We start from the raw sequence: 56,069 nt of genomic DNA on the forward strand, positions 1-56,069 counted from the left end.
CTCTCACACCGATGTGAGACTCTAGCGTCCCCGTTCATGACGACACAGCAATCAACAAGCCCCGTCACCGTCGTTGGCCTTGGCCCCATGGGCATGGCCCTCGCCGAGGCGCTCCTGAAGCAGGGTCACCCCCTGACCGTGTGGAACCGCACCCCGGGCAAAGCCGAAGGTCTCGTCACCAACGGCGCCCACCTCGCGGCAACCGTCTCCGAGGCGGTGTCCGCGAGCCCCGTCACGATCACCTGTCTCAAGGACTACGAGACCGTGTACGGGGCCTTCGACTCCGCCGGAGACGCCCTGAAAGGCCGCATACTGGTGAACCTCAACTCCGGTACGCCGACGGAGGCGCGCACGGCACTCGGCTGGGCGACCGAGCGCGGGGCGGAGTACCTCGACGGTGCGATCATGGTGCCTCCGCCGCTCGTCGGACATCCCGAATCCGTCTTCCTGTACAGCGGTTCGCGGGACGTCTTCGACAAGGTCCGGGTGACGCTGGCGAGCATGGGCGACCCCCGGTACCTCGGTTCCGACCCCAGCCTGGCGGTGCTGTACAACGCCGCACTGCTCGACATGATGTACGCGACCATGAACGGCTTCCTGCACGCCACCGCCCTGGTCGGCTCGGCGGACGTTTCGGCGGTGGAGTTCGCCGAACTCGCGCTCGGCTGGTTCATGCCCTCGGTGGTGGACTCGGGCCTTGCCGAACTCGCGCCCGACTTGGAGAAGGGCGACTACCCCGGCGACCTCGGCACCATGGAAATGAACCTGAACGCGCTCGAGCACATCACCCGCACGTCCGTGGAACAGGGCGTCCACTCCGATCAGCCGCGGCTGATGAAGGAGATCGCCGAGCGAGCGATCGCCGAGGGCTACAGCGACAAGAACTACCTGGCCGTGTTCGAAATCTTCAAGAAGGCGACTCCAGCCTCGTGACTCTCTCCCGGTAGACGGATGCCGGGGCAGCGAGGTTGTCCGAGTCCGGGCCTGGCGGGCAAGCCCCGTACCTCACGGCTGCTCTTTCCGCAGCACTTGAGTTACCTGATGCTCACGCGGAAACTGTCATTCTCGTGCGGAAACTACAACGCGATGGGGGTGGTCGGGCGGGTCGCTCCGGCGTAGTCGTCGCTGGGGTAGCGGTGGTTGTCGATCTGTACCGGTTGGTCGAAGTTCGGTGCGTTGATCATGAGTCCGGCGCCGATGTAGAGGCCGACGTGGTGGATGTTGCCGGGTGTGCCGTGCATCCCGCGGGGGTAGTTGATCGCTGCGAGGGTGACCGTGTTGTGGGCTTGGATGGTGTTGCAGTCGCCGTGGCCGACACTGGTCGCGGCGGCCTCGGCGTACTTCCTGGCCTGTTCGAGGGCCTTGTCGACGTACCAGTCAGCGGGGTTGTAGGCGTAGATCGCCGCCCGGAGGTCGCCGCGCCGGGCTCCTTCGTCGCAGAGCAGGAAGGCGGCGGCGTGGACGGCGTCGCGTGTGTTATACCGGGAGGGCGGGTGGGTGCCGCCCGGTGGTATCCGGTGTGCGGTGATGACGCCGGTGAAGGTCGTTGCGAGGAACTGCATCGGTCCGCCGGCCCCGGCGAGGTTCTCGCTGTCGGTGACTCCGGGTGCTTTCAGGCGGCCGTGGTCGGGCTCGACCTTGCCGATCGCGGCGAGCACGGTCCAGCCCAGGCCGAGGCAGTCCGGGGCCGCGGTGATGTAGAGCAGGCAGTAGTCGGGCGGGATGTCGGCAATGGGCCTGGTGCAATCCACGAAGGTGCTCGACGAGCTGCCGAACAGCGCGTCCACCACGGCACTTACGCCTTGGCCGAGCAGGACGGGGGACGAGCAGCAGCACTGCGGCGGCCCCGATCGCGAGTTTGACGGGCATGGGTTCACCACCTGCCCGGTTGGCCCGACTCGCGCGGTGCCCGCGGGTTGGTCGAGGTGGGCGGCATCGGCGAGGGCGGCGGGGCCATCGGATGGGGCGAGTCCGGGCCGGGCCCGGCGTCACCGCTGGTGGCCATCGGCGGCGGGATGTGCGGCGGTGGGGGTCGAGCAGTTCGGCTGCCGCGGTGGCGACCGGCACCGAGCGCGGGTCCTCCAGTTCACGCCAGGCCCGCGTGAGCAATCGTCGTGCGGTGGCTTCGCGCCGCGAGGTCGGCAGCCACACCAGCAGTGGCGTGGTGATACCGGTGGCCTGGGTGAGGGCGGCGTAGCCGGCCAGTTTCCCGGTGAGCTTGGCCAGGGCCTCGGTGCCGAAGTCGTATTCCAGGAACCACTCCACCTGCTGGTCGCCGTGCCGCCAGCGGCCGTAACCGTCGGGTTTGGCCAGGTCGCCGAAATGCTTGGCGCAGCGGGTTTCCGACCACCACGCCGTCAGCGCGATCTGTTCGCCGGGGTGAGGGGTGGCGGGCGCGGTCGACCAGGGCGGTGAACCACTCATTGACGCCGACGGTGTGGGCCAGGCGCAGGCTGTGGGCGACGCCGAAGACCCGGTCGTGCCGGTAGCCCATCTCCTTGACGTCCAAGCCGTCCTCGGCGGCGAACACGGCCGCGCCGGCCGGGGCGAGGACGTAGTGCATCGGTGCGGTGCCGAGGGTGACGAAGGGCTGGAAGCGGTCGAGCACGCCCCAGGCCTGCGCTGGAGGGTGGGGTTGCTGATCATGTGGAGACCTCCGGAGGGAGAAGGGGCGAAATTCCTTCGATACGAGGGTGTTCAGGTTGAGGGGAGTCGCCTTGCCGGGTCGGGCAGGGCGAGCGGTGGTGGCTGAGATGGGTGGTTCTCCGTGCGCCCGCTGCGCTTCGCCCACCGCCTCCTGCGCTACCGGTTCGGTGCGGCATGAGCCTGTTCACGAGCGGAGTCGGTGACCGAGGGGCATCCGGACGGTGGCGGTGGCGACGTTGATCGGCCGCCGGTCAGGTGCACGTCGCCGGCGAGACCACGACCGAGGTTCATCGGGTCTCAACCACCTGTTGGCTGCTTCCTGGCCACCGCGGAAGAGGGGACGCCGTGGGGTAGGACGACGCCGGCACGGCCCTTATTTGCGCCCATGCTGGCGATCATGTGCTGCACGAACGCCCAGTCCGCCGACGACTGAGGGGCGACACCGCCGAGTGCGCGCGGGTCGTTGGTCGAGGGCTTCCATTTCAGGCTGTAGGGCGGGTTGGCGAGGTTCACGTCGAACTGCGCGATGGACCCGTCCGGCTTCTTGAAGCGCGGGTCCTTCAGGGTGTAGCCGCGCCCGCCGTGGGTTTTCGGAGGTTCGCGGAGGCGATGTGCATGCCGCTCGACCCGCAGGTCGGGTCGTACACCGACTCGAAGTTCTTGGGGTCCAGGACCTCGACGATCAGTTCGACGACCTCGCGCGGGGTGAAGAACTGGCCGGCGCGGGTGCCGGACCCGTCGGAGAACCGCTTCAGCATGATGGTGGCGAGGATGGACGTCCAGGAGGCGCGTCGCTCCCGGACGGTGCCGGGATGGATGAGGAGGTCCACCGGCACGTGGTGCGCGCCGTGCCCGGTGACCAGGCCCGCGAGCCGGCTGGTGACCAGCACCGCGCACGTGCCGCTGCCCGGCCGCAGCGGCGTGACCTGTGCGGTGTCGGCGGCGTTGTCCAGCACCAGCAGTACCCGCCTGTCTGCCACCAGGCTGCGGAACAGCGCCACCTGGGCGTGCGGGTCGGTGGTCACGCGGTCCGGCTCGACCCCCAGCGCGTCCAGGAAGCCCGCACTCCGACCGTCGGGTCCATCGGGTCGTCGTCGGGGCTGAAGCCGCGCAGGTCCACGAAGAGCTGCCCGTCGGGGAACCGGTCGGCGTTGCGGTGCGCCCAGTACGGCGCCGGCCACGACTTGCCGACCCCACCCGCACCCGCGAGCGCCGAGAGCACCACCGTGGCCGCACCGGGCCGCAGCGTGCGGTCGAGCCGGGCCAGTTCGGCGTGCCGACCGACGAACGGCACGGGCGCGGCGGGCAGTTGGCGCGGCACCGGGGATTCGACGGCACCCGCCCCGCGTCGTCGGCCAGCAGGCGCCGGTGGAGGTCGCGCTGTTCGGGGCTGGGGTCCACGCCGAGCTCCTCGGTGAGCCGGTGGCGCAGTTTGTCGTGGTGGGCGAGGGCTTCGGCGTGCAGCCCGCTGTCCACCAGCGCCCGGAGCAGCAGCCGGGCCACCCGCTCGTCCAACGGCCGTTCGACGGCCAACGCGGTCAGCGGAGCCACCGACTGGACGTGCCGACCGAGCCGCAACCGCACCTCGTGCTCGTCCACACCGGTCAGCGGCGTGCCCCACCACGAGGTCCAACGCCTCACCGACCTTCGCGGCCCGCACCCGGTCGTCCCCACCACACGTCACCAGCTCGCCTAGCAGTCGGAACCGCACGTCCCCCGTCGACCCGGTGTCCAACACGCCGTGCCAGGTCCGTGCCAGGTCCCGCCGGCACTGTCGTCGCCCGTACGGAAAACGCACCTCATGAGGGGGACGGATGAAGTTCGGACGAGTTGCGGCAGCGCTCGCCGCGGTGGTGCTGGGGCTGCTGATGGTGGTCCCGACGGCATCGGCTGCGGCTGACACGGTGATGTGGAGCAAGTGGAACGACACCTACCTGGATTACAACCCGAACAACGGCGTGCACGCGCGCGGATGGAACGGCGGGCCGTGGCAGCGGTGGGAGGTCACGCAGTACAGCGACGGCACCGTCCGGTACATGAACGTCGCCACGAAGATGTGCCTGGACAACAGCGAGCACGGCCTGCGCGGCTTCGGCTGCAACGACGGCCCGTGGCAGCGCTGGCGCGTCAAGAACTGGGGCGACAGCACGCGCGAGCTGGTGAGCGTGTGGAACAACCACTGCCTGGACAACAGCCAGTACGGCGTCCGCACGGTCGGTTGCAACGGCCTGGTCTACCAGCGCTGGAGGGTCTGACCCGCACGCCACCGGCGAGGTGGCGCGACACCTCTCTGTGACCAGAGAGCGGTGACCTGCCCGTTGATCCCATTCTTCTCCCGGGGGTCAACGGGTCTTTCTACTTCGGACCGGGCGGAGGAGCCTTCTCTGCAGCGCGTTCCAGGCGCTTGAGCAGGTTCGCGGCATTGGGCCGGGACTGCGGGGCTTTGTAGAGGCACTCCGCCACCAACGCTGCGGGCGTCGAGGTCAGGTCGGGCGCGTCGGTGTGCAGGTGCGTCTCCCTCAGCTCGTGGTCCCGGCCGGGTGAACGGCCGGCCTCCTGCCGGCCGTTCACCGGCGATGATCCCTATGGTCGAGCACACTCCTTGCCCATCCGCCCAACAGGTCGGACGCCCCCTGAAGGCAGTGACGATCACCGCCTGGCGGTCAGGAACTGGTCGGGGCGCAGTCCCTTCGCGGTGATCCGCGTGTCGCCGATCCAGCCGTGGAAGCCTTGGCCGTAGCGCAGCGCGAACTGGGTGCCCCCGAGCGCGAACGGCCGGCCCAGGGTCGAGATGCCTTGTGACTCCTCGGCTGCGTTGCGGGCGATCTTCGCGCCGTCGACGTACATCCTGGTGCGGCGGCCGTCGTTGACCACGGCGACGTGCGTCCACCGCCCGACCGGCACGGCGTGGCTCCAGGACGTGGGGTCGGCGTCGCCTGGCACCGGGTAGACCACGAACTGGAGGAACCGCTCGCCGGACAGGTTGAGGCTGCACGTCGGCTCGTCGTCGGACCAGCCGCTGGTCTTGCCGGCGTCGCCGGCGCGGCCTTCCCAGCTAAGCAGGCCCATCCACGCGTGGTCGCCGACGAGTGGGTCGGGCAGCTTGAAGAACGTCTCGATGGTGTAGCCCGCCTCGAACCGCATGGCGTTGAGCGGTGCGGTGTCGGATGTGCGCAACACCGCGCCGCGGTCGGGGTTTTTGCCGCCGTCGAAGCGCAGGCTCGCGTGCGCGGGCTGGCCGTCGTGGTGCTCGGCCGACCAGGTCAGCACGTCCGGGCCACTCCCGTGCAGGCGCGTGACGGTGAGGTCGTTGCCCCGGCCGGTGAGGTCCCGTGCCACCGCGCCCGCCGGCACAGGCCCTTCCGCCACCGGGAACCCTGCCGCGTCGAACCGCCAGTACGCCACCGTGTCACGGGTGACGACGGTGCGCGCCGGACGCGCCGGCGGCACGGCGGGCGGCGCGAAGCCCGCGAACCGTTCCCGGAAGTCGATCTCCACGGTGAACCGGTCGGCATCGCCGGTCAGCCGCGCGGTCTCGTTCTCCGGCTGCGTGTCGCCGTCGCGGTCCAGCAGCCATGGCGAGAACGTCTCCACGTCGATGACGTTGCGCGACAGGTCGAACGTGTAGAACCGGACCATGCCCGCGCCACCGTAGTAGCGGTCCTGGTAGTTGGTCAGGTGTAGCTGCACGTCGTGGCCGTGGTCGTTGACCAGGGTGGTGCGGCCGGACGGCCAGTAGTGCCCGTTGAGGGTGAGGAAGATCTGGTCGTTGCGACGGATCAGGTTGTCCCACAGGTGCCTGCCGTGCGCGGAGAGCTGCGCGTCGGGGCTGCCCGCGACGAGGTCGTGCGTGGTGAGGATGGCGGGCAGTGACCGGTGCTGGTCCAGCACTCCCTGTGCCCACCGGATCCCCTGATCCGACACCCGCCAGTCCAGCGCGAGCACCAGCCACTGCCGCCCGCCGGCGCGGACCACGTGGTAGCTGTTGTAGCCGTCCGGGGCGAACCCGCCGAAGGTCGGCATGCGGCGGAACCGCCCCGGCCCGAACACCCTGGAGAACGGCGTCGGCCCGCGCCGGTCGTCGGTGTTGCCCGGCACGTCGTGGTTGCCCGCCAGCACGCTGTAGGGGACGCCGTCGGTGAACACCGAGTCGGCCAGTCGCACCTCGGTCTCCGTGCCGTGTTCGGTCACGTCCCCCAGTTGGGTCAGGAACACCACGTTGGCGTCACGGCGGCGTGCCACCTCGCGCAACGCCACGCGCACCGGCTCGGGGTCCGAGCCACCCTCGTCGAGCAGGTACTGGGTGTCGGGCAGCACCGCGATGGTGAAGCGGGGGTCGGCGGTGTCCGGTCGGGCTGCCCTGCCCCCGTCGCCGTGCGCGACGGGAGCGAGCACCGCCGGTGCCATCGCGGCGGCAGGCGCCACGACCGCGGCCTGGAGCAGTGCACGCCGTCCGACTCGGTTCTCCGCCATGAAGGTGCCTCTCTGCCGATGGGGTGGCGTGAAGCCTGGCCGGGCCGCGTTCCACGGCGCCGACATGCGCGGGAACAATCCGCGCACACTGGTTGAACCATTGGCCATCCGTCGCGTGATCATGCAGTCGTGGCCGGTCGGCAGTTCCCACACCTGTGCCGGTGCTGCTGCGCCCACTTGAGGGTGCCCGCATAGCCCGGCAAGAGCCTGAGCGACGGCCGCCCGGTAACCGGTCCTCAGCCAACGAATACCACGGGCGAGTTCGCGGCTGACGGGCGCAGCCCTCCGCGGTGGCATCACCCCGCCAGCCTCGCGGGATCCATTGTGGTGAACGGCGTGCGGAGCCTTTCCGGCATCCCGCACGCGTGCTGATCCAGCGGGCGCTTGCTGATCAGCCTATCCGCACGGCGGTCACACATCCTGGGTGCGGATCACCCAATGGCTGGCGGTGCTGACGGCTGCCGTTGCCACGAGCAGGATCAAGATCCCGAGTCCTGGTGCGACCGCACCGTCGACCGGGACCACCGTGTACGCGGCCTGCCCGGCGGTGAACGGCCAGAACCGCCCGAATGCCTCACCGATGGCTCCGGGGATGCCTGGCAGCAGGGCGGGCACGAGGAGCAAGGCACCGACGAGCACGGCGAGGCTGCCGGTACTCGATCGCGTCAGCACCCCGATGGCTACCCCGACGAGCGCGACCGTCGTCAGGTACAGCGTTGCCGCGCCAAGTGCGCCCAGAACCCCCGGATCGCCGAGTCCGGCAGCGGGCAAACCCGCGCCGTGCAGCATGAGCTGGACCACGCCGAAGCTGATGAACGTGGTGAGCAGACTGATGACCAGCGCGACCGCCGCCACGACGAACGTCTTCGCGGCGAGAAAGCGAGATCGCTTCGGCGCCATGGCGATGCTGGTGCCGATCATCCCACTGCTGTACTCGGGCGTGATGCTGAACGCTCCGAGCATTCCGATGAGTAGCTGCGCGAACAGGAACCCCTTCAGACTCCCCGCGGTCGGATCCCAGCCGGCGGGCACATCCGACAGCGAGCCACCGAGCAGGTCGGATATGCCGAGCACGCTGAGCGTGACACCCGAGGCGATGGTGCTGAATGCGACGATCCACGTAGTGCGGACGCTACGGAGCTTGGTCCATTCGGAGCGGATCATGTTCCTGGTGGGGAGGAAGCCCCATCCGGTGCGCATCCCTCCGGGAGTGTGCGACTTCGTCCGGAACGAAGTGATTGTTTTCATGCTGCCCGGCTTTCGTACTCGGTGACGTCGTGGGTGAGTCGGAGGAACACGTCCTCAAGGGACTCGCGTACCCGGGTGAGTTCGTCGAGCGCGATGCCCTCGGCCGCGGCGATCTTGCCGACGAGGGCCGGGTCGGCGCCGGTGACGAGCAGGTTCCCGCTCTCGCCCCGCTCGAACGCGACTCCCGCCCGGTTCAGCGCGCGCCCCAGCTCGCCGAGGGTCGGCGAGGAAACCGTGACGGTCTGCGTCGTGTGCGCGAGGACGAAGTGCTCCAGTGTCGATTCGGCGACGAGCCTGCCCTGGCCGATCACGACGAGGTTGTCCGCGGTCAGTTCCATTTCGGACATCAGGTGACTGGAGAACAGGATCGTGCGGCCCTCCGCCGCCAGGTTCCGCAGCAGCGTGCGTGCCCACCGGACACCCTCGGGGTCCAGACCGTTGAGAGGCTCGTCGAAGACCAGGACGTCCGGATCGCCGAGCAGGGCCGTCGCGATGCCGAGACGCTGGTTCATGCCCAGCGAGAACTCGCCCGCCCGGCGCCCGGCCGCGTCGGTCAGTCCTACGAGGTCCAGCACCTCCCCGACCCGGCGCCGGCCGAGGCCCGCGGCCTGGGCGAACGCCAGGAGGTGGTCGAACGCGGTGCGCTGGGGATGAACAGCACGTGCGTCCAGGAGCGCGCCGATGGTGTGCGGCGGATCGTCGAGCTCGGAAATCCGGCGACCGCCGATGGTGATCGTGCCCGCGGTGGGTTCGGTCAGGCCCAGGAGCATCCGCATCGCAGTGCTCTTGCCGGCTCCGTTCGGCCCGAGAAACCCGGTGACGGCACCCGGCTCCGCGGTGAACGACAGGTCGTCGACCGCGACCTTGCTCCCGTACCGCTTGGTCAGGCCACGTGCCCGGATACCGGCGCCACCCTGCGGCACCGTAGTCGACTCAGCCATGTGTTCTCCTTCCACTGAAAATCACACTACACAGTATAGTTTTCGCCCGGCTTAGAATATGATGAGAAGATGGCGACGACGAAAACAACAGCTCAGACCCCTGGTCGGCGGCGGCGCACCGAGAGCAAGCGGGCAGCCGTCCTCGACGCCGCCGAGTGGCTCTTCGTCACGGACGGCTACGAGCTGACCAGCGTCGACGCCGTCGCCGCGCGGGCGCAGGTGTCCAAGCGCACCGTCTACGACTACTTCGGAGACAAGCGGACGCTGTTCGGGAGCGTCCTGGCCCGGGTACATGAAAGCGTGACGGCGACCGTGCGCGAGGCTGTCGACCAGGAACTCACCGGGAACCGGGACCTGCGCGACGCGCTCACGGCCTTCGCGATGCGCGTGGTCACCGAAGCCTTCCCGTCTTCGAGCTATGTGGCACACCGGAGGCTGACCTCGCAGGGACCTTCGGTGCCGCGGTTGCCCGAGGCCGTGCACGAGCGGCCCGAACGCCTGGTGGAAGAGCGTTTCGCACAACTCGCCGCTGCCGGCGAACTCCGGGTTGCCGACCCGCGGCGGGCCGCGAAGCACTTCACCGCACTGACGATTCTCCTGGCACTGGAAGCGCTCCGGGACGATCCCACGGAAGCAGCCGCGCAGGCGGAGATCCCGGCGATCGTCGCCGATGGAGTCGACGCCTTCCTCCGCGCCTACCGACGCTGACACCCGTGGCGGAGTTCGGCGGAACTCCGTCGACGATCACCTGGTAGGACTTGAGCACGGCCGCGCCGACGAAGTTCAGGAACACCGAGCCGACCATGACCATGACCACGACCTGGCTGGACACGGTGGACTGGCGTTCCGGGGGCGCCAGGAGACCCGCCATGTTGAAGCCCCGACGTCACCAGCGTCCCGGCGGTGAGGCTCAGCAGGAAGGAGTAGACGACCGCGATCGGCAGCGAGTCCGCCCCGGCGGACAACCCGAGGTGCGCTAACGGCGTCGCCATGCTCCGGGTGCGATGCCCTCGGCACGGCGGAAAGCTCGACTGAAGGCGGCGTCCGTGTCGTAGCCGATCGTCCGCGCGATCTGCTGGAGGCTCAACCTTGTGTCACGTAGCAGTCTTTTCGCTCGGTATATTCGCCAGCAGGTGACGTAGTTGATCGGTGTATCGCCGGTCTTTTTCTTGAACGCTGCGGCGAATGCTGCCCGCGACATCCCGGCCCGGCGCGCGAGTTCCTCGACCGTCCATGGATGGGCGATATCGGTGTGCAGCTCGCGCAGGGCCGGCGCGAGCCTGGGATCGCTCAGCGCGGCCAGCCATCCGTGTGAGGTCGTGGCGGATGATGAGACGTAGGTCCGTAGCGCATACACGAAGAGGGTTTCGGCCAAGCGGCTCATGATGAATCCGGACCCGAAGCCGGGGAATGAGCGCTCCAGCTCCAACAACCGGAAGGTGGAGCGCAATGCGTCGTCGGCCGAGTCGTCGAGGTCGAACCGCAGCACGGGCGGCAGTACCCGCAGCAGAGGCTCGGTGACCCCGGTGTCCAAGGACAACCGAGCCGAAACGATCTCGGTCAGCGGTCCGTCACCGCCATGGCGCACCGAGGGATCGCGCTTGGCTGCCAGGAGGCTTTCGCAGGAGACCATGTTTCGCCCAGGCTCGTCCGCGACGGCGAACTCGGCGTCGGCCTGGACCAGAAGGCAGGCGCCGCTGGTGAGTAGTTCCGGTGCCGTGCTCGCGCCGTGCAGCCACCAGCAACGTCCGCTCCTGATCATCATCACGTAGGTCGCGCGGGGCGAGCGGAACGAGATCCCCCACGGCCCGCGGGCCTGCACTCGCACATATTGCGAGTCCTCGCCAGACCTTCCTGACAGGACATCGTCGATGGCATCCACATCGCCACGGTAGACGATCAGCCGTAAAAACAAGACGATCAACGATCGTCCGTCTTGCAACTTCGTCGTAGCGTCGATGTGACACGGGAGGTACGCCGACGCGGCTCCCACTACGACGAACGCCCCTCGTTCGTCGTTGCAGCACACCAGCCGAGCACCATTGGAGTTGACATGCCCGAGCCCACCACCCCGACCCCTTCGGTCGCCATCGCCTTCCACTCCGGCTACGGGCACACCGCGGTCCTCGCGGAGGCCGCCCGGCGCGGGGCGGAGGCGGCCGGCGCCGACGTGGTCTTCGTGCCGGTGGACACCATCACCGAGCAACAGTGGCGGCAGTTGGACGATGTCGACGCGATCGTGTTCGGCTCGCCCACCTACATGGGCAGCGCGTCCGCGGCATTCCACACGTTCGCCGAGGCCACCAGTCGCCGCTTCGCGGAAGGCCGTTGGGCCGACAAGCTCGCGGCGGGCTTCACCAACTCCGCGTCCAAGTACGGCGACAAGGCCGGCACGCTCGCCTTCTTCGCCACCTTCGCCGCCCAGCACCGCATGCTGTGGGTCAGTCTCGGCCTCGCGCCGGGCTGGAACTCGACCACCGCCTCCGAGGACGATCTCAACCGCCTCGGCTTCTGGGGCGGCGCCGGAGCGCAGACCCCGCTGGACGGCGGCGTCGAAACCGTTCACCCGTCCGACATCGCGACCGTCGAGCACCTCGGCGGCCGGGTCGCCCGCCAGGCGGCACTCGTGGTGGCCGGACGCCGCAGTGCGTGCCTCGCTTCCTGAGCCCGAACCGTCGTGGCGTGGATGAGCGCGCCGGCGATGTCGATCCGGCCCGGGGTCCTGACCACCGATTCGGGGAGGATTGCGCTTGCCGTGGATGTCGGCGGTCTTGCCGAGCAGCGGCGCCCACATCGCCCCGGCCGGCAACGCGCTGGCGTTGAGCCAGGCGGGCTGGTCGGGGCCGAAGTGGTCGAGCATCTACGGGAGGACGATGAGTGGCGCCGTGATGACGGTGTCCACCATGACGTTGACCAGGATCAGGATGGCCATCTGGCCGACGAGGCGCTTGTTCCACCGCGTGTGCATCAGTAGGGCCTGACCTGGGTGCCGATCGACCGGAACGGGGCCAGGTGCTCGATGACATCCTTCTCCCGGTCCGCCGGGACGCGGGCGATGAGGTACCCGTCGGTCCTGATGAGGATCAGCTCACCGGGGTAGGGCTGGTAGACGCGCTGGAACTCGCCCTCGCTGTCCACGACGGCACTGTCCGAAGTGGACCCGATCCGGTGTACGTGCATGTGGGTCGGTTTGGCGTTGTCGAAGATGACCGGGTCGGTGTGCTCGTACGCGATCAGCGACCAGTGCGGTCCGCGCATGAGGTCGAACAGGTCGCCGCTGAAGCCCTCGCCTCGCAGGCCGCCGACGTTCGGCGCGCGGTCGCCTGGGACGGGGCCGGACGTGGGTCCGCCGGGGTGGACGAGCGGGCTCGTGCGGTAGTGGATCCCCAGCCCGCTGTTGAGCGCGCCGTCGCCGATCCTGGCGAGTGCCGAGCCCAGGCCGTCCTCCGCGCCGCGACCGGCCTGCGCCATGGTCCTGCTCATCTTCTCCGTGCTCGTCTCCAGCACCGTGCGGGCGACCGGGATGCGTTCGGCGCCATACGTGTCCAGCAGGTGAATCCGCGCGCCGTCGAGGACGCTGGTGATCTTCCAGCCTAGGTTGTAGGCGTCCTGGATGCCGGTGTTCATGCCCTGGCCACCCGCCGGCGAGTGCACGTGGGCGGCGTCCCCGGCGAGCAGCACGCGACCGTTGCGGTAGTTCTCCACCATGCGGACGTTCACCTGGTACACCGACAGCCAGGAGGCGCTTCCCAGCGCCACGGCGCCCTTGCCTGCCCGTGCGTCGAACAGTTGCTGGTAGAACTCCATGGATGGGGCCCCCGCCTGCTCGCCGGGCAGGATCGGGCTCTGGAACTGCCACAGGTCGTCGCCGAGTGGGGTGAGGCAGAGCATGCCGTGCTCGGACGGCCAGATGTGTATGTGGCCGCGGTCCAGGCCCGGCACCGTGACGTCGCCGAGGTACCAGCGCTGCTCCTCGTAGGTCCTGCCGACCAGCGGGAGCCCGGCCAACTTGCGGGTGGTGCTCTTGCCGCCGTCGGCGCCCACGACGAACCTGGCGCGAACGCCGCGGTCGCCGTCCGGTGTCCTCAGGGTGACGGAGACACCGTCGTCGTCCTGCTCGATTCCGACCACTTCCGCGGCGAACTCGACGTGTCCGCCGAGCTCGCCGAGCCGTTGCCGCAGTGCCTGCTCGACATCGAACTGACCGAGCCACAGCACGTCCGGGTACGGGGTGTGGAACTTCTCGTCCGCCCGCACCGAGATCGGCGGCTTGTCGACCACCGCGCCGGCCGGCTCGTGGAACCGCACGGGCAGCCCGGCGACACCGCGCCGCAGGACGTGGTCGACGGCGCCGAGGTCGTCGAGCACCTCGAGCGACCGGGGCTGGATGGCCTTGGCCCGCGTGGTGCGGCTCGGCGCCGGGTTCCGTTCCACGACCCGGTGCGCGACACCGCGACGAGCGAGGTCGCACGCCAGGGCCAGACCGGTCGGCCCGGCCCCGATGATGAGAACGCTGGTGTCGAACGCGTCAGTCATGGCGTCCTTCCTGGGTGTGTTGTGCGACAACTGGGAGCGTGTCCTTGCAGATGACGAGATCGGCGAGCATGCCGGGCCGCAGTGTGCCCAGCCGGTCGTCGACTCCCATCAGGCGCGCGCTGTTCGACGTCGCGGCTCGGATGGCGTCCATCGGGCTCATGCCCAGCTCCACGAGGCACGACAGTTCGGTGAGGTTCTCGCCGTGCGCGGAGATGCCCGCGTCGGTTCCCGCGGCGATGTTCACCTTCCGCTCGATGGCGGCGGCGATGTTGTGCCTGGTGCGGAAGCCCACGACCTGGAACGGAAAATGAGCCACGCGTTGCCCGGCCTGCGCGTGCAGGACCGCTCGGTGGTCCTGCGAACGGTCGAACTGCTGGGCCACATCCTCGACACGGAGGGAAGGTCGGTGCGTTCCGTGCCACTACTGGCCGAAGGTCACTCCGCATCCGCGGGCAACGGGACGTCATAGGCGTTGAGCACCAGGGAAATACTGGTGTACTGGGCGATCAGGAAAACCAGCTCCGCCGTGCCGGCCGCACCGAGACAGCCGACCGCGGCGCGGTAGAGCGCGCCCGGCAGCGGGCCACCGGCGTAGAGGCACGCCGCCACGTCGTGGGCGATCTCCTGTTCCGGCGTCAGACCGGAAGGCCGTTGCCCCGCAACCAAACCCGCGACGACCGCGCTCGACAGCCCGACCGCCGACGCGACCCTGCTGTGGGAGTACAGCTCGTAAGCCGCGCCGTACCGTGCACCCGTGGCGAGGATCGCGACCTCACGCACCCGAGCGGGAAGCACGGACTCGCCCGTCAGCGTGGTGAACCACTCGAGCAACGGGCGCGCGAGCCGGGGAAAGCGCAGCAGCGCGGGAAAAGGGCCGACCAGCGCACCGTCCTCGTCCGTCGACGTGAACGGAACTCGCTGTCCGTCCATGATCCGCCGAGCTTGCTCGTCGAGCGGGCGCTGCTCGTCCGAGAGGTCGCCGGGCTTGATCGGGGGCATTCGCACGGTTGCTCCTGTCGAGATCCGCTGTTGGCGATTAGTCTGCGACAAAGTCGTCTCGGAACCTGTTGATTGCACGTTTCCTGTCACGAGACGCCTGCACGCGCACGAAGGCTGCGCCGACCGCAAGGTGTACCGACGTTGCCGCCGTGGTTGCGCAGCACCTGCCGGATGCGCGGACCCGTCCCCATCGGATCGGCGCTACTCGGTGGCGCGGAGGTAGCGCTCGCCGAGCGTTCGGACGTGCTCGACCAGGTCGGGCGGCTCGGTGACGTGGAAGTCGAGGCCGAGCATTCCGACGTAGACCGCGATGATCTCCAGGCTGTCGCCGCCGGTCACGAGTAGCGAGGTCGATTCGTCCACCGCCTCGACCACGCCGACGGCCGGGTTGATCCGCGCCAGCACATCCTGCGCGGGCGCGAGCACGGTGATCCGGGCATGCACCTTCCAGCCCGCGGTGGCCACATCGCGCAGGACGAAGCTCGTGTAGTCCCCGCCTGGGAATGGAGCCGGCGTGAAGCGGCGGTTGGTCGCCATCCGCAGCGAGATCCAGTCGACCCGGTACGTGTTCCACTCGCCGGTCTCCGTGCCCCGGGCGACGAGGTACCAGTGCCGTTCCCAGCTCACCAGCCGGTAGGGCTCCATCAGTACCGGCCAGTTCCCGAACGGTGCCGAGGTGTCGTTGCGCCGCGGCGTGTCGTCCTCGCGGTCCGGGGCCCGGTAGTCGAAGCGGAGTAGCTCCGAGTCCCGGATCGCCGCCGCGATGGTCGCCAGCACTGTCGCGTCCACCACCGGGTCCGCCACGTTGGTGCCGGTGTCCGCCGGCCCTTCCGACACCGCGTCGCGCAGTGCGGTCACCTGCCGCCGCAGCCGGTGGGGCAGCACCTGTTCCAGTTTCGTCAACGCCCGCGCGGCGCTGTCCTCGATACCCGCGACCCCGCGGCCGGCCCGCAGCCCGACCGCGACCGCCACCGCCTCCTCGTCGTCGAGCAGCAACGGCGGCAGCTTCGCTCCGATGCCCATGCGGTAGTACCCGGTGGGTCCGCGTACGGCCTCGATCGGATAGCCCAGCTCGCGCAGCCGATCGATGTCGTTGCGGATCGTCCGCCCGCTGACGTGCAACCGTTCGGCCAGCTCAGAGCCGGGCCACGTCGGTCGTGACTGCAGCAGGGCCAGCAGGGCGAGCAGCCGGGACGAAGTTTCGAGCACGAGCCGATCATATAGGAACGTAATGTTCCTATATGGGTTCTACGGTCTGTGTCATGACGAACGACAGCGAGATCCGCCCCTTCCGCATCGACGTTCCCCAGGCCGACCTGGACGACCTGGACGAGCGCCTTGCCCGCACGAGGCTGCCGCGGCCGGCACCCACCGACGACTGGGAGTACGGCACCCCGAACAGCTACCTCGCCGAGACGGTCGACTACTGGCGAACCAAGTTCGACTGGAGCGCGCAGGAAGCGCGGATGAACGAGTTTCCCCACTACCTCACCGAGATCGACGGGCAGAACGTCCACTTCATCCACGTTCCGTCCAAAGAGGACAACGCGACTCCGTTGCTGCTGCTGCACACCTATCCGGGCTCGTTCGCCGACTACCTCGATTTGATCGGCCCGCTCACCGACCCGGTCGCACACGGCGGCGACGCGACCGACGCGTTCTCGGTCGTGGTGCCGTCGATCCCCGGCTTCGGCTACAGCACGCCGCTCACCGGTCGCGGCTGGACCATGCGGAAAGTGGCCGAGACGTTCGACAAGCTGATGCGACGTCTCGGGTACGACTCGTACGGCTCGCACGGCAGCGACGGCGGCGCGATGATCTCTCGCGAGTTCGGGCTGATGCAGCCGGAGGGCTTCCTCGGCCTGCACGTGCTGCAACTCTTCTCGTTCCCCTCGGGCGACCCGGCGGAGTTCGAGAAGCTCGAACCGAAGGACTACGCCGCGCTCCAACACCTCGAGTGGTTCCAGTCCGTCGGCGGCTACAACGAGATGAACGCGACGCGCCCGCAGACCATCGGGGCCGCCATCGCCGATTCACCGGTCGGGCAGCTCGCGTACAGCGAACTGTTCAACAATTTCGGCAACGGGACGAGCCTCGTCACGACGGACCAGATCCTGACCCAGGTCTCCCTCTACTGGTTCACCAACACCCAGGCGACGGCCGGCCGCTACCACTTCGAAGAGAGGAAGGCGGGCCACGAGCCGATGGTGAACCCGTCGCGTACCGGCGTCGCGGTCTTCGCGGACGACTTCAAGACCATCCGGACCTTCGCCGAGCGGGACAACTCGCACATCGTGCACTGGTCGGAGTTCCCCGACGGCGGGCACTTCGCGGCGATGGAGCGCCCGGACATCCTCGCCGAGGACCTGCGGACCTTCTTCCGCACCTGATCCGGACCCAACCGGGTCGAGGGCCGCGACCTGCTGGTGACCCTGCCGCTGACGCCGTGGGACGCCGCCCTGGGCACGACCGTGGCTCTCGACACGTCCGGCGGCCAGGCCAGGGTCCAAGGTGCCGCCTGGGACCTCCAGCGGGCGGCTGTTCGCCGAGCTGGCCCGGCTCCACCGGTCGCCTTGAGTACGGGGCAGGGCGTCGAGCGCGGCCTGGGGCGCTTGGTCGCCCGTCCTGGGCAGTAGCCTGCACAAATGGTCGATCCGTTCGGGATGAAGCTCGGCGCCAAGGCCGCCCGCCTGCTGGCCCGGCTCGGGCGCACCGAGATCCGCCCGGGGTTGACGGAGCAGGAGCTGACCGGTGTCGAAGCGCGGTTCGGGTTCTCGTTCGCCGACGACCACCGCGCTTTTCTCGCGGTGGGGCTGCCCACGGGAGGAGGGTGGCCCGACTGGCGCCGCGGCGACGCCGCCCAGCTCCGTTCCTGGCTCGACAAGCCGGTTGAGGGCGTGGTGTTCGCGGTGGCGGAGGCGGGTTTCTGGCATCCGGGTTGGGGCACGCGGCCTGCCGGGCGGACAGCCGCCGTGGCCGGCGCGAAGGCGCACTTGGCGTCAGTGCCGCAGCTAGTCCCGGTCTACTCGCATCGCTACCTGCCCGCGGGCCGGGCGACATCCGCTCACCCGGTGTTGTCGATCCGCGGCGCCGACATCATCCCCTACGGATACGACCTCATCGACTACGTGCACCAGGAGTTCGGCGGCCCGCAGGACAGCACCGACGAGGAGCGGCAGGTCGTCGCCGTCACAGCGGCGTTCTGGGCGGACTACCTGTCCTGGTCGAACCAGGAAGGTGACTCCGCCGCCGGGTGACCGAGTCAGGCGCTGAGCTTGCCCGCGATCCGGACGACCCGCTGTGCCAGGTGGTCCAGTGCGGCGAGTTCGACCTCGCCCAGCGGGGCGTCGTTGTTGCCGCCGGTGACGTGGGAGACGCCGTAGGGATTGCCGTCGGCGAACTTGAGCGGGTCGGTGTACCCCGGCGCGGCGACGATGCCACCGAAGTGGTGGATGGTGTTGTACAGCGCGAGCAGCGTGGACTCCTGGCCGCCGTGTGCCGTCATCGAGGCGGTGAATCCGGCGTACACCTTGTCCGACAGCAGGCCCTGCGACCACTGCGGGCCGAGCGTGTCGAGGAACTGCTTGAGCTGGCTGGAGACGTTGCCGTAGCGGGTCGGTGTGCCGAAGAGGACGGCATCGGCCCAGACGATGTCGTCGGCGGTGGCCTTGGGCTCGTCCTTGGTGTCGTCGAAGTGCTTGCTCCAGGCGGCGTTGGAGGCGATGGCCTCGTGCGGGGCGAGTTCGGCGACCTGGCGCAGCCGCACCTCCGCCCCGGCCTGCCGCCCGGCCTCGGCCAGCCGCTTGGCCATCGCGTGGACGGTGCCGGTGGACGAGTAGTAGACGACCGCCAACTTCACAGTGGACATGCGGGTGCTCCTCGGCACTCGGGCCGTCCGCGTGCGGACTCGGCGAGTGCCGCGCGCACGGCCGTCGTTTCGTTCTCGTCCGCACTCTATGGAGCGGACCGGACCGGCGCTCGTCGGCGCGGCGGCGAGCGCCCGGTTCCACCCGAAGGGGTCTGGCGGCGTGGGGCGCTAGCGGGCTGGGGTCAGCGGTCGGGGGTGAAGGGCGACTTCGTCCACCGTGCCCTTGGGACTGATCTGCGGCGCGTTGCACAGCCGGACCGGTCGGGTGTGCCCTTCCCTGCTCGGGTAGGGCACACCCTCGGACACCGCAGAAGGGGCTCTGCCGGGCTGTGCAACGGTGGGCCGTCCTACTTCCGGCAGTTCTTCCCGGTCAGCGCCCGGAAGTTGCGGTAGTGGTCGGCGGTGTAGACGATGCAGTACTCGACTTTGTCCGACGCGTGTACGAAGCCGACTACGATGCGCTCGCCGTCCCGCTGGTGTCCTTTCGTCGGGTAGCAGTTGACGTCGTACTCCAGGTAGCGCTCGATCCCCTTGGTCAGCAACTTGCCTTCGGTGTTCTTGTAGATGCCACCGCTGTGGCACCAGGGGTTCTTCGAGTACTTGAAGTCCCACCAGTCCCGGTAGGCGGGCCAGTTCTTGCTCCGCCACCGCTTGGCCGCGATCAACGCCTCCTTCTCCGACCGGTCACCGGCCGTGCCGGCCGCGGGCCCGACCATGGCTCGTGCGTCGATCCGCGTGGCAGGGCCGGTGCCGGTGACGCCGGCTTCGGCGTGGAAACCGCCTGACGAAACGGAAATGACCAGGGCGCTGACGAGAACCGCGGTCGAGCGCACGACGCCCGTACTGCGTCGACGGCTGCTAGACGGGCGTGAGCGCATCGGGCTCGCCCCTCAAGTCGGTCGTCAACTCGACCGTCGCGTCGGGCCGCCGGGAGTCCGGTACCTTGGGGCTCTCCTCGGGCTTGAACGGCTGGTGCACCTGGACACCGAGGACGTGCGCACGGTGATCGGTGAGGTTCGGCACCTCCGAACCGACCGGGGGCTCGACGGTGAGCGTGAAGCTCTTGCCGTCGGCACTCCGCTCGAAGTTCGCTTTCTTGTAGCGGTTGCGCGCGATGGCCAGCGGGATGCCGAACAGGGTGACTCCGAGATCGGCGGACTGGCGCAACTCCTCGCCCGCCTGGTTCCAGCGGCCGGCGTAGTACGTGACCTTGATCGACGGGAGGCAACCGAGCACCAGGCCCTGCTGCATCCAGAATTCGGCGACCTCGTCCGCGGGGTAGTGGAACAGGTGGTAGCCGGTGATGTCCTGCCCGTCGTTCTTGACGGCTTCCTTGAGGATGCCCGGATCGAACCAGCCGGTCTTGCCGTCTTCCGACAACAGCGCCGGAGCGGCCTGCACCCACGACAAACCCCGCATGGTGATGTCGATGTCGATCGACACCTGCGAAGCGGCGAACTTGTCCACCGAGTAACTGGCCGTGCTGGTGCCGAACGCGAGCAGCCCGGCCCAGCCGATGATGCCGCCTGCCCTGCCGTCGATCTCCAGGCTGGCTTCGCCCTCCTTGTAGTGCCGGGCCTTGATGTTGATGGCAACGGACGATCTGGCGGCCTTCTCCAGGTCCGCCCTGATCGCCTTGGGGTCTCGCGAGGGCTGGTACGCGACGCGGTACTTCGTGGTCTTCCCGTCGGGGGCGACCGTCTTGAGCCCGCCGTTCTCCTTGCTCGGATCGTGGGTGTTCTTGATGGCCTGGTCCCTCCGGCCGCGCGCCGCCCCCTGCATGTTGATGATCGGGAGGTACTTCTCCAAGGCGTTGATGTACTCGCACAACGCCACCAAAATCCCGTCCGACTCCGAAGGGCGGTTGGGCAGCGCCGCTTCGAGGTCGTCCACGTTCCCGGTCTGGAACTTGAAATGCGGTTTGTCCGCCCAGATCGGGATCTGGTAGTCCAGGATGTACCCGATCTTCGTCCTGGCGTTCGCCGTCTGCATCTCCTCGTCGGTGATCTCGCCGAATGCCCGCTCGTAGTCGCTGACCAGCATCTGGCCCGCTTCCTGGTTGTCGATCTGCCCCTGCTCCAGTGCTTCCTCGTCCTTGCTGCTGAGGAGGAACTGCACGTCGCGGAGGTAGGCGAGGTACTTGGTGCCGGCGAGTTCCGCACCCAGGATGTACTCGCCCGCCACGGTGCTGCTCGGGGTCGGTCGATAATTCAGGTAGGTCCACGCGAGCTCGGTGAACCAGTTCGACTTGTCCTTGTAGTAGAACGGAAATCCGCCGGCCGCCCCCACGTTGACCGGACGTGCGTCCTTGATCTCCGTCAGACTGCGGGACTTCTCGGCCAGTGCTCGATAGTAGTCCATCGAGGTGTACAGGTCGCGATGCGCCACTTTCAACTCCATTCGGTCGTGATTCCGCGCGGAACGTGCCCGGTGCGGCAGGAGCGCTTCTGCCGCACTTTCCTGGTCGCGCCTGGCCACGGCCGGCGCGGCGTCATCGGTCACCGGCCGGAGCCTGAACGCGATACGCTTTCACCCTTTCTCGCGCTGGCCGCAGATACGCGCCCTCGGTGGTCTTGGTCATCGACTCGGGCACATTGGGAAGGCGGGACTACCGCCCTGTAGCCAATACACCACACCTGGACGTGATGAGAAACCTGGCGTCCGCTAGATCGCTCAACAGGGCACCCCGCATCCCACCGAAGCGTTCGGAGCGCTGTTGAGTAGGCACTGTTGAGTCTGGTTTCCGTGCACATCCGTGTGACACCGACACCACTCGCACTGTCGGTGTCGCCGTCTGTGAGCGGCGGCGCATGAAGTACGTGATGCGCCTGCTCTGGTCGAGGGCGCGCTTTGATCCGGAACTCCGGATTGGACAGCCGGAGCAAACGGTCATTCTTCTCACTCGTCCGATCCGCCGGTCACCAATGGCTGGCCTGGAGGTGGCGCTGCGCGCGCGAAAAATGCCCGGACGGGCGTCGGCGAAACCTGGCCAGGGGGATTCCGGCGGTTTGCGCTCCGCCGCCTCCCGCTTGGCCGACTCGCGGTAGCGCTCCAGCTCGGCGCGGCCCTCGGCGGTGTCGGCGGCCAGCGTCGAACGGCACTGCGGCGGCACGGGCGCGATCGAGTCGACGGAACGCGCGCCGGCCGCCGTGACCGTTCGCGGCGTGCGCCCCCGACCTCGGCGGGCAGCACTCGACCACCGCCGTGGTCGACGCGCTGCAAGCCGAACCGCGCCACCGCCGCGACGAGCGTGACGGCCGGGCGCCGACCTGCCGCGAGCGGAACCTGGGGCGCGGAGTTCCACAAGATCGGAAGAGAGGACGAGCGGTGCTCGGTGACGGCGTCGCGTTGACCACCCTGGATAGGACATTCACAGAGCGCCGGGCAATCTAATGCTCGATCAAGCCAAGCGCCAGGTCTGAGAGGCCTTTGAGCAGGTACGACAGGAGGTCGTTCGGCTGTCCGGCCGGCTCGGGCCCACTGCTTTCCGGCGGCTACTCGACCTGTACGAGGCGGATCGCGGCCTCACGGCGCGGGCTTCGTTTCCGGCTGCGCGCGCAGGCGCGCACGGCGGAGGGCACCGTTCCGGTGGTGCTGCCCAAGCATGTCCGTGATCGGCGCATCGTGGCCGCCGGTGACGAACTGGTCAGCGAGGAGACCGCGCGGGAGCTGCGGAAGTGCTCCGGACCGCCCCTGCCGTGCCGCGCGCAGCGCGGCTGCGAAGTCATACCGGGGATCCGGACCCGGCAGAACGAGGATCAGTGGTGCGTGGTCGACGCTCGCCCCTCAGCCATTGCCGTTCCCATGCGCCGCCGGTCTCGTGGCTGCCTGGCCCGTGAAGACAATGTTTAGCCTGGGCAAGCGACTCGGTGTCCAGGCATGTGTCAGGACATGTCTATAGACACCTCTTGAACCTTATCGACTTGGAATAGGGCCGCTCAACAACGGTTTTCCCGTCAGCCATCTATGTGTGAGGCGGGTCACATGCGTTGATCCTATGATGCTTCTTGCGGGGGTCGATTCGCCTCGACCGGCGCACCCTGGCCCTTCTGTTGGTAGCGGTTGAGCGCGGGGTTTCGGCGGTACCCGCTGGAGACGGGTTCCGCCATCAACATGAAGCCCCGGACGGCGTGTCGCCGTCCGGGGCTTTCGCTCGCGTGGACACCCCGCTGTCCCGATGGACACATGAGGTTGTCCCCTTGAACCGGACACCCTGATCCCAGACAGCGGTCTGGGGAAGGATGTTCCCCGTGTCAGGCAAGTCGAAGTACCCCGAGCAGTTCCGCAGGGACGCCGTCGCGTTGGCCCGTTCGTCGGACCGGCCGTTGCGGCAGGTCGCCCGTGAGCTGGGCGTGAACCACGAGACCCTGCGCAACTGGGTCCGCACCGCCGAACAGGCCCAGGCCGGATCGGTCGGCACGGCGGCGGTGGTGGTGGACCAGGAGGAGCTGCGGGCGCTGCGCAAGCGCGTGGCCGAGTTGGAGCTGGAGAAGGACATCCTCCGCAAGGCCGCCGCGTATTTTGCCAAGGAGATGGGTCGTTGACCCGCAGCTACCGGTTCATCTCCGAACACCGTGCCGCCTTCGGCGTCACCCGGCTGTGCAGGGTCCTGCGCGTGCGACGCCCGGGCTTCTACGAATGGCTGGCCGCCGCCCCAGCCAGGGCGGAGCGGGCGAAGGCGGACGAGCGCCTGGCCGCCGAGATCGCCGAGGTCCACGCCGGTCACCGGGGTGCCTATGGGCGTCCGCGGATCGTCGTCGCGCTGCGTCGTCGAGGCCGGCGGGTGAACCACAAACGGGTCGGGCGGGTCATGCGCGAACGCGGGGTCGTCGGGCTCACCCGCAGACGCCGCAGGTCGTTGACCAGGCCTGATGCGGTCGCGGCGCCAGTGCCGGATCTGATCGGCCGCGACTTCACCGCCCTGACGCCGGGGATGCGGCTGGTCGGGGACATCACGTACCTGCCCACGCGGGAGGGGTGGCTCTACCTGGCCACGGTGATCGATCTGCACAGCCGCGAGGTGGTCGGGCACGCGATGGCCGACCACATGCGCGCCGAGTTGGTCCGCGACGCCCTCGACCTCGCCGTCCGACGCGGCCTGACCGGCGACGACGCGATTTTCCACGCTGATCGCGGGACTCAATACACCTCCGGACTGTTCCGCTCCGCGCTCGCTGGTCACGGCTTCCGGCCGTCGGTGGGGCGGACCGGGTCATGCTTCGACAACGCGGTGGCGGAGTCGTTCTTCGCCACCCTCAAGACCGAGATCGGCACCACCGTCTGGGACACCCGCGACGCAGCCCGACGCGACGTTTTCGCCTACCTGGGCTACTACAACCACGACCGTCTACATTCGACACTCGACTACCGCACTCCGCACGAAGTCAGCGTCGGCTATCGTCGAGACCTCACCCTCGTGGCATGAAATCCGGTGTCCGGTCATCGGGGACAACCTCAACATGTCGTGATCCCGCCTCTGGTCAGCACTTGCACGTTGTGGTCGAATCCGGCTCGTCACTCGATAGAGGTCATGTCGGCGGTCTCCAGCCGCCAGGTGGCATCCCGGTCGAAGGCTCAACCGCTACCGAATGAAGCATCCAGTGCTCTCGCGTCGTCGTGGGAGGTCTGGTTGGTCTACGTGAAAGGGCTACGCGTGTACACCCCCCACGATCGCGACCGGCTGAGCGGCCGGTTTGTCTGGGCTGATGTCCCGGTGCTCGGTCTGGCGTTCGCCGCTGCTTGGTACCTGTCCCGCTACGAGCACTACTCGGTTCCAGAGGCTGTCGTGACCTCAGCGGCGACTCTTGGCTTGTTCACCGCGGTGCTCACCGTGCCGAGAGGCGTGCGCCGGATGGCCACGTTGTTGACCGCGCTCAGCGGGAGTCCGGCAACCACTGCACCCGATCTGACGGCGTCTGTAATCGTGGGTGAGCCGGCGGGGCCGCGGTAGTGACCACCGGGAAGTACCTGGCCGTACAGCGGTCCATGCTGAGGGCCGAGTCCGCGACGGAATTCCGCTCCATGCTCGACCGAATCCGGCGGGAGGCCGGGCTCAGTTGCGGACAGATCGCGGTGAAGGCGGGTATCCCGCGCAGCCAGGCGTACGCGCTCGTCGACGCCAAGCGCTCGGCCTTGCCGAACAAGCCCGACCAGGTGATCGCTTTTTTGAGGGCGTGCAACCTCTCACCGATGCACGCGGACATCGTCATGGACCGGCTCAGTGATCTGAAGCGGCGGCATGTCGCCGAAGGGGTGGCTGTACAAGGGCACTCGGAAGTCGTGGACTTCACGGGTGAAGGGAGAGCCTCAACGGCCGAACCACTGAGCGACACCGCGCCGCCGCGCGCTGGTCACGACAGGGAGGGCATCGTCGTCAACATGGGGAAGTTGACGCGTGCGCGCAGAAGCAACAACACGCCCCTTGTCCACCTCGTGCACTACGTGCTGGCGAGCGACGAACGGACCAGGCGGGCGAATCGGCTCTTGTTGACCCTCGGCTTCGTCCTCTCGCTGGTGCTCGTAGCCCTTGGGGGAGTGCTGATCTTGGTGCCCGACGCGATCCGGGCGTGGGTGGTCGGCGGTTTCGCCGGATCGGTTGCCGTGAGCATGCTGATCTTCATCAGGGCTGTGGTCCGGAGCTACGACTGACGTCGAGCAGAGGTTGCGGGTTCCGGTTGTCCGCCGGACATGCCCGGACTGCTCGTCTGCAGCGATACCGACTGGAACATCAGCCCTTGATCAGTGGCGGCTCTTAGCTTGTTCTTCAACGGCTTCCGGGTCACTCCCGGCCCAACCACCTGAGATTATTTCCGACTCAGATCCCCACTACGGCCGCGCCGACGGGAACCGGGGGCGCGGTCGGGTCGGTGGACTACTTGTTCAGCGACCAGTCCGCGTCGCCGTCCTTCACCGTGCCGTCGCTGTACTGGCCCGTGGACGGGTCCGGCCAGTGCCCGACCGGCGGGCCGGGGAAGAAGCCGTTGTCCACCGCCTCGCCCCTGATCGCCGCCATCTGCTGCGCCTGCACGCCCAGCACGGCGACCAGAGTGGTTACCGCGGCCGTGACCAGGCCCGCGCTGATCGTCGTCTGCCCGGCGGCCAGCGCCACGCCCGCCCAGGAGAACGCCACCGAGCCCAGCGCGGCGACGACCCCGACGAAGGCGATCACGAACTGCGCGATGATGAAGCCGAGTGCCACGTAGAAGGCCAGGCCCGCCGCCGCGCAGAGGCCGAGCGCGACCGAGAGCTTGTCGGCGATCGTGCCGAGCTTCCCCGCCGCGTTGCCCTGCGGACCGATGATCTTGCCGTAGCTGGTCGCGGCCGGGCCGGTCCACTGGAGGCCGGCCCGCAGCACCTCGGGCTTCGCCTGCCCGGCGACATTGCTCGCGGAGTGCTTCACGTCCTGCCAGTCGAACGCGTACTTGAAGAACAGCACCGGAGCCGCGATGCCCTTGAGCAACTCAACGAACTTGTCCCAGAGCCATTGAGCGGCGGCGACCACCTTGTCCACCAGGTACATGACGGCGTCTTTGACGAAGTCGGGAATGTAGAAGTGGTTCAGCCCTGCCGCCGCGGCCGGCCGGATCTCGCCCATCTTCTGGGACAGGGTGCCCATGCCGCCGTTGATCTTCTCGATCGCCGCGTTGAATTGCGCCTCACTGAAAGTCATTGGTCAACCGTCCCTAGTAGACGTTCCGGATCTTGTGCTCGTTCGCGGCTTCCTCGGCGTCATAGGTGTCCGCGATCTGCCGCAGTGTCGAACCGATCGCGGCGAGCTGCGCCCGGCCCTCGTTCGCCCGGCCGACGATCTGGTCGACGGCCTGTTCGTACGGGCCCACGATGAGCTGGAAAATGCCTGCCTCCAGTCGGGTCATGCGCAGCGATTCTGCTTCCGCGGCGGCTTTTCCGATCTCGTCGCTCATCGATTCCCAGGTGCCCGCCTCGGTCCGCAGCGCGCCCGTGGCGACCTGGACCGCCTGTTTGTCCGGTGGAGCCATGTGGGTGATCCCTTCAGGAGTCGGCGAGTCGGTGCGGATCGCCGAGGATGGACAGCGCCTCGGTGAACAGGCGGTCGAGGCCGGTCGACGGCTCCTGCTGCTGGGCGACGCTCGCCAGCCGTGCCTTGGCGAGCGCGAGCGCCTCGTTGAGCGCGTTCATCAACCGCGCAGCCGTCTGGTCCCTCACCCAGTCCGGGTCGGCGTCACAGGACGCGAGGCCGGAACCGGTGAGGGTGAGCCGCAACTTGCCCGCTGCGACCTCGCCGACACCGCCCGCCGGGGTCGGTGGTCGCAGTTGCTGCTGCTCGATGCCGTCGAAGGCCTTGATCAGCTCTTCCGCGAGTTCGCCGATCGGGCGCGGCTCGGTCTCGGCGACCTTCCGCCGCAGCGCGGGTGGCAACTCGTCGGACACCGGCCGCCGGGGTGCCTGCTCCGACTCCGCCTGTAGTCGGTCGGCCCGTTCCTGCCAGCCTTCCGACTGGAGCGTCCGCGTCCACTCCGCCATCCGCGTGCCCATGGCGGCCTGGGCCGCTTCGAGCACCGCGGACCCGAACGCGCCGGGCTCCAGCCTGCGGTTCCAGTCGAACTCCACCCGCACGGAGTCGGGCAGTCCGTCACGATCCAGCACGACGTGGACCGAACCCGTGCGGTCGCGGCCTTCCACCCGTGGCGGCGCCTTCGCCTGCGCGTCGGCGACCAGGCCCTGCAAGCCGGCCGCGTAGTGCTGGAGCTTGGCCATCTCGGCCAGGAATTCTTCGTTCACCATCCCCCTGTCATTGTGTCGACCTACCAGCGGGCGCACCCGCGCCGGGAAGGCCCACCGCGACGTTCACCATGGCGAACGCACCGAGCAGCAGGATCACGAGCGCATCGGTCAGCCACGCGATACCCAGCACTGCCACCGCCCCGGCCGCGATCGCCTCCACCACAGCGGCCACGACCAACACCGCCCGGGGCAGCCGCCGCGCGGCGAACGTCGCAACGGCCGCGAGGACCGTGACCACGATGCCCACGAACAGCAGGCCGACAGCACCCGACCGTCCCAGCGGCAGGCCGGTGGACACCGACGACCCGAACCGGACCACGAGCAACGCGCCACCGTTCGAGAGCACCGCGATGACCGCCCACAGGGCGATTTGCCTTTGGCGACGCACGCGCCGGCCGGAGAACATCACGCTCGACCGCGATCCGACCGGAATTCCTTTTCCGCACCCCGACCACGCCGGAGACCCACCCCGGTGACAGGCATTCCCATTGACCGCCCTCCACCGGCGATTTCGGTAGTTGAAATCCGCTCGACTTCGCGACCACCACTCGGGCAGTCCGCTCATCCGACTCCGGGCACGCAAGATCGGGAGCCATCATCATGCCCACCACCGAACTCCGCGTCGCCTTCCGCCCGATGTCACCCAATCAGCTCAATGACCGAAACTCCGCAGATATACCCATTCCGGTGGAATTACTTGCCTCACCGCTACATCCGCCGGGGCAACACCACCACCGACCTGCGGACCCCACCATCTTTTTCAACAATCAAAGCCAAACGGTGCGAGCCCCGATCGGGCTGCCTGCTGACTTCGCGGCTGTGCGCGCTGCGCTCGACATCCCGCTGCATGCGGGTATCGCGCGGCCGGCGGGAGGGTCGGGACGAGGGCCCCTGATGTCGGCCGCTTCGCCGACCGCCGCGACGTCGAGGGTGGCGGATTCGGACTGGCGCGAGGCGCTGGACGTCGGGCTGGGACAATAGGGGGATCGGCCGCTCGGCGACTCCTGTTCAGGTGCCTCGCACATTCGGATGCCACTGGCTGATCGTGACCGCGACCGACACGGCGGAGCCGGACGCCTGCCGGCTTCCCAGGACCGCACGATGAAGGACTGACACTGTGGCACTGCCCTACGAGCCCGACGACGACCGTGCCGCGGACCGGTTCGTCAACAACGCGCTGCGCAGCCGCGACCCCGAGGTGTGGCGGCACCTGGCGTCCGACGCCTACGTCGAGCAGACCGACCGGGTGTTGCGCGGGATGCTGGACCGGATCGCGGTGGACCGCGCTCACCGGAAGGCCGAGCGCGACACCGCGCGTGCGCGGTTGTCGGCGAGGGAGATCACCCGGGCCGACCACGACCACGACCTCGCCGAGGAGGGCGAGCGGGCGAAGAAGACCGCGCACTTCGAGGCGCTGGTGCGGGAGCAGCACCGGCTGATCGCCTCGCAGGTGCGCCGGCTGCGTGGCGACGACGTCCGCGACGAGTTGATGAGCCTGGTGATCGCCTTGGGCGCCGCGATCGACACCCACCGGGCCGCCGTGCTCGGCGAAGGGGGCGAGCCCACCGGGGCCGACCGGGCGTTGTGGGCGCGGCTGGAGACGCTCGACGTGCCGGGCACGACCGGCGCGAGGGACCGCACGTCGTTGGAGTCGCTGGTCACGCTCCATGCGGAGCGGCAGGACGACCACGGGCGCGTGTTGGCCGAGATCATTGTGGACCTGGCCGGTGACGCGACGTCGGTGGCGCGCGCCGATCTGCTGGACGTGTGGAAGAAGGTGGTCGCGCCGACCCTGACGTCCGAGGAGAAGGCGGACTTCGCGGCCAGGGGCAAGGGTTCGCTGGTGACCGAGAAGCTCAGGAAGGCGATGGGCGTCCTGGAACGGCGTGGTCTGGTCGCGCGGTCCGGTCCGCAGGGCGACCAGCGACTCGACGTGCTCGACCGCCCTGGCCTGGTGGACCTGGCAGCCACACGAACGTCGTGAACACCTGGCCGACCGGTCCCGCGGGCGGCGCCTCCAAGCCCCGCGGGTCGGCTGGATCCTGCATGTCGTCGAGCACCACGCAGCCACCGCCGCGGGCCAGGTGAGGGCCGGTGTGCCCGGCCACGAGTTCGGTGGGTCGTGGCGGCGTCGGAACCCGTCGGGCGTCGGTCACTTCGGGTGGTCGCGCCGCCACCTGCGCTCGGAGACGGTGTCCCAGCCCACGAACAGCCCCAGCGCGACGATCCCGGCGCCCAGGACCAAAAAACCGCTCGACACCAGGATGTCGTCGGGGCCCACGGCGATGTCGGAGGGTTCGTCCGGGTCGTAGCGGACCGGCATCTTCGACCCGACCTCCGGTGAACCCTTGACCACGACCGTGCCGGTCACCTCTTCGCCGTCCTCGGTCCTGAACCGCAGTGGCGTGTGCTCCCCGTAGCCGACCACGGTGGCCTCGGCTCTGCCGGTCCTGCCCACGTCGGGCAACAGGAGGAACAGGCCGAATGCCACCACTGCCAGCCCGACCGCCAGAATCCCAATGCTCTTGCGCACCGCAAGCCCCCCTTGCGCATGTACGACCACAGCAAACCACCAGACGCGCGAAGGCATGGCGTGGTTGTGTGGCGACCACCGCGACTGATCTTCGTTGTGGGACGGTCGGGCAGAGGGCGCGTTTCGCCGACAGCGAGGATGGCTTCGTCCGTCCGCTACGGCCTGGGTGTTTCCGGCAGCAGGTGGGCCACGAGGGTGCGCGCCCATTCGGGTGTCGGCGTCTGGTCGGTGAAGACGGCCCGGTAGTAGAGCGGCGCGAGCAGGGCGTCGATGGTGCGGTCGACGGGCGGGATCTCGTTGCCCCGGCTCTGTTCGCGTTCGAGGATGGCTTCGAGCTGGTCCTGGCGTTCTTTGCGGCACACGGCGGCGCCCTGCTCCCCGCCGACGCCGACGGTGGCACGGACCAGGGCCAGGGTGTCCGGGTCGCTGAGATCCCGGGCGAGGTCGGTCGCGTACCGCTCCAGGTCCCCGCGGAGGCTTCCGGTGTCCGGCACCACGAAGTCGCCGGAGAAGCGGCTGGTCGCCACGTCGGCGAGCAGGTCGCCCACGGAGCCCCAGCGGCGGTAGACCGTGGTGGCGTGCACGCCCGCGCGACCGGCGATCACCGGGATCGTCAGTTGTTCGGTGGTCTCGTCGGCGAGCAGGTCCTTGACGGCCTGGTGGACGGCCGCGCGGACCCGGGCCGAGCGACCGCCGGGTCGGCTGTCGGCGCGGGAGGCGGAGGTCACGGCGGGCATGTGACCATTATTGCACCGATCACTGCGTTTTAATCGCAGCGATCGATGCGTTTGTGCTAGCTTGGAGGCGCTAACGCAACGATCACTGCGAGGCTTGCATGCCTGTTGACACTCTCGACACCTCCTCCCCACCGCGGCGCGCGGCGTGGAAGGGCGCCTTCCCCAGCGTGGCCGCCGTCCTCGTGCTCTTCCTGGCGGCATCCAGCGCGCCATCCCCGCTTTACGTGATCTACCAGCAGCAATGGCACTTCACGGCCTGGGTGCTGACGGTCGTCTTCGCCCTGTACGTGTTCGGCCTGCTGGGCTCGTTGCTCGTCGTCGGAGCCCTGTCGGACCACCTCGGCCGCCGACCGGTGCTCGCCGCGGCGATCGCGCTGGAGGTGGTCGCGCTCGTGCTGTTCCTGGTCGCCGGGGACGTGGTCGTGCTGTCCGTCGCCCGGGTGTTGCAGGGCGTCGCGACCGGAGCGGCGACGACCACCCTGAGCGCCACTCTCGTCGACCTCGAACCGTCGCGTGGACGGGCCGGCGCGATCACGGCCGTGGCACCCCTGACCGGGCTCGCTCTCGGCGCTCTCGGCAGTGGTGCGCTGGTGCAGTTCGGTCCCGCACCGACCCGACTGGTCTACGCACTGCTGGTGGGCGGAATGCTGATGGCGGCCATCGTCGTCGCCCGCCTGCCGGAGACGTCGCTCAAACGGCCAGGAGCCCTCGCGTCGCTGCGCCCGCGCATCGCGATGCCCGCCCACCTGCGCGCGGACATCGTCCCGGTAGTGCCGGCGATGATCGCCACCTGGGCGTTGGCCGGGATGTACCTCTCCCTCGGCCCATCGGTCGCGGCCGAACTGCTGGGACTGCACAACCGCTTGATCGGCGGCGTCGTGGTGACGCTCCTGGCGGGCACCGGAGCTCTCACCGTCCTGCTGCTGCGTGCCCGTCCGGCGTCTTCACTGCTGGCCCCGTCGTCCGTCGTCCTCGGGCTCGGCACCTTGATATCGCTCGCCGGGACGACCGGAGACCTCGCCTGGCTCGCCGCTCTCGGCACGGTCGTCGCGGGTGTCGGCTTCGGCGCGTCGGTGCTGGCGACGTTCGGGACCGTCGCGCGGGTCGCCAGGCCACACGAGCGCAGCTCGGTCTTCGCCCTGGCGAACATCATCAGCTACCTGGGCAACAGCGTGCCCGCCGTCCTCGGCGGAATCGCCGTGACAGCACTGGGTTTGAGGATCGCCACCGTGATCTACGCGCTGGCGATCATGGTGATCACCTTCTCCGCCTTCGCTCTTCGCCTCAACCAAGTCCGGACGCAGCGCCGTAGCCCTGTGCTGCCGACACGTGAAAAGGAAGCACTGTGACCACCAGGAAGAACCTCGAAGTACAGCGAGCAGACCACACGACGATCCGTTACACCGCAAGCGGTCCGACCGGAGGGCCGACCCTGGCACTGATCCACGGCTGGGGTTGCGATCGCAGCGACTTCGACGCGGTGACGGACCACCTGCCCGCGCACTACCGTGTCCTGGCGATCGATCTCGCGGAGCACGGCGAGTCACGCTCGACCAGGGACGTCTGGACGATCGAGGAATTCGCCCACGACGTGGCCGCGGTGCTGGAAGTCGAGTCCGTGACGAAGGCGATCGTGGCCGGGCATTCGCTCGGTGGTGCGGTGGCCGTCGAAGTCGGCCGACTGCTCCCGACCACGGTGTCGCACGTGGTGGCGCTCGATGCCCTGCACTACGGCCTGTTTCCGGCGATGGGCGGCGATCGGGCGGACGCGACGATCCGCCTGTTCCACGATGATTTTCCCGCAGCGGTGCGCGGGCTCGTCGAGGGAGGGTCACCGGCAGGTACCGACCCGGCTCTCAAGGAGGTGTATTTCACCAAGATGGCCGGGGTGCGGCAACCCGCGGGCGTGCGTGCCATCGAAGCCCTGATCCGCTGGGACATGGACGCGGCGCTGCGCCGGACCAAGCAGCGGATCACCGTGTTCGCGATCCGCGACCTCGTCGCACAGCAGGCAATCGACCGTTACTCCGACCGCTTCGAGTTCGTCCTCGTGGACCTGGGCACCCACCACTTTCATGTGGAGTCACCGGAGGGCACAGCGAAGCTGTTGGCCGGCGTGGCAACCGGGTAGCGGCCTCGGACCAGCAGCACTACCCACCCGCGGCCCCGGGACCGGCCGTGTCCGTGGTTCGGGTGGGTCGTGAATGCCGGCTGTGGTCGGCCTCACTCGGCGACGACTAGTCCTATCCGGTAGGCGAGGACTACCGCCTGCACGCGGTCGCGCAGGTCGAGTTTGGTCAGGATTCGGGAGACGTAGGTCTTCACGGTTTCCGTGGTGATGCAGAGCTTCTCGGCGATCTCCGCGTTCGACAGGCCGGCGGCGAGCTGTCCGAGCACTTCGAGTTCCCGGCGGGCGAGGGTCTGCCGGACGTGGTCGCGGGCCGGGTGGGTGGTGTCGGTGGGGCGCAGGCGCTCGGCGAAGTGGCCGATCAGGGCGCGGGTGACGGCCGGGGCCACCAGCGATTCCCCGGCGGCGACCGTGCGCACGCCCTTGATCAGTTCCGCCGGTGGCGCGTCCTTGAGCAGGAAGCCGCTGGCGCCGGCCTTGAGTGCCTCGTAGACATATTCGTCGACGTTGAAGGTGGTGACCATCAGCACTTTCGCCGGGTTGTCCACGCCGGGCCCGGCCAGCCTGCGGGTGGCCTCGATACCGTCGAGGATGGGCATGCGGATGTCCATCACCACGACGTCGGGGCGCAGCCGCAGCGTCTCCTCGACGGCCTGCCTGCCGTCCGCGGCCTCGCCGACGACGTCCATGTCCGGTTGCGCCGAGAAGATCGTGGTGTACCCGGCGCGCACCAGTTCCTGGTCCTCGCACACCAGAACCCGGATGGTCATGCCTGCCTCCGTGACGGGATGAGAGCGTGCACCCGGAACCCGCCTTCGGGTCGGGCCGCGGCCACCAGTTCACCATCGAGCATCCGTACCCGCTCCCGCAGCCCACTCAGGCCGCGCCCGCCCGACCCGACCGCGGGCGCGCCTGCGGAGGTCCCGTCCGTCGTCACCTCGATCTCGATCCGGTCGTCGTGATCGTCGATCTCGACCCGGGTCGGGTGTCCCGCCGCGTACTTCATCGCGTTGGTCAGCGCCTCCTGCACCACCCGGTACGCCGCCAACTCGATGTCGACGGCGTGCTCACGCTGGTCGCCCCGCCTGGTCAGCTCGACCGGCTGACCGGACAACCGGGCCTGCTCGACGAGGTCGCCGACCCGGCCCAGGGCAGGCGACCGGTCGGCCCTCGCCGAGTCACCCGTCGCTTCGAGCACGCCGAGCAGGTGACGCAGTTCCGTCAACGCCCGGCGGCCCGTGACGCTGATGGCGTTGAGCCCTTTCTCCACGTGTTCCGGCGCCCCGTCGAGCAGGAACTGCGCCGCGTCCGCCTGGACGACCATCGCGGTCACGTGGTGGGTCACCACGTCGTGCAGGTCCCGGGCGATGCGGGCCCGCTCTCCGGCGGTCGCCACCTCGACACTCAGCCGACGGGTCTCCGCCTCCTCGGCCCGCCACCGGCGCATCGCGGTCCCGGCCATCCACATCACCACCAGACTCAGGTAGAAAACCACGAACACTTGGAGCTGACTGGGCGAACCCAGCAGGTGCAACGTGATCGCCAGCCCGGTGTAGCCCGCGGTCGCTGTCGCCGCGGTGACCCGGCGGTACCGGACCTGGTGCGCCCCGACCGTGAAGAGCGCCAGGTAGAGCCCGACGCCGGCGATGTTGTCCGGGTAGCCGAACGACTGATGCAGTGCGAAGGCGATACCGATGACCGCCAGGCAGCCTGCCGGCCGGCGCCGTCTGATCGCCAGCGGCGCGGCTTGCGCGATGACCAGCACGAGCGCGAGCGCGTCAACCGGGCGTTTCGGCAAGTCCCCGAGCTGAGGGCCGATGGTCGACACGGTCGGTACGAACGCCAGGGCCGAGAGAACCAACGCGAACGCGCTGTCCTTAGTAGACGGGGATAGTCTCTGCCACCCTAGGAGCATCGCGTGAGCGTACTGGTCAGGCCCCGGCTTTGACACGGCGCTGGATCTGACCGGTGCGGGCGGCGCGGCGCAGCAGGACAACGGTGGGCACAACGCAGACCAGCAGCGCGATCAGGCTCGCCTCGGGCCCGAAGGCGCCACCGGTCAGCACGGTAGGACCGGACAGCGTGGTCCGCAGCAGCCCGTGTGGCGCCTCGGCCGAGCCGGACAACGCGACGCCGAAGATCCCGGCGTGGGTGAAGTTCCAGGCGAAGTGCAGGCCGATCGACAGCCACAGCGAACGGGTCGCGACGTAGGCGGCGGTCGTCAGCAACCCGCCCGTCAGGGCGATCGACAGCACGCCCCAAAGCGTCGCGTCGGCGTTGATCGAGTGCGTCAGACCGAAGATCAGCGACGACACGATCAGCGCGATCACGGTCCCGGTGCGTTCCTCCATGATCCGGAACAGCACGCCGCGGAACAGCACCTCTTCGGTGACCGCGACGCTCGCCGTCAGCCCGGCAGTGCCGAGGCAGCCCCAGATCGAGCCCCACGACATGTCCTGCCAGCCGCCGAACATCCCGATCAGCAGGATCAGCAGGACGAACAGCCCGGACCCGAGCACCGCCCCACGCCGCAGCGGGGACCACACCTGCACCATGGCGAGTTCGGGGATTTCCGCCCGCTGCTCCACGACCTGCGACAGCTTGCGATAACCGGCCACAACAAGGATGGCGGAGCCGATCCCCAATGGCAGGGCGAGCAGCACAACGGGCGACACGAGCTGCATGACGACCGCGTTCACCAGCATCACGACGGTGAACGCGACCAGCAGCACGGGGAACCGATACCTGCGCAGCCGCCCGATTTCCTTCGATCGAACCATTGTCCTCGTCCTCTCTGTGGCGATCTCTCTGTGACACAGAGATTAGGAATCCAGGCCGGTGATGGAATCCCGCTGGGAACAACAACCCGGGTAGCTCTCAAGGGGGACAACGGGCCTTACCACGGTCACTGCGGGGCGACGTCGGCGCAGTCGAGCTTCTCGTCCGGCAGCCGGCCGGTGGTCAGGAACGTCACCGTTGCCTCGTCCACGCACGTGGAGCCCTGGTTGTAGACGTAGTGCCCGCCGTTGTCCGCGCCGACGAAAGCCGCTCGCTCGCCGAGGACCTCGTACAGCCCGAGGCCGTCCTCCCACGGTGTGGCGTTGTCCCTGCGGTTCTGCAGGATCAGCGTGTTGCGCGGTCCCTTGTCGGTCACGCGGACGGGCTCTTCGATCGGCTTCGGCCAGAACGCGCACGCCCAGATGTTGGCGGGCATCCCCGCGGTGAGCGGCCAGGCCGCGCGGTCCTCGGCGGTGCGGCGGGCGTACTCGTCGACGTCGTCGGACCACGGCGCGTCACCACAGGTCAGTGCCAGGAACATGGTGGCCTGGTTGTCGGCCGGCACGCCCGGGGTCGGCGGCGGCGCGGTGAACACCTGTTGCAGCACCTGGCCGTCCGCCTCGGTGAGCGTGCCATCGGCCAGCCCGACGGCGGCCTTCCAGAACTGCGCAAGCACCGGGAGGGTCTCGTTGTGCAGCAGGAGGCTGTAGGTGACGGTGCGCAGCATCGAACCCGTCAGGGCCAGTGGGGTGCCGGGGACGGGCGCGGGGGTGCGGTCGAGGCGGTCGGCGAGTGCGAGGTACTTCCGGGTCACCTCTTCAACGGTGCCGCCCAGTCCGAGCGTGGCGTGCTGCGCCGCGGCGACCCTTGCCGCGTCGGGGAAGCGTTCCGACATGGCCTTGCCCCAGTTGTCCGTCGCGTTGGCCCAGACCTTCGTGGGGTCGACGTTGCCTTCGAGGACCACCCGGTCGGCGCGATCCGGGAACAGTGACTCGTAGACGGCGCCGAGGTACGTGCCGTAGGACTGGCCCCAGTAGGAGATCTTCTCTTCACCGAGCGCCGCGCGGATGCGGTCCATGTCGCGTGCCGTGTTGGCGGTGGTGAAGTACCGGAGCTTCTTGCCGGCGTTCTTCGCGCACCGTTCGGCGTCCGTGCGGGCGTGGTCGACGTTCGCGGTGATCGAGCCGTCCGAGGCCGGGTACGGGAAGAGGCCGGCGAGAGACGGGTCGTCGAGACCGCAGCTCTGCGGGGTGCTGTGCTGGACCCCACGCGGGTCGAAGCCGATGAGGTCGTAGGCCGCCGACACCGACGGCGGCAGGGTCGGCGCCACGACACCCGGTGTGTCCAGGCCGGGCAACGCCGGGCCGCCCGGGTTCAGCAGCAGGACACCGCGGCGGTCGTGGGACTTCGCTGCCGGCAGCTTCGAGACGGCCACCTCGATCTCCTCGCCACCGGGGTTCCGGTAGTCGAGCGGAACCTTCACCGTTCCGCAGGTGAGCCGGGGGTCGCGACTGGCGCCCTCGGCCAACGCCGGGCACGTGTCCCAGTTGATGTGCGGCGTGGCGGCCTCGGCGGCGACCGGTGGTGCGTCCTCACTCGTCGCATCTCCTTCCGGGGCGGCATCACAGGCCGCCACCGCTGCGACGGTGAGCGCCGCCGCGATCACCACCCGGGTGAACCTCCGGGGAATACCGGCGCCCGCTGACCGTTGCATTGTCCTCAACACCCTTGCCCTCCAGTTTCTCGGCGTGCCGCGACGCACTGACGGCGTCGTTGGCGAAACTTATGGGAGAGTGCGGCGCCACGAATCCCCTTGGTGTGGACACTTTTCTGTAGTCCTCACGGGGGACAGCGGCCTGCAGCCGACTGGCCGAGCTTTACGGACACGCTGCCGTGGCATCACACGACCAGAGCTAAGGCCCCGAAGCGCAACCGCCTATGCCGCGAGGCGAGCGGACATCAGCCGTACTCGTCAACGTAGGCGTGCGTGGCGAGGGGGCATGCCGGCACTGCCACCACTTGAGGCGACAGGTGGCTAACCAGGCAGGACGATCCGGTAGCCGAAGTCGTCGCCGTTCGGCGCGACGATCTCCAGGTCGTCCGTCATCACTCGGTGCACGCGCAGCGTCTCGACGGTCGGGGGATCCTGCGGCGCCATGACCGCGGGCGAGAACGCGCAGCCCTCGCCGAGTTCCACGCGCACGGCGAGACCCGCCTCGTTCACGACCTCGGCGCTGCGCCCGTCCGCGGCCACCGTCGCGGTCTGCCGCCTGCCCTGCATCGCCGCCGCCCACAGGTCCACGCAGAACTCGTTCGCGATCCGATGGCCGGGCTTCGTGCCCGTGTAGGAGACGTGCACGACCGGGCCGTCCAACTTCACTGTCTTGCGGAAGCGGCCGAACGCCTCGACGTCGTGCAGGACCACGCCGCGCTCGCCGGCCCGCTTCCTCCGGTGGTCCTCGGCGAGCCGGGCCTCCAGGTCCTCCAGGGTGTCCGGAGCATCGACGAGCCGGCCGTCGCCGTACTCGAAGGTCACCGCAGGCTCGTCCGCGGCTCCGGCGATCTCGTCATAGGCGTTGAAGTTGTCCGGGTAGTACCAGTCGAACCCCTTGTCGCCGGCCGGGCCGGTTCCGGTCGTGCCACGGCTCGGCTCGACATCGCAGGCCACGTAGGCGTGGTTCGGGGTCCAGACGGTGTTCTGCAGCACGATCCCGTCGCACTCGACCCCACTGTCGGACGGCCAGTCCATGTCGAGGAACTGGTAGGCCTTGCAGGTCCCGCTGACCGCGACGGGCCGGCCGTCGACGAGGGTGAACAGGTGGGTGATGCGCCCGCCGTTGCGGTCGAGCACCACCAGCGCCCGCTCGTTGTAGAGCACGACAGTCGGCAGCGGATCGTGGTCCCAGTGCAGCCCGGCGACACGCCGCCACGCGGGAACCGCGTCGGGGTCGACGGCGTCCTCCAGCTTTGCGACGCGCTCGACCACCGGGCCGCCATCGCGGAACTCACCGGCCGCGCCGCGCCGCGCCCACGCGGCCCACACCGCCGCAGCCAGGTAGACGTGGGTGTTGCGTAGCTGCAGCGACTCGGCCACGACGAAGTTCTCCGGATCGCTGCCCCCCGGGTCGGCCTCCCGGTCCACGCGCGCCCGCTTCGACCACTGCGACTCGTGCAGGTTGAGCGTGAAGTACAACCGAGCGAGGTCGAATAGCTGGTTGCGGCAGTCGGCCGGCCAGGCCGCGATCGCGCGCTCGGCCCGCGTCGAGATCTCCTCAAGGGTCTCGTCGAGCCACTCGGCGCGCGTCCGGCCCCAGGCCGCGTACCAGGTGTCGAACGCCAGCCCGAAGTCCCGCCCCGGCACCGGCGGCACCGGCAGGCGCCACTCCCGCTCGATGTACGGGTCCGACGCGCGCACCAGGTCGAGGTCACCGACGCAGTCGGAGTCGCCGAGGTCGTCGGTGGTGAGGACCCGCACCCACGGATGGACGGCCAGCCACGACAGCGCAGCCTGGTAGCGCTGGTTGAACTGCAGTTCCCGGGCGTTGTAGACGCCGTCGAACCAGCCGTTGCCGCTGGCCTTGTCGGCGTCGTCCGAGTAGACGAGCAGGTTTCCGCGCCGCAGGTGCGGCTGCGCGGCGAGCTCGATGAACTTGCGCCGCAGGTCCCGGCTCACCTTGCCCAGGTCGGCCTCGCGGTCGTCGGCGCGCAGCAGCTTGTCCTTCATCTCGGGGTCGATGAGGAGCACCTTCAGCCCGCTCGCGCGGTCGCGCCACAGGTACTGCCAGTTCACCCACCGACCGTCGGTCTCGCGGCCCATCGGCGGGCTGGGGTCGCGGATGACCGTGGCGGTGTCCTCCTCTCCGTTCTCGTGCTGCCCGCCGTCGACGATGAGGAACTCCATGCCCGACTGCCGCAGGGCGTCCACGACGTTCGGGCGGTTGGTCACGATGCGCGAGTCCGGGTAGTAGACCGGGCGGGTCTCGCCGAGGATGGCGCGCATCGCGTCGGAGCCGAGCGCGATGGCGTCGAGGTTCGTGGCGGTCGTGTAATACGGCAGACGGTGCGCGCCGAACCCGGCGACGACCGGCACCAGCAGGCCGTCGCGGACATCCTGACGCATCCGCTCCAGGTCGCCGGGGCAGTCGTGGGCGAGCAGGTCGAGCAGCCCGCCGTTCATTGCCCACATCTGCGGGATGCCGTACCGCCGGTGCGCCTCGATCGTGAACGCATATCCGTCGCCGGTGCGGCTCTCCTTGCTGCCCGGGCGGCTGCTGTAGCTGGCGCCCGGGTCGCGCATGGTCACCTGCGCGTAGGTGCGCGGCGGGGTGTAGTCGTCGTCGGCGGTGGCGAACAGGTCGTTGAGCCCCTGGATCGCGAAGTTGACGAACACGACCCGCGCGCTGCCCACGTCAGCCCGCTCGGTGAGGTCGACCGCGACGTCCCTGCCGTGGTGGGTGAGGACCACAGCCGGCAGGTCGTCCCCCGTGCGCGGCACGGCCACGGTGACCGAGTCGGCGGCGAGGTCGACAAGCGGCAGCGGGTCCGGCTGCGCCGAGCGCAGGTCGATCACCCGGTCGCCGATCTGCATCGCGAGATCGGGCCGATCCGACCGATGCGCGAACAGGTCGACCACGTCGACGCGGATCTCTTCCCGGTCGGGGGTGCGCCGGTGGTAGAGGACCCACGCGTCGAGCGCCGCGCCCGGATGCGGGATGAAGATGCGGCGGATGTCGTCACGGGTGAAGTCCGGTGCGACCGCGAAGGTGGCGTACGTGGCGGATCGGGCCTCTCGGCCATGGGAGAGGGTCACCTCCAGCGCGTACCGGACGTGCGCGCCGACCGGCACGGCCGGCAGCCGGGCCTCCAGGTACTGCGTGTGCCGGCTGCGCAGCGCGTCATCCAGGCCCACGTAGTAGGGCAGGTGCTCGAACCGGAACTGCCCCTGGGTCTGCATCTGGCCGCGCATCCAGTCCGCGAAGCCATCGCGGATGCGGCGCACGCGGGCCCGGGGCGACCACGACCGCCCGTCCACCCGGACCTCCAGCCGCCACGATGCGATCGGCACGTTCGGCTCGTCGGTGTCGATGCGGAACGGGAGCAGCACGTCCAGGGTGCTGGAACCCGCGGGTCCGGCGACGACACGGGGGTAGGCGCCGGGCGCGAAGTGGACGATGCGGGGGCTCATCGCGGCTCCTTCGTGAGGGCGGGTTGAGGTGTTACCAGAGTGCGGTCGCGGGTGCGGGGGCAGGCAGGGCGGGGAACAGTGGTAGCACTTCTTCGGCGATTTCCGCGACGGTATCCGCGGCAGGCCGTCGGCCGTGTTGGACGCCGAGTGCGGCGTGGTTGACGCCGTTGTCGCGCCAGCGACCGAGCAGGTCGATGAGCCCGTTGCGGCCGGTGCGCAGAACGAACCCACCGCGCAGTGGTGTCGGCGGGTGGTCCGGGTCCTCGGCGAGGTCGAGCCACTCGTTGGTGACCACCGGTTTGAACACTCGGCTGGGCACCAGCCCGCGCCACGCGCTGATCTTGGCGCCGAGCATGGCCGGGCCCTCGGCGGTCGCGGTCACTCCGGGGTAGAGCAGGCGCCCGTCGCCGTGCTCGGCGATCCACTCCTCGGTTTGCCGGCTGGAGCCGGTGACCAGCAAGGGGATCCCGCCGGCGAGCGGTTTGGGCAGCAGGTCGACCTGGCCCGCGAGGCCGCCCAACGGGGAGTCGATGCGCGGGAAGTCCTCCCCGAGCAAGCGCCGGATCATGGTGACGCTCTCGGCGAACCGCGGGCCCCGGCCGGCGTGGTCGATGCCGTAGGCGGGGAACTCCGACGCCCGGTCCCCGGTGGCGATCCCCAGCACGAGTCGGCCGCCGGACAGGCGGTCGAGGGAGGCGGCCTGCTTGGCCACGTCGATCGGATGGCGCAGCGTCACGACCACGCTGCCCGTTGCCAGGGCGAGGTTCTCGGTGTGCGCGCCCAACCACGCCAGGTAGGTCCACGGGTCGTACACCTGCCCGACGTCGCCGAAACCCCGGTCGTGCAGCGGGACGTCGCGGACCCACACCCCGGCGAACCCCGCCCGGTCGGCCATCCGGACCACCTCGCCCTGCCCACGCATCCCTTCCAGGTCACCGGCATAGGGCCACACCGGCAGGAACAGGCCCACGGTCAGCTCCCCGGGAGCGAACATCCGCGCAAATCCCGGGTGGCCCGCGAACGGCCATCGGGCTCCGGGTGTGGCTGTCGCGCCGGCGGACGGAGTGTTGCTGATGGTGGCCACGAGCTGCCCTCCTGACTGGAATGATCTATCCAGAACATAGCGGATGGAACGATCGATCCACTAGAGTCCTCGTCATGGTGAGACGGCCGGCACCCCCCGACAAGGCGCCCCGCGGCGACCAGGAGCGAACTCGGGATCGTCTGGTGCGGGTCACCGCCGACTTGCTGCAGCGCCAGGGCTATGAGGCGACCGGAATCAAGGAAATCCTGGTTGCGGCGGGTGCCACCTCCAGTTCCCTGTACCACCACTTTCCCGGTGGCAAGGAGGATCTGGCCGGCGAGGCGCTCGCCTATGGCGCCGGGCAGTTCGCCAACCTGTTGCGTGGCGCTCTCTCGCGCGAGGCCGCGCCGGAATCCGCGGTCGCCGCGTGCGCCCTCGACCTCGCCGAGGACCTCGCCGCGTCCGGGTGGTCCGACGGGTGCCCGGTCGCCGTCACCGCCTTGGAGAGTGTCGGGCGTTCACCAGGACTGCGGGCGGCATCGGCACGGCTCCTGCGGCAATGGCAGGACATCATCGCTTCCCGCCTGCGGTCCGACGGCATTCCCGACCCGGCCGCCGGCGAGTTGGCCTCGACTGTGCTGTGCACCCTCGAAGGCGCGGAACTGCTCAGCCGGGTCACCGCGGACCCGGCCCCACTGCACACCGCTGCCCGCCACCTCGCCACCTTGGTCAAGGCCGCACAACGACCGTAGCCGGCCACACCGCGCGGGCCTGCTCGTGGTGTCCGATGGCGGTGTCGACCGGAGGGCCGTGAGCGGTGAGCCGGTTGCGCGTGGTGCCGACCGCCGTGACGACACACGACGACGTGCCCGGTCGGCGAGAGACGGCGACCGGGCACGCGAGGACGTCCGGCCTCAGGCGTCCTTTTTCCACTCGATGATCTGGAGGTAGTTCCCGTCGGGGTCGGCGAACGTGCCGAACTTGCCCTTTGCCCGGTCCTCGACCGAGATCCACTCCACGCCGGCCGCGTTCAGCCGGGCCTCCACGGCGTCGAAGTCGTCGACGTGGAAGTTGATGATCGTGCGACCCGGTTCGTCGTTCTTCGTCCCGATGTCGTCGCGCCCGTCGATGACCAGCAGGAAGCCGCCCAGGTCGAGCGGGCCCTCGCCGGTGGACTCCGGCGCCAGCGCCTTGGTGTACCAGGCCCGCAGCTCGGCGGGACGGGTCGTGCCGAGCAGCATGCTGCCGGGCTTGAGCGTCGTCATGTCGAATCTCCTCGTTGTGTGATCACAGGTCGCGGGCGGGGGCTTGTCGCCACACGCCACCCGGTGCTACTCGGAATCGCGTTCCGCTGTCTCGGCGGCGCGCTTGATGGCCGCCAGGCGGCGGTCCCAGTCGGACGCGAGCGAGTTCATCCACCGCGTGGTGGCGTCCAGCCCGTCGGGCCGCAGCGAGTACCTCACCTCGCGTCCGACCCGGCTGCCGACGACGAGTCCGGCGGCGTCCAGGACGGCGAGGTGCTTGACGATCGCCTGTCGGGAGACGGGGAGCTGTCCGGCGAGCGTCGTCGCCGTGACCGCGCCCTGCGCGGCGAGGTGGTCGAGCAGTTCGCGCCGGGTCGGGTCGGCGAGCGCGGCGAGAACGCTGCCGACCTCCTCGAACGCGTCGCCTGGTGTCGCCCTCACACAGTCGACTCTTCGACGCGCTTCTTCGCCGTGTCGAGCACCTCCGGCCATCCGGCGGTGAGGTCCTCGATCGTCCTGGCGCGCACTTCCTCGGACACGGCGAGCGCGGCGAAGCCGCTCTCGACCACGGTGAGGCGGGTCTTGTCACCCTCGGCGGACAGCGTGAACTCCACGAGGGTGCTGTTGCCCTCGGTCAACTCCTGGCCGGGGGTGGCGGGCGCCCAGCGGTACGCGATGTACGACTGGGGCTCGACCTTCACCACGCGCACCGGGAAGTCGCCGTGCTCCGCGTTCCTGGCCACCGTCGACTCGCCCTCGACGGCGGTGGTGCCCTTGATGCTCTCCGGGTCGGCCACCCAGAAGCCGGGTGCGGACACCAGCGACCAGACGCGCTCGACCGAGGCGTCGATCAGGGTGTCGCGTTCGATCCGGTCTTCGAGCATGAGGAACTCCTTCGGTGCCAGCGTCGAGTGCAACCGAAGTGTTGCACGTCCCCGCTCGTCGCGCAATCAGTAGGTTGCACGACGAGCGGGGACGGACGCACGAGGGTGACGCCGAGTACGGGGGCCGCCGAGGACGATTCGACCCCGCGGAATCCCTCGGTTCAGTGCTGGTCGGTGTCGAGCCCTCCCAGGCGCGCTTCGACGCGTTCCACGTCCGCCACGCGGTGTTGGGCCCGGAACAGGCTGCGGGCTCGTTCCCACGCGGCGTGTGCCGCGGCGTGGTCGCCGATCTCCACCAGCACTTCGGCGAGCATCTCGACGACCTGCGCCTCCCGGCGCACGTTGCCCACGTCGCGGAGCAGGTCGCACGCCTCCTGGTAGAGGGCCCGCGCGTCGTCGAGGCGACCGGTCGCTCGGGCGACGTACCCGAGCGCGCTGGTGGCGATGGCCTGGCTGTCCCGGTCTCCGTGTGCCCGGAACACCTCCACGGCGGTGCGGCACGCGTCGAGTGCGGTCTCGTGGTCGCCCAGGCGAGCGGCCAGCCAGCCGACCTGGCTGAGCGATTGCGCCTCGAACACGTCGTTGCCCTGGCGGCGCAGCAGTTCGTGCGAGCGTTTCGCGTGCCGCATCGCGCCGGCGAAGTCGCCCGTCCACCCGACCAGGATCGACAGGGAGTTCTCGGCGATGGCCTCGACCATCTCGTCGCCGGTCTGCCGCGCCAGCGCCAGGGCCCGGTTCAGGTGGTCCAGCCCGTCGTCCAGCTTGCCGAGTTGGCCGTTGGCGTAGCCCAGCGCCAGCAGCGCGTCGGCCAGCAGGTCGTCCCGGCCCAGCGCCCGGGAGGCCGGGATCGCCAGTTGCCACGCGTCGACCACGTCCTGGAGAAAACCGGCCCGGTCGTAGAGGGGTGTCAGGTGCCGGGCGAGCTGCCACACCTGGTTGTGCAGCCCGAGTTCCGCTGCCGCCCGGACGGTCGCGGCCAGCACCGCCCGCTCTTCGGTGAACCAGGTCAGTGCGGCGTCGAGGTCCCTGGGCACGTGGGTGTGGCGGCCCGGCGGCACGGGGCCGAGCGGGCTTGCCCGGCGGAACGGCCAGACCACTGCGGTGGCCGACGCGGCGGTGTGCGTGTGCAGGTCCACCACCCTGCGCACGGCGGCGTCCCGGTCCCGCTGCGGGATGTCCTGTTCGGCGGCGTACAGGCGGACCAGGTCGTACATGCGGTAGCGGCCCGCCCGGTGCTCCTGCACCAGCGACATCCGCTCCAGCGCGCGCAGCACGGCGGTGGCCCGCGCCGGCGGCAGGTCGGCCAGGCAGGCCGCGGACACTGCGGTGCAGTCGGGTCCGGGCGTGGTGCCGAGCAGGGCGAACATCCGTGCGTGCTCGTCGTCCAGCGCCTCGGTGGACCACGACAGCACCGTCCGCACGCCGGCCGCCGAGTCGTCGTCCAGCTCGTTGAGCCTGGTGGTCACGTCGTGTAGCTGGGCGGCGAACGCGGCCAACGGGAACGTCGGGTGCGCCTGGGCCCGACCGGCCACGACGCTCAACGCGAGCGGCAGGCCCGCGCAGTGCCCGACCAGGTCGTCGGCGGCGGCGGGTTCGGCGGAGACGCGCGCGGCCCCGATCCGCTCGGCCAGCAGCGCGCGGGCGTCGGCCGCGGGTAGCGCGTCGAGCCGCACCGGGAGCGCCCCGTGCGCGGTGACCAGCGCGGGCAGCCGGTGCCGGCTGGTGACCAGCGCGACGCACCCGGTACCGGGCAGCAGCGGCGTCACCTGCTCGGTGTCGGCGGCGTTGTCGAGCACGACGAGCACCCGGCGGTCGGCGGTGAGGCTGCGGAACAACGCGGTCCGGCCGTCGAGGTCGGCCGGCACGGCGTCGCGCTCGACACCCAGCGCGTCGAGGAAGCCGAGCAGCGCGGACGAGGCCGGCACCGGGCTGCCCGACGGGTCGAAGCCGCGCAGGTTGACGAACAGCAGGCCGCCGGGGAAGCGGTCGGCGTGCCGGTGCGCCCAGCGCAGCGCGAGCGTGCTCTTGCCGATGCCGCCGCTGCCCGAGACCACGGCCGTTCCCGGGTGGCCGAGCAGTTCGTCCAGCGCGGCCAGCTCGTCCAGGCGGCCGGTGAACCAGCGTGGCGCGGCGGGCAGTTGTCGGGGCACCGGGTGCGCCGAGGCCGGTGCGCGGTCGTCGGCGAGCATGCGCCGGTGGATCTCCCGCAGTTCGGGGCTCGGGTCGACGCCCAACTCGTCGGCGAGCCGCCGCCGCAGCGCCTCGTAGTGCGCCAACGCCTCGGCGTGCAGCCCGCTACCCGCCAGCGCGATCAGCACCAGCCGGGCGACCCGCTCGTCCAACGGGTGTTCGGCGGCCAGCGCGGTCAGGGGCGTCACCGCTTGTACGTGCCGGCCCAGCCGCAACCCGACCTCGTGCCCGTCCAGGCGCGCCGCGAACACCTCTCGCTCCACCGCCTCGCGCAGCGACGTGGCCCACGGCGAGTCGACCCCGGTCAACGGCGTGCCGACCACGAGGTCCAACGCCGACCCGAGCGATGCCGCGCGGTCCCGGTCGTCACCGCCGCACGCCACCAGCGCCCGGAACCGGTGCAGGTCCACCGCCTGCGGGTCGACGTCGAGCACGTACCCGCCGGACCGCTTGCCCAGCCGGGCCTCCGGCACGCCCGCGAGCGCCTGCCGCAGCCGTGACACGTAGCTGTAGACCGCGTCCCGGGGCCGTTGTGGCAACCGCTCACCCCACACCCGGTCGGCCAGCACGTCGACGTCGACCACCCGGTTCGCGTCCACCAACAGCGCCGCGAGCACGCACCGCACCCGCGCGTGCCGGATCGGGGAGAACCCGTCCGCCGTCGACGTCCGGACCTCGCCGAGCAACTGGAACCGCACCGCCCCCATCGGGCGAGTATCCATCACGCCGTGTCAGATCCGTGCCAGGCGTCGCCGGCAAGGTCGCCCCGGTAGCGGAAATCGCACCACCTCACGAGGGGGACGGATGAAGTTCGGACGAGTCGCGGCGGTGCTCGCCGCCGTCGTGCTGGGCGTGCTGGGGACGGCGGCCCCGCAGGCGTCGGCGGCCGAGGTGTGGCACTGGCAGAGCCAGTGGGACAACGGCTACCTCGACCACAACGCCCACAACGGGGTCCACACCCGCCCATGGACCCCTGGGCCCCACCAGGAGTGGGAGTACAAGCGGTACAGCGACGGGACCTACCGGTTCATGAACGTCGCCACCAAGTTGTGCCTGGACAACAGCGAGTACGGCGTGCGCGCCTTCGGCTGCAACGACGGTGCTTGGCAGCGCTGGGACATGAACGACTGGGGCAACGGCAACTGGGAGCTGGTGAGCATGTGGGACCACCGCTGCCTGGACAACAGCACCTACGGCATCCGCACGGTCGGCTGCAACGGCTTGAGCTACCAGCTCTGGAGGTGACCTCCGGGTGATCCCGTCGCACCCCGACGAGGTCCTGTAGCGCGACGATGCCCGCCGATTCCCGCCTCCTCCGGGAATCGGCGGGTCCGCCACTGTCTACTGTGGACTCTTGTCGTTGGGGAGTCCCTTGTTTTTGCCCTGCTGCGATGCGCCAACGGGTTGGCGAGCTGGGCCGGTTCCGACAGGCTGCGTCGCTTTGACGCGTTCAGGTCAGTCGGTGACGGCCAACAGGTGGTAGCCCCAAGGGGGTAACGCGACGTAAAGACCCTCGGTCGACACTTCGTGGCCGTCGCGGTAGAAGGTTTCGTCTCGCAGCGGATCGCGGAAGCCTGTGGACTTGTCGGCCAGGCCGGTCCACGGCACGGCCACGCGGCCCTGGGACGGGGTGGGGGAGAGGTTGACCACGACCAGGTGGCGTGCTCCCGGCGCGGTCCAGGACCAGGACAGGAGGTTGTCGCACGTCCGGTTGTCGGGCCAGCCGTCGACGTCCAGGAGTTGCCACGTCCCGGTTCGCACGTCGGGTGCGGTGGACAGCAGGCGGTGGTGCCAGGTCGTGAGGGCTGGGTCGGCTGGTTCGTCGGGAGCGCGGTTCAGGAACACCGGTGGTCGCGTGTGCTTGGCCTCGAACTGGCCCTCGTGCCACAGGGTCGCGCCGGGCAGCGTGGCCAGGGTGACGGCTGCCGCGGGGATGGCCTCGCGGGGCAGGCGCGACGCCACCCTCGGCTCGTCGTGGTTCTCCAGGAAGCGCAGCAGGCGCCACTGGTAGGCGAGGTCGGCGCGCAGGTGGTCCCGGACGGCGGCGGGGTCGAGGTCGAGGATGCGGTCGTAGAGGCGTTTGTCGTAGCAGAGGTCGAAGCCCTGTTGGTGCAGCGTCCATTCCATGTCCCAGTACGCTTCGGCGATCAACAGGGTGTCCGGGTGGCGGGCGCGGAACTCGGCGAGCACGACCGGCCAGAAGTCGAGCCGCGGCGGTGGTCCGGTGCGGCCGGCCCAGGTTCGGGCGAACACCTCGTTGGTCGGCAGCATCGCCATGTCGCAGCGGATCGCGTCGCACTGTTCGGCGATGTCCGCCAGCGTCCGTGCCGTCGCGTCGCGCAGGTCCGGGGAGAACGCGTCCAACTGCACCACGTCCGGCCACGGCGGGAAGTACGGGTCGCGGCCCCGGGCCACGATGTGCCCGTCGAGCGCCAGCCACGCCTCCGGCGAGTCGGCGAGGTCGCGGTCGTCGCCGCGCACGAACAGCTCCGGGCGCTCGGCGACCCACGGGTGGTCCGGTGCGACGTGGTTGGGCACGTAGTCCAGGACCAGCAGCACACCCCGACGGGCGAGGGCGGTCCGGGCCTTCGCGAGTCCCGACCGCCCGCCGAACCGGTCGTCCACCTCGTAGCGGCGCACGCAGTACGGCGAGCCGATCACGTCGTCGATCCGCAGGTCCGGCAACGCTTCCCGGAACGAACGCCGCGTGTCGGCGTCCACCAGCGCCAGCCCGGCGGCGCTGCGCTCCCAGACGCCCATGAGCCACACGGCGTCGACTCCCGGCCGCGTCACGGCGTCCCACGCCTCGCCGGGCACGTCGCCGAGGGTCACCGGCCGGTCCAGCTCGCGCGTGAGGTCGGTGAGCCACACGGCGGTGTTCACCTCGTGCACCACGGGTTGCGTCGGCGGGATCATCGGCGCACCGCCCCGCGGAACAGCAGTGGCAGCAATGCGACGGTGCCGGTCCACCCGGTCTGGTGGCTCGCCCCGAGGCCCGCGCCGGTGTCGCCGTCGAAGTACTCGTGGAACAGCACCAGGTCCCGCCAGTGCGGGTCGTCGCGCAGCAACCGGTGGCCGCCGTGGGCGGGCCGGCCGCCGTCACCGGGCAGGAACAGCCGCACGAGCCGGCCGGAGATCTCCTCGGCCACCTCGCGCAGCGACAGCCATTGTCCGGACCCGGTCGGGCACTCGACGCGGAACCCGTCGCCGAAGTGCTGGTGCAGGTTCAGCAGTCCGCGCACCAGCATCACGTTGACCGGGAACCACACCGGTCCCCGCCAGTTGGAATTGCCGCCGAACATGCCGCTGTCCGACTCGGCCGGCAGATAGGACACCCGGTGCTCCTGACCGTCCACGGTGAACACGTACGGGTGGTCCCGGTGCCACTTCGACAGCGACCGGATGCCGTACGGGCTCAGGAACTCGTCCTCGTCCAGCACCCGGGCGAGGATGCGCCGCAGCCGCTCCTCGTCGAACAGGGCGAACAGGATCGGCTCGGTGCCGTGCGCCTGCTCGCCGTGCCGCCACAGGGCGGCGGTCACCGCCGGGTGCCGGTCCAGGAACTCGACCGCGCCCCGCACCAGGCCGGGGAACCGCTCGCGCACCGCGCCGTCCACGACGGTCGCCGCCGCCAGCGGCACCAAACCCACCGCGGACCGCACCTTCAGCGGGGCGGCGGAGCCGTCGGGCCGCCGCAGCACGTCGTAGAAGAAGCCGTCCTCCTCGTGCCACAGCCCCACGCCGTCCGGGCCGACGTGCCGGGTCGCCGCCGCGATCCACGCGAAGTTCTCCAGCAGCGCCTGCGCCTGCTCGACGTAGGCCGGGTCGTCCACCGCCAGCTCCAGCGCGATCCTGGTGAGGCTCTGGCAGGACAGGGCCATCCACGCGGTGCCGTCGGCCTGGTCGAGGTGGCCGCCGGTGGGCAGCGGCGCGCTGCGGTCGAACACGCCGATGTTGTCCAGCCCCAGGAAACCGCCCTGGAAGACGTTGCGGCCGTCGACGTCCTTGCGGTTGAGCCACCAGCCGAAGTCACGCATGAGCTTGGGGAACGCCCGAGCGAGGAACGCCCGATCCCCCTTCCCGCGCGCGGCTTTCTCGTACTCGTACACGAACAGCACCGCCCAGGCGTGCAGCGGCGGGTTCACGTCGCCGAAGTTCCACTCGTACGCCGGAACCTGTCCGTTGGGGTGCTGGAACCGCCGCTCCAGCAACAGGTCTAGCTGCCGCTTGGCCAGCGCGGGGTCGACCACCGCCAGCGCCACCGCGTGGAACGCCAGGTCCCACGCGGCGAACCACGGGTACTCCCACTTGTCCGGCATGGAGATGACGTCCTCGGCGACGACGTGCCGCCAGACGTGGTTGGGCGACGTCGGCGGACCGAGCGGGTCGGCGCCGCGTTCGGTGAGCCAGCGCTCGACGTCGAAGGCGTAGTACTGCTGGGACCACAGCATCCCGGCCAGCGCCTGCCGCGCCACCGCGCGCTCGTCGTCGCCGAGGTCGCCCGCCAGCACGTCCGCGTAGAACTCGTCGGCCTCGGCCCGCCGGGCGGCGAACACGGCGTCGAAGTCCGCGAACGGGTCCGCGGCGGTGTGGTCGGCGAGCCGGACGCGCACGGTCGCGCTGCCGCCCGCCGGGATGTCGAGCACGCACACCGCCGCCGCCTTCGTGCCGATGTCGCTCGGGTCGACGGCGGACATGTCGCCGTGCACGACCGCGCGGTGGATGCCGTCCTTGACGAACGGCGATGCGTTGGGCGAGCCGAAGACCCTCTCGTCGTCGGTCTCGTTGCCGGTGACCAGGATCGACGCGGGTGGGTCGACGGACAGCCGCCGCGCGCCCAGCCCCGCGCCCTCGGCGCGCACCGAGCCACCGGCCGCGACCAGCACCGGCTGTTCCTCCTCACCCGCCCACGACCAGGTGTGCCGGAACCACAGGGTCGGCAGCACGTGCAGCCGCGCCGGGTCGGGCCCGCGGTTGTGCGCGGTGACCCGCATCAGCACGTCCTCCGGACCGGCCTTGGCGTACTCCACGACGACGTCGAAGTACCGGCTGCCGTCGAAGATTCCGGTGTCGAGCAATTCGTACTCGGGATCGTCGCGGCCACGCGACGCGTTGACGGAGACCAGCTCGTCGTACGGGAATTCCCGTTGCGGGTACTTGTAGAGCATCTTGAGGTAGGACGACGTGGGCGTCGCGTCCAGGTGGAAGTAGCACTCCTTCACGTCCTCGCCGTGGTTGCCCTCGGCGTTGGTGAGCCCGAACAGCCGTTCCTTGAGGATCGGGTCCGCGCCGTTCCACAGCGCGAGCGCCAGGCACAGCCGCTGCCGGTCGTCGCTGATGCCCGCCAACCCGTCCTCACCCCACCGGTAGGCGCGGTAGCGGGCCTGGTCGTGGGTGAACGACGACCACGCGTCGCCCCCGAACCTCGCCTCGCGCACGGTGCCCCACTGCCGGTCCGCCAGGTAGGGGCCCCAGCGCCGCCACGGAATCCCCGCCTCGGCTTCGTCCAGCCGGAGCCGCTCCGCCCCGGTCACCGCCGGCCACCCACTTCGTCGCCGTGCACCACGACGGCCCACACCACGACCACGCACAGCGCGATCACGATGGTCGACCACACCGGCTGCACGGACACGAAACCCAGTTGCAGCACGGCGTTGAGGGACGCGAACACCACGGCGACGACGCGTGCCCAGGCGGCCCCGGTGAGCAGCCCGGCGCCGCTGAGCGCGACCAGCACACCGACGACCAGGTGAGCCCAGCCCCATCCGGTGAGGTCGAGCACGAGGACGTTGTCCGGCCCCACCACGTAGTACTCGTTGTCGAACAGGGCGACCATGCCCTCGATCACGTTGAACGACCCGATGACGATCATCATGATGGCCGCGAACCCGATCCAGCCGGTCCATGCGCTGGACCTGGGCCGCTCGTCCTCCCACGCATGGGCGGTGCGGTGCGTTTCCTGCGCCATCTCGGTTCCTTTCGACTCGTGGACCACGTCATCGACCACGGTGGCGGTTTCACGGCGGCGTTTCCTCACCCGGCGCGGGCGAACGGGAGCGCGTCAGCGCGGCGACCCAGCCCGCCCGGGGGTCGACGTCCACCAGCACGGCGCCGACGAGCAGCGTCGCCGGCACGGCCAGCAGCATCCCGAGCGGACCCAGCACCCAACCCCAGAACACCAGTGCCACGAACGCCGCCGTGGTCGACAGCCCGACCGCGCCGCCCGCGAAACGGGGCTGCACCAAGGACTGCCCGACGAAGTTCACGACGACGTAGACCGCGCAGACCAGCAGCGCCCGACGGGGACCGTGCTCCAGCAGCGCGAGCACCGCCGGCGGCGCGAGCCCGAGCAGGAACCCGATGTTCGGGATGTAGTTGGTGACGAAGGACAACAGCCCCCACAGCACCGCCAGCGGCACGCCCAGCGCCCACAGCGCCACGGTGTCCGCCACCGCGATCGCGAGACCGAACACCGTCGTGACGACGAGGTAGCGACGGGTGCGGCGGGCGAACCCGCGCAGCGAGGCGCCCAGGCGCGGCCGGTCGGCGGACAGCTCGACGAGCCGGGCGTCCATGCCGTCCACGCTGAGAAAGAGCAGCAGCGCCAACAAGAAGATCAGGTTCGTCGTGAGCCCGGCGAGGTCGCCGAGCAGCGTGCCCAGCGACGACAGGACCCGCGAGGTGTCCACCGACTCGACGAACGTGCGTAGCTGCCCCGGTTCACCCGCCACCTGGTCCAGCAGGTCCGACCCGCGGGCGAGCAACTCCTTGCCGCGGTCGACGTAGCCGGGCAGCAACTCGCCCAGCTTCGCCCCGGACACCACGACGGTCAGTCCGAACAGGACCACCACGCCGTACACGGCGGCCACGACGGCGATCGTCTCCGCCCACCGCGGCACGCCGCGCCGGCGCAGCGCCCGGCGCACGGGACTCACCGCGATCACGACCACCAGCGCGAGCAGCGCGGGGGTGACCAGCCACGCGGCGGCGCGCAGCCCGGCCACCACGATCACCGCCGACGCGCACCCGAGCAGCACCACGAGCCCTCGGGGGAGTACTCCGTTCCCCGGCACGGCAACACTTCCGGCCATCAGTCCTCCGTTTCCGCGGTCAGGGGACACCGTGACAGCCGGGCCCGGGGTGGTGCTTCACCCGCGGCGAACGAGGGTCCGCGCGGCCTCACCCGCCGTAGGCGGTGTCGGAGGTGGTGCGCGCGGCCAGCGTGGTGGCATGCCCAACGCAGAGCAGCACGACTACCCGCCGATCGCGGCGCACGGCCTGATCGGCGATCTCCAGACGGCGGCACTGGTCGCCGCGGACGGCACCGTGGACTGGTGGTGCGTACCGCGCTTCGACTCGCCGAGCGTGTTCGCGTCCGTGCTGGACCGCGAGCGCGGCGGCCACTGCCGCATCGGCCCGGCCGGCGACCGGCGGCTCGGGCGGCAGCTCTACTTCCCGGACACCGCCGTGCTGATCACCAGGTTCACCACCGACGGCGGCGTGGGCGAGGTGGTCGACTTCATGCCGCCCGCCGGGACGATGGCGACCACCCGTCGGCGGCTCGTGCGCATGGCCCGCTGCGTGCGGGGCAAGGTCGACTTCGCGCTGGAGGTCGCACCGCGCTTCGAGTACGGCACCGGTCCACACAGGACGGTGGTCACCGATGACGGCGCGGTGTTCGAGAACACCGACACGTCGGTGGTGCTGCACGTGGTGCGTGAGCCGGGTGATCCCCGCGCGACGGACCTGCGCGTGACAGACCGGCAGGACCTGCACGGGGTGATCAGCCTGACCGAGGGCCAGGTGCGCGGGATCGTGCTGGACACCAACCTCGGCGGGCCGCTGAGGGCGGTGCGGGTGGCGGAGGTGGAGGAGGCGTTCGCGGACACCGTCCGGTTCTGGCAGACCTGGCTCGCCCGCTCGAACTACCGCGGCCGGTGGCGCGAGGCCGTGGACCGGTCGGCGATCACGTTGAAGCTCCTGACCTACGCGCCGACCGGCGCGATCGTGGCCGCCCCCACGGCGGCGCTGCCCGAGCGCATCGGCGGCGGACGCAACTGGGACTACCGCTACACGTGGGTCCGTGACGCCTCGTTCGCCGTGTCGGCGTTGCTGGACCTGGGTTTCACCGACGAGGCGGCGGCGTTCGCACGGTGGCTGGCCGACCGGTACGAGGAGGGCGACGGGCCGTTGAAGGTGCTGTACCGGGTGGACGGCTCGCCGCACGTGCCCGAACGGGTGCTCGACCACTGGGAGGGCTACCGCGGCTCGGCGCCGGTCCGGGTCGGGAACGCCGCGGGAGACCAGCTCCAGCTCGACATCCACGGCGAGCTGTTCGACGCCCTGCACCGCGCGCACGGGCACGGGCTGAGGGTGGGCCGGCGCGGCTGGCGGGCCCTGTCGGGGGTCCTGGACTGGCTGGAGGGCAACTGGGACCAGCCCGACGAGGGCATCTGGGAGACCCGGGGCGGGCGGCACGACTTCACCTACGGCCGGGTGATGAGCTGGGTGGCCTTCGACCGGGGCCTGCGCATCGCGCACGAGCAGGGGCTGCCCGCGCCGGTGGAGCGCTGGCGCGCGGCCCGCGACGAGATCCACGAGCAGGTGTGGCGCAGGGGCTGGCACCCCGGCCGGCGGGCGTTCGTGCAGCGTTACGACTCCGACGTGCTCGACGCCTCGGTGCTGCGGCTGGGCCGGGTCGGGTTCGTCGCGCCGCACGACCCGGCGTGGCTGGACACGCTCGCCGCCGTCGAACGCGATCTCGTGCTGGACGACCAGGTCCTGCGCTACGACCCCACGGCGTCACCGGACGGGCTGGACGGCGTGGAGGGCACGTTCTCGCTGTGCACCTTCGACCACGTGTCCGAACTGGCCCGCGCGGGCCGGACGGCCAAGGCGCGGCTGGTGTTCGAGAAGGCGCTGACGCACGCCAACGAGGTCGGCCTGTACGCGGAGGAGTTGGGCCCGGACGGGGCGCAGCTCGGCAACTTCCCGCAGGCGTTCACCCACCTGGCGCTGGTGGAGGCGGCGGTGGCGCTGGACCGCGCGCTGGCCGCGGGAGGTGAGCCGACGTGGCCGTGGTGACGGTGTGGTGGTTCGCCTCGCCGGACGGGGCGGAGGACGCGTTGCACCTGCTGCACGACCGCCAGGCGGAGCTGTGGGACGCGGCGGTCGTGTCGTGGCCGCCGGACTACGCGCTGCCGGAGGTGCGGCGGCCCGGCCGGATCGTCGGGGACGCGGTGCTCGGTGGCGCGTTCTGGGGGCTGATCACGGGGTTGCCGCTGCTCGCCCCGGTCCTGGGTGCGGTGGTGGGCGCGGGTGTCGGGCTGCTCGTCGCGTGCCTGACCCGGCCGGGTCTCGCCGACGGCACCGTCCTGGAGTGCCGGCGGCGGGTCACCCGGGGCTCGTCGGTGCTGGCGCTGCTGACCGACGGGGAGGACGTGCTGGACACCCTGGCTGCGGCCGGGGCCCGGTACCCGTGACCGGGGTGGTCGTGGCGGGCGTCGCGGTTGTGCTGCTGGTGATCGCCTGGCAGTTGCGGGGGATCGGCCGGTCCGACCACCCGGTGCGGCGGGGCGTCCAAGCGCTCGTGCTCGTGGCGGGCGTGTTCGTGCTGGTGTTCGCCGGCTGCTACCACTTGCTGTCCACAGTGGACAGTTCCGCGTTCACCGAGCCGTTGGACTTCGTCGACGCGGCCTACTTCGCCGTCACGGTGTTCGCCACGGTCGGGTTCGGCGACATCGCGCCCGTGACCACCCCCGCGAGGCTGGTGGTCACGGTGCAGATGTGCGGGAACGTGCTGCTGGTCGGTGGCGTGGCCCGGCTGGTCGTGCACGCGGTGCGGACCCGCCGCCGTCAGGTCGGCGGGGGCGGCGCGGACTGACGGGGCAGC

At 69.9% G+C, this 56,069-nt stretch carries 55 protein-coding genes and 3 pseudogenes (1 of these 58 only partly in view); 18 read left to right on the top strand and 40 right to left on the bottom strand.

Annotated features, from left to right (window positions below; all coding sequences use genetic code 11):
* Positions 1–36 precede the first annotated feature (36 nt).
* Positions 37–933 (top strand): NAD(P)-dependent oxidoreductase, encoded by an 897-nt coding sequence (locus ACQPZF_RS11265; RefSeq protein ID WP_433270987.1) that lies wholly within the window; start codon positions 37–39, stop codon positions 931–933.
* A 143-nt stretch (positions 934–1,076) separates the two neighbouring features.
* On the opposite strand, the gene ACQPZF_RS11270 is transcribed toward ACQPZF_RS11265, so the two are convergent.
* The 7 genes and pseudogenes from ACQPZF_RS11270 to ACQPZF_RS11300 all read right to left on the bottom strand — a co-directional run.
* Positions 1,077–1,787 carry a hydrolase Nlp/P60 gene (locus tag ACQPZF_RS11270; protein ID WP_433270989.1) on the bottom strand — a complete coding sequence of 237 codons (711 nt, stop codon included), beginning with the start codon at positions 1,785–1,787 and terminating at the stop codon, positions 1,077–1,079.
* 430 nt (positions 1,788–2,217) lie between these two features.
* Positions 2,218–2,424: pseudogene (locus ACQPZF_RS11275) on the bottom strand (replication-relaxation family protein); the annotation flags it as partial.
* 22 nt (positions 2,425–2,446) lie between these two features.
* Positions 2,447–2,563: pseudogene (locus tag ACQPZF_RS11280) on the bottom strand (replication-relaxation family protein); the annotation flags it as partial.
* 380 nt (positions 2,564–2,943) lie between these two features.
* Entirely contained in the window at positions 2,944–3,279 is a 336-nt protein-coding gene (locus tag ACQPZF_RS11285) for an N-6 DNA methylase (RefSeq protein WP_433274530.1), read from the bottom strand.
* Complete coding sequence (locus ACQPZF_RS11290; protein ID WP_433270991.1) at positions 3,207–3,671, bottom strand: N-6 DNA methylase; 465 nt, start codon at positions 3,669–3,671, stop codon at positions 3,207–3,209. Before ACQPZF_RS11290 ends, ACQPZF_RS11285 begins: the two co-directional genes overlap by 73 nt.
* Positions 3,668–3,967, bottom strand: a complete 300-nt coding sequence (locus ACQPZF_RS11295) for a hypothetical protein (protein ID WP_433270993.1) — start codon at positions 3,965–3,967, stop codon at positions 3,668–3,670. The genes ACQPZF_RS11290 and ACQPZF_RS11295 overlap by 4 nt, the downstream gene beginning before the upstream one ends.
* A gap of 95 nt (positions 3,968–4,062) precedes the next feature.
* Positions 4,063–4,323: pseudogene (locus tag ACQPZF_RS11300) on the bottom strand (BTAD domain-containing putative transcriptional regulator); the annotation flags it as partial.
* 137 nt (positions 4,324–4,460) lie between these two features.
* Here ACQPZF_RS11300 and ACQPZF_RS11305 point away from each other — a divergent pair.
* On the top strand, positions 4,461–4,901 hold the full coding sequence (locus ACQPZF_RS11305; RefSeq protein ID WP_433270995.1) for an RICIN domain-containing protein: 441 nt from the start codon (positions 4,461–4,463) through the stop codon (positions 4,899–4,901).
* Between the two features lie 100 nt (positions 4,902–5,001).
* Here ACQPZF_RS11305 and ACQPZF_RS11310 read toward each other — a convergent pair whose 3' ends face one another.
* The 4 genes from ACQPZF_RS11310 to ACQPZF_RS11325 form a co-directional block, all read right to left on the bottom strand.
* Complete coding sequence (locus ACQPZF_RS11310) at positions 5,002–5,217, bottom strand: hypothetical protein (protein WP_433270997.1); 216 nt, start codon at positions 5,215–5,217, stop codon at positions 5,002–5,004.
* 78 nt (positions 5,218–5,295) lie between these two features.
* The gene (locus ACQPZF_RS11315) at positions 5,296–7,119 is read right to left on the bottom strand and encodes a LamG-like jellyroll fold domain-containing protein (RefSeq protein WP_433270999.1); all 1,824 of its coding nucleotides are present in this window, start codon (positions 7,117–7,119) and stop codon (positions 5,296–5,298) included.
* 411 nt (positions 7,120–7,530) lie between these two features.
* Positions 7,531–8,319 carry an ABC transporter permease gene (locus tag ACQPZF_RS11320; protein ID WP_433271003.1) on the bottom strand — a complete coding sequence of 263 codons (789 nt, stop codon included), beginning with the start codon at positions 8,317–8,319 and terminating at the stop codon, positions 7,531–7,533.
* Between the two features lie 44 nt (positions 8,320–8,363).
* Entirely contained in the window at positions 8,364–9,308 is a 945-nt protein-coding gene (locus tag ACQPZF_RS11325; protein WP_433271006.1) for an ABC transporter ATP-binding protein, read from the bottom strand.
* Positions 9,309–9,377: 69 nt separating this feature from the next.
* On the opposite strand from ACQPZF_RS11325, the gene ACQPZF_RS11330 reads away from it, so the two are divergent.
* Entirely contained in the window at positions 9,378–10,016 is a 639-nt protein-coding gene (locus tag ACQPZF_RS11330) for a TetR/AcrR family transcriptional regulator (RefSeq protein ID WP_433271008.1), read from the top strand.
* Positions 10,017–10,284: 268 nt separating this feature from the next.
* Here ACQPZF_RS11330 and ACQPZF_RS11335 read toward each other — a convergent pair whose 3' ends face one another.
* Complete coding sequence (locus tag ACQPZF_RS11335; protein ID WP_433271010.1) at positions 10,285–11,232, bottom strand: cupin domain-containing protein; 948 nt, start codon at positions 11,230–11,232, stop codon at positions 10,285–10,287.
* 129 nt (positions 11,233–11,361) lie between these two features.
* Between ACQPZF_RS11335 and ACQPZF_RS11340 the strand changes: the two genes are divergently transcribed.
* Positions 11,362–11,973, top strand: a complete 612-nt coding sequence (locus ACQPZF_RS11340) for a flavodoxin family protein (protein WP_433271012.1) — start codon at positions 11,362–11,364, stop codon at positions 11,971–11,973.
* 302 nt (positions 11,974–12,275) lie between these two features.
* On the opposite strand, the gene ACQPZF_RS11345 is transcribed toward ACQPZF_RS11340, so the two are convergent.
* From ACQPZF_RS11345 to ACQPZF_RS11360, 4 genes are all read right to left on the bottom strand, one after another.
* Positions 12,276–13,844: an FAD-dependent monooxygenase gene (locus tag ACQPZF_RS11345; RefSeq protein ID WP_433271014.1), complete on the bottom strand. Its 1,569-nt coding sequence runs from the start codon at positions 13,842–13,844 to the stop codon at positions 12,276–12,278.
* Positions 13,837–14,226 (bottom strand): amidohydrolase family protein, encoded by a 390-nt coding sequence (locus ACQPZF_RS11350; protein WP_433271016.1) that lies wholly within the window; start codon positions 14,224–14,226, stop codon positions 13,837–13,839. The genes ACQPZF_RS11345 and ACQPZF_RS11350 overlap by 8 nt, the downstream gene beginning before the upstream one ends.
* 53 nt (positions 14,227–14,279) lie before the next feature.
* Positions 14,280–14,849 (bottom strand): carboxymuconolactone decarboxylase family protein, encoded by a 570-nt coding sequence (locus tag ACQPZF_RS11355; protein ID WP_433271019.1) that lies wholly within the window; start codon positions 14,847–14,849, stop codon positions 14,280–14,282.
* A 195-nt stretch (positions 14,850–15,044) separates the two neighbouring features.
* Complete coding sequence (locus ACQPZF_RS11360; protein ID WP_433271021.1) at positions 15,045–16,052, bottom strand: helix-turn-helix transcriptional regulator; 1,008 nt, start codon at positions 16,050–16,052, stop codon at positions 15,045–15,047.
* A gap of 53 nt (positions 16,053–16,105) precedes the next feature.
* Here ACQPZF_RS11360 and ACQPZF_RS11365 point away from each other — a divergent pair, with 53 nt between their 5' ends.
* Positions 16,106–17,233 (top strand): epoxide hydrolase family protein, encoded by a 1,128-nt coding sequence (locus tag ACQPZF_RS11365; RefSeq protein WP_433271023.1) that lies wholly within the window; start codon positions 16,106–16,108, stop codon positions 17,231–17,233.
* A gap of 255 nt (positions 17,234–17,488) precedes the next feature.
* Positions 17,489–18,100 carry a hypothetical protein gene (locus ACQPZF_RS11370; protein WP_433271025.1) on the top strand — a complete coding sequence of 204 codons (612 nt, stop codon included), beginning with the start codon at positions 17,489–17,491 and terminating at the stop codon, positions 18,098–18,100.
* 5 nt (positions 18,101–18,105) lie between these two features.
* Here ACQPZF_RS11370 and wrbA read toward each other — a convergent pair whose 3' ends face one another.
* The 3 genes from wrbA to ACQPZF_RS11385 all read right to left on the bottom strand — a co-directional run bounded on the left by wrbA (position 18,106) and on the right by ACQPZF_RS11385 (position 21,099).
* A complete protein-coding gene (wrbA, locus tag ACQPZF_RS11375; protein WP_433271027.1) occupies positions 18,106–18,711 on the bottom strand; it encodes an NAD(P)H:quinone oxidoreductase in 606 nt (201 codons plus the stop codon).
* Between the two features lie 347 nt (positions 18,712–19,058).
* Positions 19,059–19,544: a ribonuclease domain-containing protein gene (locus ACQPZF_RS11380; RefSeq protein ID WP_433271029.1), complete on the bottom strand. Its 486-nt coding sequence runs from the start codon at positions 19,542–19,544 to the stop codon at positions 19,059–19,061.
* A gap of 25 nt (positions 19,545–19,569) precedes the next feature.
* On the bottom strand, positions 19,570–21,099 hold the full coding sequence (locus ACQPZF_RS11385; RefSeq protein ID WP_433271031.1) for a hypothetical protein: 1,530 nt from the start codon (positions 21,097–21,099) through the stop codon (positions 19,570–19,572).
* Positions 21,100–22,961: 1,862 nt separating this feature from the next.
* Here ACQPZF_RS11385 and ACQPZF_RS11390 point away from each other — a divergent pair.
* The 3 genes from ACQPZF_RS11390 (at position 22,962) to ACQPZF_RS11400 (ending at position 25,359) form a co-directional block, all read left to right on the top strand.
* The gene (locus ACQPZF_RS11390; RefSeq protein WP_433261520.1) at positions 22,962–23,255 is read left to right on the top strand and encodes a transposase; all 294 of its coding nucleotides are present in this window, start codon (positions 22,962–22,964) and stop codon (positions 23,253–23,255) included.
* Positions 23,252–24,136, top strand: a complete 885-nt coding sequence (locus ACQPZF_RS11395; protein ID WP_433261518.1) for an IS3 family transposase — start codon at positions 23,252–23,254, stop codon at positions 24,134–24,136. Before ACQPZF_RS11390 ends, ACQPZF_RS11395 begins: the two co-directional genes overlap by 4 nt.
* A gap of 524 nt (positions 24,137–24,660) precedes the next feature.
* Positions 24,661–25,359: a hypothetical protein gene (locus tag ACQPZF_RS11400; protein ID WP_433271033.1), complete on the top strand. Its 699-nt coding sequence runs from the start codon at positions 24,661–24,663 to the stop codon at positions 25,357–25,359.
* A 223-nt stretch (positions 25,360–25,582) separates the two neighbouring features.
* Here the strand turns inward: ACQPZF_RS11400 and ACQPZF_RS11405 are convergent, their stop codons facing one another.
* From ACQPZF_RS11405 to ACQPZF_RS11420, 4 genes are read right to left on the bottom strand one after another with little or no spacing between them, the layout of a single operon-like run.
* Entirely contained in the window at positions 25,583–26,380 is a 798-nt protein-coding gene (locus ACQPZF_RS11405; RefSeq protein WP_433271036.1) for a hypothetical protein, read from the bottom strand.
* 13 nt (positions 26,381–26,393) lie between these two features.
* The gene (locus tag ACQPZF_RS11410) at positions 26,394–26,708 is read right to left on the bottom strand and encodes a hypothetical protein (protein ID WP_433271038.1); all 315 of its coding nucleotides are present in this window, start codon (positions 26,706–26,708) and stop codon (positions 26,394–26,396) included.
* A 13-nt stretch (positions 26,709–26,721) separates the two neighbouring features.
* Positions 26,722–27,474 (bottom strand): hypothetical protein, encoded by a 753-nt coding sequence (locus ACQPZF_RS11415; protein ID WP_433271040.1) that lies wholly within the window; start codon positions 27,472–27,474, stop codon positions 26,722–26,724.
* A gap of 7 nt (positions 27,475–27,481) precedes the next feature.
* Entirely contained in the window at positions 27,482–27,820 is a 339-nt protein-coding gene (locus ACQPZF_RS11420; RefSeq protein ID WP_433271042.1) for a hypothetical protein, read from the bottom strand.
* Positions 27,821–28,074: 254 nt separating this feature from the next.
* Between ACQPZF_RS11420 and ACQPZF_RS11425 the strand changes: the two genes are divergently transcribed.
* On the top strand, positions 28,075–28,455 hold the full coding sequence (locus tag ACQPZF_RS11425; protein WP_433271044.1) for a hypothetical protein: 381 nt from the start codon (positions 28,075–28,077) through the stop codon (positions 28,453–28,455).
* Between the two features lie 136 nt (positions 28,456–28,591).
* Positions 28,592–29,458: a hypothetical protein gene (locus ACQPZF_RS11430; protein ID WP_433271046.1), complete on the top strand. Its 867-nt coding sequence runs from the start codon at positions 28,592–28,594 to the stop codon at positions 29,456–29,458.
* Positions 29,459–29,626: 168 nt separating this feature from the next.
* Here ACQPZF_RS11430 and ACQPZF_RS11435 read toward each other — a convergent pair whose 3' ends face one another.
* Positions 29,627–30,007, bottom strand: coding sequence for a DUF3592 domain-containing protein (locus ACQPZF_RS11435; RefSeq protein WP_433271048.1), 381 nt, complete (start codon positions 30,005–30,007; stop codon positions 29,627–29,629).
* 155 nt (positions 30,008–30,162) lie between these two features.
* On the bottom strand, positions 30,163–30,744 hold the full coding sequence (locus ACQPZF_RS11440) for a TetR-like C-terminal domain-containing protein (RefSeq protein ID WP_433271051.1): 582 nt from the start codon (positions 30,742–30,744) through the stop codon (positions 30,163–30,165).
* Between the two features lie 98 nt (positions 30,745–30,842).
* Between ACQPZF_RS11440 and ACQPZF_RS11445 the strand changes: the two genes are divergently transcribed.
* Both ACQPZF_RS11445 and ACQPZF_RS11450 read left to right on the top strand, forming a co-directional pair.
* Positions 30,843–32,093, top strand: coding sequence for an MFS transporter (locus ACQPZF_RS11445; RefSeq protein WP_433271054.1), 1,251 nt, complete (start codon positions 30,843–30,845; stop codon positions 32,091–32,093).
* Positions 32,090–32,875: an alpha/beta fold hydrolase gene (locus ACQPZF_RS11450; RefSeq protein ID WP_433271056.1), complete on the top strand. Its 786-nt coding sequence runs from the start codon at positions 32,090–32,092 to the stop codon at positions 32,873–32,875. Before ACQPZF_RS11445 ends, ACQPZF_RS11450 begins: the two co-directional genes overlap by 4 nt.
* Positions 32,876–32,967: 92 nt before the next feature.
* Here ACQPZF_RS11450 and ACQPZF_RS11455 read toward each other — a convergent pair whose 3' ends face one another.
* The 6 genes from ACQPZF_RS11455 to ACQPZF_RS11480 all read right to left on the bottom strand — a co-directional run bounded on the left by ACQPZF_RS11455 (position 32,968) and on the right by ACQPZF_RS11480 (position 41,829).
* Positions 32,968–33,642 (bottom strand): response regulator, encoded by a 675-nt coding sequence (locus ACQPZF_RS11455; protein ID WP_433271058.1) that lies wholly within the window; start codon positions 33,640–33,642, stop codon positions 32,968–32,970.
* Complete coding sequence (locus ACQPZF_RS11460) at positions 33,639–34,787, bottom strand: sensor histidine kinase (protein WP_433271061.1); 1,149 nt, start codon at positions 34,785–34,787, stop codon at positions 33,639–33,641. The genes ACQPZF_RS11455 and ACQPZF_RS11460 overlap by 4 nt, the downstream gene beginning before the upstream one ends.
* Before the next feature lie 16 nt (positions 34,788–34,803).
* Entirely contained in the window at positions 34,804–35,652 is an 849-nt protein-coding gene (locus tag ACQPZF_RS11465) for a lysostaphin resistance A-like protein (RefSeq protein ID WP_433271063.1), read from the bottom strand.
* 125 nt (positions 35,653–35,777) lie between these two features.
* Positions 35,778–37,319: an alpha/beta hydrolase gene (locus tag ACQPZF_RS11470; protein WP_433271065.1), complete on the bottom strand. Its 1,542-nt coding sequence runs from the start codon at positions 37,317–37,319 to the stop codon at positions 35,778–35,780.
* Between the two features lie 366 nt (positions 37,320–37,685).
* Positions 37,686–40,835 (bottom strand): hypothetical protein, encoded by a 3,150-nt coding sequence (locus ACQPZF_RS11475; RefSeq protein WP_433271067.1) that lies wholly within the window; start codon positions 40,833–40,835, stop codon positions 37,686–37,688.
* 31 nt (positions 40,836–40,866) lie between these two features.
* Entirely contained in the window at positions 40,867–41,829 is a 963-nt protein-coding gene (locus ACQPZF_RS11480) for an LLM class oxidoreductase (RefSeq protein ID WP_433271069.1), read from the bottom strand.
* A gap of 233 nt (positions 41,830–42,062) precedes the next feature.
* Here ACQPZF_RS11480 and ACQPZF_RS11485 point away from each other — a divergent pair, with 233 nt between their 5' ends.
* Positions 42,063–42,611: a TetR/AcrR family transcriptional regulator gene (locus ACQPZF_RS11485; protein ID WP_433271070.1), complete on the top strand. Its 549-nt coding sequence runs from the start codon at positions 42,063–42,065 to the stop codon at positions 42,609–42,611.
* A 162-nt stretch (positions 42,612–42,773) separates the two neighbouring features.
* Here the strand turns inward: ACQPZF_RS11485 and ACQPZF_RS11490 are convergent, their stop codons facing one another.
* From ACQPZF_RS11490 to ACQPZF_RS11505, 4 genes are all read right to left on the bottom strand, one after another.
* Complete coding sequence (locus ACQPZF_RS11490; RefSeq protein ID WP_433271072.1) at positions 42,774–43,124, bottom strand: VOC family protein; 351 nt, start codon at positions 43,122–43,124, stop codon at positions 42,774–42,776.
* Between the two features lie 66 nt (positions 43,125–43,190).
* Positions 43,191–43,544: an ArsR/SmtB family transcription factor gene (locus tag ACQPZF_RS11495; protein WP_433271074.1), complete on the bottom strand. Its 354-nt coding sequence runs from the start codon at positions 43,542–43,544 to the stop codon at positions 43,191–43,193.
* Complete coding sequence (locus ACQPZF_RS11500; protein WP_433271076.1) at positions 43,541–43,987, bottom strand: SRPBCC domain-containing protein; 447 nt, start codon at positions 43,985–43,987, stop codon at positions 43,541–43,543. The genes ACQPZF_RS11495 and ACQPZF_RS11500 overlap by 4 nt, the downstream gene beginning before the upstream one ends.
* Before the next feature lie 161 nt (positions 43,988–44,148).
* On the bottom strand, positions 44,149–46,884 hold the full coding sequence (locus tag ACQPZF_RS11505) for a BTAD domain-containing putative transcriptional regulator (RefSeq protein WP_433271078.1): 2,736 nt from the start codon (positions 46,882–46,884) through the stop codon (positions 44,149–44,151).
* Positions 46,885–46,981: 97 nt separating this feature from the next.
* Between ACQPZF_RS11505 and ACQPZF_RS11510 the strand changes: the two genes are divergently transcribed.
* A complete protein-coding gene (locus ACQPZF_RS11510; RefSeq protein WP_433271080.1) occupies positions 46,982–47,422 on the top strand; it encodes an RICIN domain-containing protein in 441 nt (146 codons plus the stop codon).
* A 210-nt stretch (positions 47,423–47,632) separates the two neighbouring features.
* Here the strand turns inward: ACQPZF_RS11510 and ACQPZF_RS11515 are convergent, their stop codons facing one another.
* Genes ACQPZF_RS11515 through ACQPZF_RS11530 form a run of 4 tightly spaced genes read right to left on the bottom strand, consistent with a single transcriptional unit; the run spans position 47,633 to position 53,268 of the window.
* Complete coding sequence (locus tag ACQPZF_RS11515; RefSeq protein WP_433271083.1) at positions 47,633–49,093, bottom strand: alpha-amylase; 1,461 nt, start codon at positions 49,091–49,093, stop codon at positions 47,633–47,635.
* Complete coding sequence (locus ACQPZF_RS11520; protein ID WP_433271085.1) at positions 49,090–51,711, bottom strand: MGH1-like glycoside hydrolase domain-containing protein; 2,622 nt, start codon at positions 51,709–51,711, stop codon at positions 49,090–49,092. Before ACQPZF_RS11520 ends, ACQPZF_RS11515 begins: the two co-directional genes overlap by 4 nt.
* Positions 51,708–52,145, bottom strand: coding sequence for a DUF7144 family membrane protein (locus ACQPZF_RS11525; RefSeq protein WP_433271088.1), 438 nt, complete (start codon positions 52,143–52,145; stop codon positions 51,708–51,710). Before ACQPZF_RS11525 ends, ACQPZF_RS11520 begins: the two co-directional genes overlap by 4 nt.
* A gap of 49 nt (positions 52,146–52,194) precedes the next feature.
* Positions 52,195–53,268, bottom strand: coding sequence for an AI-2E family transporter (locus ACQPZF_RS11530; RefSeq protein WP_433271090.1), 1,074 nt, complete (start codon positions 53,266–53,268; stop codon positions 52,195–52,197).
* Positions 53,269–53,407: 139 nt separating this feature from the next.
* On the opposite strand from ACQPZF_RS11530, the gene ACQPZF_RS11535 reads away from it, so the two are divergent.
* From ACQPZF_RS11535 to ACQPZF_RS11545, 3 genes are read left to right on the top strand one after another with little or no spacing between them, the layout of a single operon-like run.
* Entirely contained in the window at positions 53,408–55,261 is a 1,854-nt protein-coding gene (locus tag ACQPZF_RS11535; protein WP_433271092.1) for a glycoside hydrolase family 15 protein, read from the top strand.
* Complete coding sequence (locus ACQPZF_RS11540) at positions 55,249–55,659, top strand: DUF1269 domain-containing protein (protein WP_433271095.1); 411 nt, start codon at positions 55,249–55,251, stop codon at positions 55,657–55,659. The genes ACQPZF_RS11535 and ACQPZF_RS11540 overlap by 13 nt, the downstream gene beginning before the upstream one ends.
* Positions 55,656–56,060 (top strand): potassium channel family protein, encoded by a 405-nt coding sequence (locus tag ACQPZF_RS11545; protein ID WP_433271097.1) that lies wholly within the window; start codon positions 55,656–55,658, stop codon positions 56,058–56,060. The genes ACQPZF_RS11540 and ACQPZF_RS11545 overlap by 4 nt, the downstream gene beginning before the upstream one ends.
* Here the strand turns inward: ACQPZF_RS11545 and ACQPZF_RS11550 are convergent.
* Positions 56,033–56,069 carry the final stretch of an MFS transporter gene (locus ACQPZF_RS11550; protein ID WP_433271099.1) on the bottom strand. It continues 1,301 nt past the right edge of the window, so the window shows 37 of its 1,338 coding nt (coding positions 1,302–1,338); the start codon falls outside the window, past its right edge; it ends in the stop codon at positions 56,033–56,035. The genes ACQPZF_RS11545 and ACQPZF_RS11550 overlap by 28 nt on opposite strands.

This window comes from Actinosynnema sp. CS-041913 (genome assembly GCF_050942485.1).
Lineage (GTDB): Bacteria > Actinomycetota > Actinomycetes > Mycobacteriales > Pseudonocardiaceae > Actinosynnema.

Bases quoted from the DNA above. Each gene is read 5' to 3' on its own strand.
- ACQPZF_RS11370 (WP_433271025.1), top strand. From the start codon at position 17,489: ATGGTCGATCCGTTCGGGATGAAGCTCGGCGCCAAGGCCGCCCGCCTG.
- ACQPZF_RS11365 (WP_433271023.1), top strand. From the start codon at position 16,106: ATGACGAACGACAGCGAGATCCGCCCCTTCCGCATCGACGTTCCCCAG.
- ACQPZF_RS11455 (WP_433271058.1), bottom strand. From the start codon at position 33,642: ATGACCATCCGGGTTCTGGTGTGCGAGGACCAGGAACTGGTGCGCGCC.
- ACQPZF_RS11510 (WP_433271080.1), top strand. From the start codon at position 46,982: ATGAAGTTCGGACGAGTCGCGGCGGTGCTCGCCGCCGTCGTGCTGGGC.
- ACQPZF_RS11340 (WP_433271012.1), top strand. From the start codon at position 11,362: ATGCCCGAGCCCACCACCCCGACCCCTTCGGTCGCCATCGCCTTCCAC.
- ACQPZF_RS11505 (WP_433271078.1), bottom strand. From the start codon at position 46,884: ATGGGGGCGGTGCGGTTCCAGTTGCTCGGCGAGGTCCGGACGTCGACG.
- ACQPZF_RS11330 (WP_433271008.1), top strand. From the start codon at position 9,378: ATGGCGACGACGAAAACAACAGCTCAGACCCCTGGTCGGCGGCGGCGC.
- ACQPZF_RS11320 (WP_433271003.1), bottom strand. From the start codon at position 8,319: ATGCGCACCGGATGGGGCTTCCTCCCCACCAGGAACATGATCCGCTCC.
- ACQPZF_RS11530 (WP_433271090.1), bottom strand. From the start codon at position 53,268: ATGGCCGGAAGTGTTGCCGTGCCGGGGAACGGAGTACTCCCCCGAGGG.
- ACQPZF_RS11460 (WP_433271061.1), bottom strand. From the start codon at position 34,787: ATGCTCCTAGGGTGGCAGAGACTATCCCCGTCTACTAAGGACAGCGCG.
- ACQPZF_RS11500 (WP_433271076.1), bottom strand. From the start codon at position 43,987: ATGCTCGAAGACCGGATCGAACGCGACACCCTGATCGACGCCTCGGTC.
- ACQPZF_RS11265 (WP_433270987.1), top strand. From the start codon at position 37: ATGACGACACAGCAATCAACAAGCCCCGTCACCGTCGTTGGCCTTGGC.
- wrbA (WP_433271027.1), bottom strand. From the start codon at position 18,711: ATGTCCACTGTGAAGTTGGCGGTCGTCTACTACTCGTCCACCGGCACC.
- ACQPZF_RS11425 (WP_433271044.1), top strand. From the start codon at position 28,075: ATGCCCACCACCGAACTCCGCGTCGCCTTCCGCCCGATGTCACCCAAT.
- ACQPZF_RS11440 (WP_433271051.1), bottom strand. From the start codon at position 30,744: ATGCCCGCCGTGACCTCCGCCTCCCGCGCCGACAGCCGACCCGGCGGT.
- ACQPZF_RS11480 (WP_433271069.1), bottom strand. From the start codon at position 41,829: ATGTTCGCTCCCGGGGAGCTGACCGTGGGCCTGTTCCTGCCGGTGTGG.
- ACQPZF_RS11490 (WP_433271072.1), bottom strand. From the start codon at position 43,124: ATGACGACGCTCAAGCCCGGCAGCATGCTGCTCGGCACGACCCGTCCC.
- ACQPZF_RS11315 (WP_433270999.1), bottom strand. From the start codon at position 7,119: ATGGCGGAGAACCGAGTCGGACGGCGTGCACTGCTCCAGGCCGCGGTC.
- ACQPZF_RS11345 (WP_433271014.1), bottom strand. From the start codon at position 13,844: ATGACTGACGCGTTCGACACCAGCGTTCTCATCATCGGGGCCGGGCCG.
- ACQPZF_RS11525 (WP_433271088.1), bottom strand. From the start codon at position 52,145: ATGGCGCAGGAAACGCACCGCACCGCCCATGCGTGGGAGGACGAGCGG.
- ACQPZF_RS11475 (WP_433271067.1), bottom strand. From the start codon at position 40,835: ATGAGCCCCCGCATCGTCCACTTCGCGCCCGGCGCCTACCCCCGTGTC.
- ACQPZF_RS11535 (WP_433271092.1), top strand. From the start codon at position 53,408: ATGCCCAACGCAGAGCAGCACGACTACCCGCCGATCGCGGCGCACGGC.
- ACQPZF_RS11445 (WP_433271054.1), top strand. From the start codon at position 30,843: ATGCCTGTTGACACTCTCGACACCTCCTCCCCACCGCGGCGCGCGGCG.
- ACQPZF_RS11405 (WP_433271036.1), bottom strand. From the start codon at position 26,380: ATGACTTTCAGTGAGGCGCAATTCAACGCGGCGATCGAGAAGATCAAC.
- ACQPZF_RS11465 (WP_433271063.1), bottom strand. From the start codon at position 35,652: ATGGTTCGATCGAAGGAAATCGGGCGGCTGCGCAGGTATCGGTTCCCC.
- ACQPZF_RS11305 (WP_433270995.1), top strand. From the start codon at position 4,461: ATGAAGTTCGGACGAGTTGCGGCAGCGCTCGCCGCGGTGGTGCTGGGG.
- ACQPZF_RS11515 (WP_433271083.1), bottom strand. From the start codon at position 49,093: ATGATCCCGCCGACGCAACCCGTGGTGCACGAGGTGAACACCGCCGTG.
- ACQPZF_RS11325 (WP_433271006.1), bottom strand. From the start codon at position 9,308: ATGGCTGAGTCGACTACGGTGCCGCAGGGTGGCGCCGGTATCCGGGCA.
- ACQPZF_RS11410 (WP_433271038.1), bottom strand. From the start codon at position 26,708: ATGGCTCCACCGGACAAACAGGCGGTCCAGGTCGCCACGGGCGCGCTG.
- ACQPZF_RS11415 (WP_433271040.1), bottom strand. From the start codon at position 27,474: ATGGTGAACGAAGAATTCCTGGCCGAGATGGCCAAGCTCCAGCACTAC.